Source organism: Steroidobacter cummioxidans, assembly GCF_003104955.1.
In genome coordinates, this window is the sequence record NZ_LSRW01000121.1 from 1 (window position 1) to 48,586 (window position 48,586).

Here is a 48,586-nt window from a genome sequence, read left to right on the forward strand (position 1 = left end):
GGAGACCATCGACGACACACTTCGTGATCGCTGCCAGCAGCTCGATGTGCATCCCACCGGGCCGATGTGGCACGGCGATGCACTACTCTCGAAGGGCGCGACTGCGACGCTGGAGACCGAGGCTGCTCAGCGATACGCGGTGCTCGCAGCGGGGTTGTCCAAGGCCAGGCTGGAACCCGAACGTCGGCCGTTGCGCGTGCCGGTGCGAGAATTGAAGTGGCGCATCGAGGGCGCCGACGTGCATCTGCAGTTTCGTCTGCAGCGCGGCTCGTTCGCGACGGCCGTGCTGCACGAGCTGATCAGCAACGCATTTCAGGCCGAGACCCCCGAAGCCGATGTCTGATTGGTCACTTCACTCGCAGCAGCACGTAGACGGCGCCACTGCCGCCGTCCACCTGTCGAGCCGAGCCGAAGGCCTGGATGTTGTCGATCCTTTGCAGCCACTGATTCACGACGTTCTTCAGCACCGGGCCCCGCGGGCCGGAGCCGCGACCCTTGCCGTGAATGATGCGGACACAGCTCGAGCGGCGGTTCACCGCTTCGGTGAGGAATTCGCGCATGGCCGCCTTGGCTTCGGCGCCGGTCATGCCGTGCAGGTCGAGCTCGGCGTCGACGGTGTAGTGGCCCCGCCGCAGCTTGACCAGCACCGCCTCGGGCACGTGCGGGCGGCGAAAGCTGAGCTCGTCGCCGGTCGCGAGCATGGCCTCGTCGCTGGGCGGCAGCAGGCTCTCTCTCAGGACTTCCTGCTGATCCGCCCGGGTAAAGCGCGCTCGCGGCGGCGGTTTGGGCGGGGACGGGGCACGCTTGCTGGTGTCACGCAAACGGCGTACGTCGCGCATCGCGTCCCGAAAGGTCTGGTCATGATCCCGATCGTCGTTCACCCCAGCGTCACCTCAAGTAGCCATCCCTGGAGCGTTGGCCCCGTGTACTGTCGTTCGCCTCGAAAAGCATCCGGGCTCACCCAGCGTTCGACTAGATTCCAGTATAGTTCCGCGCCGCCCCCATTCATGAATGCATGAAGATTCTTCTCAGCAACGACGACGGCTACCGCGCCGAGGGCCTGCGTGCCCTCGATGAAGCGCTTACGCCGCTTGCCGACATTACCGTGGTCGCGCCCGACCGCAACCGTAGCGGTGCCAGTAACTCACTGACGCTGGACATGCCGTTGCGCGTGCAGCCATTCGACGAGCGCCGCTATCTGGTCGTCAATGGGACGCCCACCGATTGCGTGCACCTGGCGATCTCCGGCCTGTTCGAGGGTGAGAGCGACCACGACATGGTGGTCTCCGGCATCAACGATGGCGCCAACCTGGGGGATGACGTGCTCTATTCGGGCACGGTGGCGGCCGCCATCGAGGGGCGCTTTCTCGGCCTGCCGGCCATCGCCGTGTCGCTGGTCATTCAGCCGGACTCAGGCAATCACTTCGAGACCGCGGCGCGCGTCGCCGCCGAACTGGTGATGCGCGTGCAGCGCTCGCCGCTGCATCAGGCGACCATCCTCAATGTGAACGTGCCCGATGTTCCCTACGATCAGTTGCGAGGCTATCAGGCGACGCGCCTGGGATTCCGTCATCGCTCCGAGCCCATCGTTCGCATGGCGGATCCGCGGGGTCGGCCGGTGTATTGGGTCGGTCCTGCCGGTGGCAGTCAGGATTCGGGGCCGGGTACGGACTTCCATGCGGTGGCGAACAACTATGTGTCGGTGACGCCGCTGCAGATCGATCTCACGCGTCATTCGATGCTCGATGACATGCGCAACTGGCTACAGGGACGGGCTGAATGAAGCCACCGGCGCCACCGAGGAACAACAGTGGTAATCGTGCCGGCATCGGCATGACATCGGCGCGCACGCGCGAACGTTTGGTGCAGCGTCTGCGCGATCAGGGCATCGTGAATGCAGCGGTGCTCGATCAGATTCGCAATGTGCCGCGTCACTTGTTCGTCGATGAAGCGCTCGCGACGCGGGCCTACGAAGATACAGCGTTACCGATCGGACACGGCCAAACGATCTCACAACCTTTCGTCGTCGCGCGCATGACCGAAGCGATGATCGAAGCGGGCACGCCAGGCAAAGTGCTGGAGATCGGCACTGGCTGCGGTTATCAAACCGCAGTGATGTCGCCGCTGGTGCGGTTCATCTATAGCATCGAGCGCATCGGTGCCCTTCAGGAACGCGCGCGGCAACGCTTGCGGGAACTGAATATATCCAATGTCCATTTACGTCACGGCGACGGCTTTCAGGGCTGGAGCGGGCACGCGCCGTATGACGCCATTCTGATGGCGGCCGCGCCGCTCGCGATTCCGGACGTGTTGTTTCAACAGCTCGCGCAGGGCGGGCGACTGATCGCGCCGGTGGGTCCGGAAGGTCGTCAGCAGTTGGTGCGCATCACTCGTCGCGGCGAGGAGTTTCACAAGGAGACATTGGGCTTGGTCAGTTTCGTGCCGCTGCTGAAGGGTTTGAACTGATTTCTGCGCCGTCCCGGTGGCTCACGCTGGGCGTGCTCGTGCTGGCCCTGCTGGCGGGCTGTGCGTCCACTCCGGAGCGTGCCGCTACCTATACCGTCAAGCGCGGCGACACGCTGTACTCCATCGCGTTTCGTCACAAGCTCGATTACAAAGATCTGGCGCGATGGAACCGCATCGGTCGGGATTATGTGATTTACCCGGGGCAGACGCTGCGGCTGTCTCCGCCTGGTGCGAGCAGTGCGCGCACTGCATCGCCTGCCCCGAAAGCAGGGGCCACCTCTGCGCGCAAAGCGCCTCCACCGAAAGCACAGCGCTCCACACCGTCGACACCTCGACAGGCGCCGATTCCGAAGGGGCCGCCCGTGCCATGGCGATGGCCCGTGAACCAGGGAACAGCAACGCTCACATCGCGACCCAACGGTGGTCACGGGCTGATGATCGCAGGGCGACTCGGCGATGAGGTGCGCGCCGCAGGTCCAGGCCGCGTTGTTTATACGGGTTCCGGGCTACTGGGTTATGGCCAGCTGATCATCGTTAAGCACAACGAAACATATCTGAGCGCCTACGGGCACCTGCAATCGGTGGCGATCAAGGAAGGCGACGCGGTGACGGCGGGGCAGCGGATCGCGACCATGGGCAACGGTCCGCAGGGCTCGCCGCAGCTGTATTTCGAGATTCGGATCAATGGCACGCCGGGCAATCCGCTGACATTGCTGCCGCAACGGTGAGCGGCACAACGTGCTGTGCGCTGGCCCGATCATTGCAGATCATTGCAGCCGAATCATTGCATTCGGCCCCCCGCACTTTCGCGATGCGAACAAGGGTTGCGCAATACGCTAGCGTGTGTCTAAATCCGCCCCCAATGCGTCCTCCCAAAAACCACCCAGCCGGGTGACAGGGAGAAGACGCGGGGGCGGAGGGGGATTCGAGGAAACAGCGCGAAGAAGAACAAAAGCAAAATAATAAGAATATTCCGTCCAGGCGACGACTCCAGTGGAGCGCACCGGGCGAGTTGGGTCGAACGATCTTCAGTCCCTCGCGTCTTCTCCCGGTCATCCTGCTTCGGCAGGGTGACCGGGAGATGTTCTTCTAGCTGTTATTCAACAGTAGCGCCGCCACCACGGTGCGTCCTTCGCTTGCCAGGATGTTATAGGTGCGGCACGCCGCGCCTGTAGCCATCACTTCGCAGCCGATCCCTCGCGACATCACGGCCCCCAGTACTTCGGGCGAGGGGAATTCCTGTTTCTCGCCCGAGCCGATCACGATCACTTCGGGCTGCAGCGCAAGCACCGGCTGCAGATCGTCGAGCGACAGCTCGGCGACGCTGCGCGGCCGCCAGTCGCTGATGATCTGATCCGCTTTCACCAGGCAGCTGCCGCGGATCACGGTCTCGCCGATACGCACCTCGCCGGGGGCGTAGGAGCGGATCAGGTTGATGCCAGCAATTTTCTCGTCGGTGAGTTTCATTCGGCTACCATAGCGCAGGTCGAAAGCCGCTGCGCTGAAGATGTTGAAGACGCTGACTCTGATCGTTTCCGGATTGAATCCCTTACGCCCCGGGGACGAGCAAGGTGCCGCTCAGTGGCCGCAGCTGGCGCGTCTCGCCGGCCGGGGCTCGGCGAGCAAGCGACCGATCGATGCCCGCCAGGACGCATTGCATGCGGCCATCCTCGAGGCACTTCAACTCCGCGGCGTTGCCGATAAGTATCCCAGTGCGGCGGTCATTCGCACTGGCCTCGGTGGTGAACGTGCCGACGGTTTTTGGGTGCGTGCCCAGCCTATACACTTCGCCGCGGGTCTGGATCGACTGACCACGGTGCCTCTGCACGGGCACGCGCGCATGAGCGTTGCTGAACGCAAGTCGTTGACACCGACGTTCGTCGATCATCTACAGTCCACGGGTTTCGAGTTGCACGATGGGGCGCAGGGCGAATGGCTCCTGCGCAGCGAAGCGCCGCTGCAAGTACAGACCGTCAGTCCCGACTTTGCTGCTGCAAATCCTATGGAAGACATTCTGCCGCACGGCCGGGATGCGGGCGGACTGCGACGCTTGATGACCGAGCTGCAGATGTTGTTACACGAGCATCCGGTCAATACGCAGCGCCAGCTGCGCGGGCTGCCGGCGCTGAATGCGATCTGGTTGCATGGGGAAGGAATGTTGAGTGACGTGAGCGCAAATGTAAGCGCACTGGCTTTGCCCGCCGCCTGCGGCGACGATGTTTATTTGCGTGGTATCTATTGTTTGCACGGCCAGCCGGTGAAACCAGCTGCGACGAATGTCAGCGAGCTGCTGTCGCAACTCAGCGGCCCGTCGGTCGCAATGATCGACGTGACGAATGCAGAGACGCTCGATACGCAGTGGCTCGCGCCGCTGAGCCGTGCATTGATGAGCGGTGCCATAGCCAGACTCACGGTGATATTCGACGGCTGGCAGGTCGTCACCCATCGCGCAGACATGTTCAAACTGTGGCGTCGTGATTTGCAACCGGCGAACTGGGCCGCATGTTGAACCGAACTATTCGCCGCCGCGAGGCGGGCGGGTTGGCTGCGTTGCCCGGCGATCTGCATCCACTGCTCAAACGCTTATATGCGAACCGCGGCGTCAATGAAGCCGACGACCTCGATCTCGGTCTCGCGCGCTTGATTCCGGTGAGTCGACTCGGCGGCATCGACGCCGCAGTCGATTTGCTCTGTGAACACTTCCGTCGCGGCAGTCGCATCGTGGTCGTCGGAGATTTCGATGCCGACGGCGCGACCAGCACGGCGCTGGTGGTGCGTCAGATGCGACGGCTCGGTTTCAAGCACGTCGATTTCCTGGTGCCCAATCGCTTTCAGTACGGCTATGGCCTGACGCCCGGGATCGTGCAGCTCGCGGCGGAAGCGAAGCCGGGATTGATCGTCACCGTCGACAACGGCATTTCGAGTCATGCCGGCGTGGCTACGGCCACGTCGCTGGGCATCGAAACATTGATCACCGATCATCACCTCGCGCCCGAAACGGTGCCGGCCGCGAACGCCATCGTGAATCCCAATGCGCCGGGCGATACGTTTCCCAGCAAGGCGCTCGCCGGCGTTGGCGTGGCGTTTTATTTGATGGCGGCACTGACCCGCGCCATGCAGGACCGCGGGCTGTGCGCGAATCCGCCAGCGATTGCCGAACTGCTCGATCTGGTCGCGCTCGGCACGGTTGCCGATCTCGTGCCGCTCGATAGAAACAATCGCGTGCTGGTGCATCAGGGACTGCGTCGCATTCGTGCGGGCCGCTGTGTCGCGGGCATTCTCGCTTTGGCCGAAGCAGCGAATTGCGTTCCGTCGCAGGTGGTCGCTGCTCATCTCGGCTTCCAGATCGGTCCTCGCTTGAATGCGGCCGGCCGCTTGGACGACATGTCCATCGGCATTCAATGTTTGCTGACCGACGATCCCAACATGGCGCGCATGCTCGCGGCGCGGCTGACGCAGTTGAACAGCGATCGCAAGGAGCTCGAGCTGCAGATGCAGCAGGAAGCGCTGATGGCGATTGCCGATATGCGCGCCGAAGATCCGCAGCTGCCGCTGGGTCTATGTTTGTTCGACGAGTCGTGGCACCAGGGGGTGGTCGGTCTGGTGGCGTCGCGCGTGAAGGAGCGGGTCAATCGCCCGGTCATCGCGCTGGCGCGTGCGGATGCGACTACGTTGAAAGGCTCGGCGCGCTCGATCTCGGGCGTTCACATCCGTGATGTGCTCGATGCGGTCGCGACCCGTCATCCTGGGTTGATCGAGAAGTTCGGCGGCCACGCAATGGCGGCGGGGCTGACCTTGCCGGCCGCGACGCTCGAAGTGTTCCGCGCCGAGTTCGACGCCGAGGTGCGTCGCTGGATGAGCATCGACGACACCATCGGCATCGTGCACTCCGACGGCAGCCTGCAACAGGACGAGCTGACGCTCGATGTCGCGCGGCTGCTGCAGCAGGCCGGCCCTTGGGGCCAGAACTTTCCCGAGCCGCTGTTCGATGGCTGCTTCGAGGTTCGTCACGTGCGCATCCTCGGCGAGCGGCATTTGAAGCTGGAGGTGAGGAGCGTGTCCGGCGACGGGCCCGTAGGTGCTGCCGCGAGCTGCGAGGCGATTGCGTTCCGTCACTTCGATCACGACGACGCGCCGCACGTGCAGCCCGATTCCCGGGTCGAGCTGGCCTATCGCCTGGACGTGAACCGGTTCAACGGCTCGGAGCGCCTGCAGCTGGTGGTCGAGTATTTGCGGGTCCTTTGAGCGTCGGTTTTTGCTAGGATCCGCCTCCCGCAATTGAATTGCCCGCGCTCGACGCCACGCTCAAGACATGGAAACCAATCCCATTCGCCGTTTCATCGAAGACCTCACCGAGCGCAGCGGGGCGCTCAGGAGGTTTCTTTGACTACGACACCAAGAGCGACCGTCTCGCGGAAGTAAGCCGCGAACTGGAAGACCCTGCCATCTGGAATACGCCCGACCGGGCCCAGGAACTGGGCAAGGAGCGCGCGCGCCTGGAGCAGGTGGTCGGCACGTTGGACAAGGTCACGCAGGGCCTGACCGACGCCAGCGAGCTGCTGGAGATGGCCATCGCCGAGAACGAGCCTGGCGCCGTTGCCGATGTGGAGCGTGACCTCGCCGGCATCGATGCGCACCTCAAGAAGCTGGAATTCCAGCGCATGTTCCCGGGCCAGATGGACCCGCACAGCTGCTTCCTGGACATTCAGTCGGGTGCCGGCGGCACCGAGGCGCAGGACTGGGCGAGCATGCTGATGCGAATGTACCTGCGCTGGGGCGATCAGCATGGTTTCAAGACCGAAGTCGTCGATGTGAGCGACGGCGAAGTTGCGGGCATCAAGAGCTGCACGATCAACTTCAGCGGCGACTATGCCTATGGCTGGCTGCGCACCGAGACGGGCGTGCATCGCCTGGTCCGCAAGTCGCCGTTCGATTCGAACGCGCGGCGGCACACGTCGTTCGCGTCGGTGTTCGTCTCGCCGGAAATCGACGATGACATTCAGATCGATATCAATCCCGCGGACCTGAAGACCGACGTGTACCGCTCCAGCGGCGCCGGCGGTCAGCACGTCAACAAGACCGAATCCGCCGTGCGTATCACCCACATGCCCACCGGCATCGTGGTGGCCTGTCAGGCCGAGCGCAGTCAGCACAAGAACCGCGACAAGGCGATGAAGATGCTGAAGGCGAAGTTGTACGAGCTGGAAGTGAACAAGCGCAACGCCGCTGCCAAGGTGCTCGAGGACGCCAAGTCCGATGTGAGCTGGGGCAACCAGATTCGCTCGTACGTGCTGGATCAGTCGCGCATCAAAGATCTGCGCACCAACGTTGAAATCGGCGCCACCGACAAGGTGCTCGACGGCGACCTCGACCCGTTCCTGGAAGCCAGCCTGAAGCAGGGCCTGTAAAACATGTCCGAAAACACCAAGACCTCCCATGCGCCGGCTGCCGAGCCAGTCGATGAGAACAAGCTGATCGCCGAGCGGCGCGCCAAGCTCGACAAGCTGCGTGGCCCCGGGGCCAACGGCTTTCCCAACGATTTCCGTCGCGATGCGTTGGCCGATCAGTTGCTGGTGGCGTACGGCGATCGCGAGCCCACCTGGTTCGATCAGAACACGGTGCGGGTCAAGGTCGGCGGCCGCATGATGAGCAAGCGCGTCATGGGCAAGGCCAGCTTCGCCAAGATCGCCGATCGCAGCGGTGAGATTCAGCTGTTCCTGCAGAGCGCCGCCATCGGCCCGACGTATGACGAGTTCAAGTCCTGGGACGTGGGCGACGTGCTCGGCGCGGAAGGCACGCTGTTCATCACCAAGACCGGCGAGCTGTCGGTGAAGGTCGAGAAGCTGCGTCTGCTCACCAAGTCGCTGCGACCGCTGCCGGACAAGTGGCACGGTCTGTCGGATCAGGAAACGCGCTATCGGCAGCGCTACGTCGATCTCATCGTCAGCCCGGAAAGCCGGCAGACGTTCAAGACACGCACGCGGTTGGTGAAGTATCTGCGTGACTTCCTCGACGCCTTGGACTTCCTCGAAGTCGAGACGCCGATGATGCAGGCGATCGCCGGCGGCGCGGTGGCGAAGCCGTTCGTCACACATCACAACCAGCTCGACATCGATTTGTATCTGCGCATTGCGCCGGAGCTTTATCTGAAGCGTCTGGTGGTCGGTGGCTTCGAGCGCGTCTATGAGATCAATCGCAACTTCCGTAACGAGGGCGTGTCGACGCGACACAATCCCGAGTTCACGATGCTGGAGTTGTATCAGGCGTACGCGGACTACACCGATCTGATGAACCTGGTCGAGCGCATGTGTCAGGGCCTGTGCGACACCATCCTTGGCAAGCGGCAGATCGAATATCAGGGCGAGGTGTTCGACTTCGGCCAGCCGTTCCGTCGCGTGACGGTCGAGGATCTGGTCGTGCACTTCAATCCGGGGATCGAGCGCGCCAGGCTGCGTGACCTGGAATACCTGCGTGCTCACTGCGACAGCATCGGCGTGCCGTACGGGCAGGGCGATGGCCCGGGCAAGCTGCAGATCGAGATCTTCGAGAAGACGGCCGAGCATCGGCTGCTCGCGCCGACGTTCGTTTATGGCTATCCGACCGAGGTGTCGCCGTTGTCCCGGCGCAATGACTCGGATCCGTTCATCACGGATCGGTTCGAGTTCTTCATCGGCGGTCGTGAGATCGCCAACGGCTTCTCGGAGCTCAACGATCCCGAGGATCAGGCGCAGCGGTTCAAGGATCAGTTGGCGCGCAAGACCGCAGGCGATGAAGAGGCCATGCAGTACGACGCCGATTACATCCGCGCGCTGGAGTACGGTTTGCCGCCGACGGCGGGCTTGGGCATCGGTATCGATCGGTTGGTGATGTTGTTTACCAACTCACCGTCGATTCGCGATGTGCTCTTGTTCCCGTACATGCGGCCTGAGACCTGAGCGACTTGCTAGCGCGCGACGCTTCGCGTCGCGCGCAGCCTTGTCTCTTACTCAGTCGGCGAATACGGCATCGTCGCCCGCGCCAGCACAGCATCCTGCCCATCGATGCGCAGCTCGCTATTCAGCTGCGCCAGGCTGATGACCGCCAACACGTCAGATCCGTTCTCGGTCGCGACGGCATCCACCACATCGCCCGCGTGTTGTTCCCCAGCTAACACACGCGTCCCGGGCGCAGGCGCCGCCGCCGCGCTGTGAAATAGAAACATCCGTCGCTTGACCGCTCCGCGGAAATGAGTGCGGGCAATGATTTCCTGGCCGGTGTAGCAGCCTTTCTCAAAGCTGATCCCGCCGAGCAGATCGATATTCAGCATCTGCGCCACGAAGGCTTCGTGAGTTTCGGGATAAACCTGCGGCAGTCCGGCTCGTACTTGAGCCACATGCCACTGATGTTCGTGCGCGGCATTGGAAGGGGCGGACAGCGAACCGAGCACCAACACGTCTGCCACCCCGGGCAATGTGAAGTAACTCACACCATCGATCTCTCGATGCGACCCTGCTGCATCCAAAGTCACATCAGCGGGCAGAGCCGAGCGGGGCGCAACGCCGACCTGGAGATGGGGGGCACGCTCGATCTTCGCTTTGGCCCGCAGCACATACTTGCGTAGACGCAGCACCGTGCTGTCGACGAGCGCCGCAGGCAGCACCAAGGCAATGCCGTCGGTGCGCGCCACCATCCAAAACACCGCTTGGACGCGGCCCTGCGGGGAATTGCAGCAGGTCAGTTGCACTCGATTCGAATCGAGCGTGTCCAGATCGGCCGTCAGCTGACCTTGCAAGTAGGCGCGCGCGTCGGCGCCGCTCACCATAATCGTGTCGAGCCTTGTCAGGGGGCTCACAGGCAGGCCGGCGCGGGCCGCAGCGGAAACAGGGACAGACATTCGTGAAATCCGAAATCAAGCATCGCCACAAAAGATAAGGGCAGCGTTCCGGCCCCCGGGGGGTTCTGGCACACTACCGCCCGTTTGAACGGTCACTGACATCATCGTCCGGTTCCATGCCAGATACAAATTTGCGGCCAGATTCACCCGCCGGGGCCGAGCGCCCAAGGCAGGATGTTTCGGCTGCGACCGAGACAGGGACCGAGCCGCGCGCGCCAGGTGCCGCCGGCGAGCAGGCACCCAAAGAGATCGGCGGCCGCGACGGGCCGGAGCCGACTCGCTTCGGCGATTGGGAAAAAGCCGGCCGTTGCATCGATTTTTGATCCGCCTTGTCCGTAATTCAGGCCATTACTCACAATGAGCAATCCCAAGTACGAGCGGCCGTTGTCGCCGTTCATGATGTATCGATGGCAGTACACCAATACGCTGTCGATCTTGCACCGGGCCACGGGCTGTGCGCTCTCCGTCGGTTTGCTGCTGTTTGTCTATTGGCTGGTCGCCGCTGCCAGCGGGCCTGAGGCCTACGCCTCGGCGCAGGCGGTGTTCGCCAGTCCGCTGACCAAAACCGCGTTGGTCGGTTTTTCGTTTGCGTTCTTCTATCACCTGTTGAACGGCGTACGTCACCTGGCCTGGGACACCGGCCACGGCTTCGAGAAGAAGAAGGCGCGCACCAGCGGCTGGGTCGCGTTCCTGGGAGCGGTGGCGTTGACCGCGTTGTTCTGGGTCGTGCTCGTGCGCCGGGGTGAAGTATGAGTCTGCGCAGTCCGGTAGGACGGGTTCTGGGACTGGGCGCGGCGGGCGACGGCGTCGGTCACTGGTGGGCGCTGCGCGTCTCGTCGGTGGCGCTGGTGCTGCTCGGTCTGTGGTTCGTGTTCGCATTGGTGCGCATGCCTGATGTGAGCTATGCGACCGTCACGGCTTGGATCGCAGCGCCCGTCAACGCAGTGCTGTTGTCGCTGTTGGTCGGCACCATGCTGTATCACTCGATGCTGGGCGTGAACGAAGTGGTCGAGGATTACGTGGCCAGCCACGGTGCCAAGATCGCCACCAAGATCGTTCTGCAGTTCATTCATTTCCTTCTCGGCGCTCTCGGCATTTTCTCCGTGCTGCGCATTGCCTTCGGGAGCGCCGCATGAGCGCGTATCAGTTCATCGATCACAACTACGACGTGGTCGTGGTCGGCGCCGGCGGCGCTGGCCTGCGAGCCACTTTCGGTCTGGCGCATTCCGGTTTGTCGGTCGCGTGTTTGACCAAGGTGTTTCCGACCCGTAGCCACACGGTGGCCGCACAGGGCGGCATCAGCGCCGCGCTCGGCAACATGGGCGAGGACGATTGGCGTTGGCACATGTATGACACCGTCAAGGGCTCCGACTGGCTCGGCGACCAGGACGCCATCGAGTTCATGTGCAAAGAGGCGCCCGGCGCGGTGATCGAGCTGGAGCACTACGGTGTGCCGTTCTCACGTACCGATGACGGTCGCATTTATCAGCGTCCGTTCGGCGGCATGACGACGCACTACGGCAAGGGCACCGCGCAGCGCACTTGCGCAGCGGCGGACCGCACCGGTCATGCGATGCTGCATACGTTGTATCAGCAGGCACTGCGTCACGAAGCGCAGTTCTTCATCGAATATTTCGCTGTCGATCTGATCATGGAGAATGGCGAGTGCCGCGGCGTCGTCGCGATCAACATGGCGGACGGCACGCTGCATCGCTTCCTCGGTCATCAGACGATTCTTGCGACCGGCGGCTATGGCCGCGCGTACTTCTCTTGTACGTCCGCTCACACTTGCACGGGCGACGGCGGCGGCATGGTGTTGCGCGCCGGCTTGCCGATGCAGGACATGGAGTTCGTGCAGTTCCATCCGACCGGCATCTACGGCGCCGGATGTTTGATCACCGAAGGCGTGCGTGGCGAAGGCGGCATTCTGCGTAACTCGCAGGGCGAGCGTTTCATGGAACGTTATGCGCCGAACGCGAAGGACCTGGCGTCACGCGACGTGGTCAGCCGCTCCATGACCATGGAGATTCGCGAAGGCCGCGGCGTCGGTGCTCACAAAGATCACATCTTCCTGCACCTCGAGCACCTCGGTGCCGAAGTGATTCACGAGCGTCTGCCGGGCATCGCCGAGACCGCGAAGATCTTCGCCGGCGTCGACGTGACCAAGCAGCCGATTCCCGTGCTGCCGACCGTTCACTACAACATGGGCGGCGTCCCGGCGAACTATCACGGCGAAGTCGTGACACTGAAGAACGGCAATCCCGACTCGGTCGTGCCGGGCTTGATGGCGGTGGGCGAGGCGGCGTGCGTGTCCGTGCACGGCGCGAATCGTCTGGGCTCGAACTCGCTGCTCGACCTGGTGGTGTTCGGCCGCGAAGCGGCGCGTCATGCCGCCGAGATCGTCAAGCCGAATACACGGCATCGGCCGCTGCCGAAGGATGCAGGCGACCTCGCGCTCAGCCGCATCGACAAGTTCCGTCATGCCAAGGGCTCGCTCAAGACGGCCGACATTCGCCTGAACATGCAGCGCGTGATGCAGAACCACGCGGCCGTGTTCCGCACTTCCGAATCGCTCGTCGAGGGCGTGCAGAAGATGCAGGAAGTGTTCAAGTCGTTCGACGAAGTCAACGTCAGCGACCGCGGCATGGTGTGGAACACCGATCTGATCGAAACGCTGGAGCTCGACAACCTGCGCAGTCAGGCCGTGGCGACCATCGTTTCCGCCGAGAACCGCAAGGAAAGCCGTGGCGCACACGCCCACGAAGACTATCCGGAGCGTGACGACGTCAACTGGATGAAACACACCCTCTCGTGGGTGGATCCGCAGGGCAAGGTGTCGCTCGACTACCGCCCGGTGCACTTGAACACACTGACCAACGACGTAGAAGTCGTGCCGCCCAAGGCGAGGGTGTACTGACCATGGCGCAATTCCGTCTTCCCAAGAACTCGGTTGTCGGTGTCGGCAAGACCTACCCGGCGCCGGCGGGTGCCAAAGACGTGCGGAGCTTCCGCATCTACCGCTTCGATCCGGAGTCCGGTCAGAACCCGCGCTACGACACGTACGAAGTGGACATGTCGTCGTGCGGTCCGATGGTGCTCGATGCGCTGATCAAGATCAAAAACGAGATCGATCCAACGCTGACGTTCCGCCGTTCGTGCCGCGAAGGTATTTGCGGCTCGTGCGCAATGAACATCGACGGCGTGAATACGCTGGCGTGCACGCGCGCCACCGAGGACGTGAAGGGCACGGTGAAGATTTTCCCGCTGCCGCACATGCCGGTGATCAAGGATCTGGTGCCGGATCTCACGAATTTCTACGCGCAGTACGCGTCGGTGAAGCCCTGGCTGCAGACCCGCACGCCGGCGCCGCCGGATCGCGAGCGGCTGCAGTCGAAGGAAGATCAGGAAAAGATCGATCGTCCGGCGGCCTGTATTCTGTGCGCCTGCTGCTCCACCTCGTGCCCGAGCTACTGGTGGAACGGCGATCGTTACCTGGGGCCTGCGGCGCTGCTGGCGGCTTATCGGTGGATCGTGGATACCCGCGACGAGGCCACCGGCGAACGCCTGGATGACCTGGAAGACCCGTTCAAGCTGTATCGCTGCCATACCATCATGAACTGCACCGAGGCCTGTCCGAAGGACCTGAACCCGGCCAAGGCCATCGCCGAGATCAAGAAGAAGATGGCCGAGCGGCGTATTTGATGAGCGATAATCCGACCGTGGGACAGCTCCGCTGGCGTTGCCGGCGGGGCATGCGCGAGTTGGACGTGCTGCTCGAACGCTATCTGCAGGAACGGTATCCTTCCGCCCCGGCTGCCGAACAACAGGCCTTCGTAGCATTGCTCGAGGCGCCAGACCCGCAGCTGTTCGCCTACGTAGTGCAACGAGAGGTCCCGGACGATCCGGATTGGGCGCATGTCATTGCCATACTCCGCAACCCAGCCGCCAAGCAGGGCGCTGACGCTTGACGTTCGGGGCCGTCGCTCCGAGCGGCGGCTGGGCGCGCTCGCGCTGTTGGGAGTCGCGGCGACAAGCATGCTTCTGCCACTGCCGGCGTTATCCGCCGCACTCTTTTTTGTAGTTGCTACCGCCGTGGTCGGGCTTGGCCTATGGTCGCAAGGATGGCTCGACGGGGCCCGCCGGTTGACGACTGTCAGCTGGTTGTCCGACGGTCGCTGGATCCTCTCCAGCGCCACCAGGAAAAATATTCCCGCAACGTTGTCCGCCGAATCGCGCGCCGGGAGCCGTTGGTTGTGGCTTCGCTGGCACACCGGTGCCGGAAATCGCTCGATGTTGATACTGACGGGCGACGTACTACCCCTGGAGCTGCGTCGGCTGAGCGTGCGTCTACGGCTGGAATCAGTCTGCCGGACTGGTTTGATCGGTGCGTGACGATGATTTTTGAACGCGGTCACGCAATCGCTCAGCGAGTGTTCAGGAACACTTATGTCCCGCAGAACTTTCGCGCGGTTCGCCAGTCTATGGAGGCAGTCGTGGCGTTGCCGATGAGCGCACTTCCGCCGGTCGGGCAGGGAGCGAGCGCTTGACGACCAACCCGGATGACACCGACCAGGAGCTGGTCCGGCGCGTACAGGCGGGCGACCAGACGGCATTCAATCTGCTGGTGCTGAAATACCAGCACCGTGTGTTGAAGCTGGTAGGGCGCTTCGTGAACGACGCCGCCGAAGCCGAGGATGTTGCCCAGGAGGCGTTCCTCAAGGCGTATCGGGCGCTGGCATCGTTTCGCGGCGACAGTGCGTTCTATACATGGTTGTATCGGATCGCGATCAACACGGCGAAGAACGCGCTGGTGTCGCAACGCCGCCGGCCGGTGGACTTCGATCTGGATCTGCAGGATCCGGACCAGTACGACCGGCAGGCGAAACTGAAGGAAGCGGACACTCCCGAGGGAGTGCTGCTGACCGACGAGATTCGCGCCGTGGTCGAGGAGGCCATGGAGCAACTGCCTGAAGACCTGCGCACGGCCATCGTGCTGCGCGAGTTGGAAGGGCTGTCGTACGAGGAGATTGCCGAAGCGATGGATTGCCCGGTGGGTACGGTGCGATCCCGGATTTTCCGGGCGCGCGAGGCCATCGACAAAAAGCTCAAGCCGCTACTCGATTGAGTGGCGTTGAGCGGTCCGGCAGGTGTCGAGTTGTGGCAAATTGGATGGGCGATGACGATCGTGGTGACAGCATGACGGATGCTCTGAACGAACAGCTTTCTGCTTGCCTGGACGGCGAATTGCCGCCGGCCGAGCTGGATCTGCTGTTGAAGAGGGTGGGGCGTGGCGCTGAGCTGCGTGCTGCCATCGGCCGCTACTCCCTGATCGGCGAGGCGATGCGGGCCGAGCGTCCGGCAGTTGCGTCCCCCGATTTCGCCAGCAAGGTCATGGCCGCCGTGGCCGCCGAGCCGGTCCAAGCCGAGACCCCGGTGCCGATGGTCCGACCCAAGGTCGTTCAGCAACCGGCCGTCGCGCGCACTTCTGGAATTTCTCCCGCTACCGCTCGTTATCTGCGTCCCGCGGCCGGCATGGCCATCGCGGCCGGCGTCGCCGCCGTGGCAGTGTTCACCATCCAGCCGACGGGTCAGTCGGATCTCGCGCCGGTGGGCGCGCCATTGATCGCAGCGAATCAGCCGGCTGCGAATGAGGCTATGGTCTCCTCGGATCCTGCGTCCAGTTACGTGGTGCCGACCTCTACTACCAGGTCCGCATTCATTCCCGCGACTCGCCTCACCAACTACGTAGTCGCGCACAGTGAATATTCCTCGCCGCTCGGTCGTCGCTCGGTATTGAGTGGCGTGCTGGCCGATGACGCAGAAGCCCAGGCTCTGGAGTCCGGCGAAGCCGAGATCAAGATGTCCATCGACGACGGCTCTCCGGAACGCTGATGGCTGTGCAGCGAGCCACTGCCCCCATGATGAGATGGCCGGTTGGTCTGATCGCCGCCTTGCTCGCGGTGCTATCCACGGCGCACGCCGGGGACCGCGAAGCCCGCCAGTGGCTCGAGCGCATGTCGGAAGCGCTCGCCACCCGCAACTACGAGGGCCGCTTCTTCCACTTGCGTGATTCGCGCTCCGAAGCGATGCGGATCTATCACCGCGTCGATAAGGGCAAAGTGACCGAGCGGCTGGTGTCCCTCGACGGCAGCGGCCGCGAGATCATCCGCAACCAGAGTGAGGTCGTTTGCTATCTGCCGGACCGGCGCACGGTGCTGGTGGAAAAGCGCACCGACGACAACACGCTGCTCGCCGCCGTGCCGGCGTACAACGAGGAGCTCGAAGCTCACTACAACATCGAGCGTGGCCCGTTCACCAAGGCGCTGGGGCGTCGTACGCAGGTGATCAATGTCACGCCGCGCGACCAGTTCCGTTATGGCTATCGCCTGTGGCTGGACGATGAAACGGCCATGCCGCTGAAGTCGCAGCTGTGCGATCGCGAGGGCAGGGTCATCGAGCAGATCCTGTTCGCGGAGCTGAACTTCCGCGACCGTATTCCCGCCGACAGTCTCAAGCCATCGATTTCTGGCGAAGGTTTTCGCTGGATCCGGCAGGACGTGCAGCCGCAACTGGCTGCGGGTCAGGTCGGAGGGTGGGGCGTGATTCGCCTGCCCGCGGGCTTCCGGCTGACGGCGTGGCGCATTCAATTGATCGCCGGCTCCAATGTCCCGGTGCAGCACCTGGTGTATTCGGACGGCCTGGCGTCGGTGTCGGTGTTCATCGAGCCGGCTGACCCCCAGGCGCAGCCCCTGCGAGGGCTGGCCAAGGTCGGCGCCGCCTTTGCCTTCTCGCGTGCAATGGACGGCCATCAGGTCACGGCGGTAGGCGAAGTGCCGCCGGTCACCCTGGAGGCGATCGCCGCCAGCGTCACCAAGGACGAGGCCAGGACGGTCCCAGCGCCCGCGACGCCGGCTGCTCCGCCGCCAGCGGCGCAACTGCCGAACCAGCATCCCGCGGGTCCGCCGCCGCCCCAGCAGTAATGACGACCTGGACGGTGCTCAGCCGGGCCGAATGCAGCCTGTGCGAGCAATTACTGACGGAGCTGGCTGAAGAATTGAGCCCGGCCGAGGCCGCGCAGGTCAGCGTGGTCGATGTCGACGGGGATCCGGACCTGGCCCGCAAATACGGTCACCGGGTGCCCGTTCTACTGGCCGACGGCGACTTCGTCTGCGATTACCGTCTGAACCGGGACCGGGTCCGCCAGATCCGCTGACGGCTTAGGGCGCCAGCCTCACCTGGTGCTATACGCCCACCGCCGGGCCGCAACCCCGCTATAATCCGCCGCCGCCGGCCAGTCCTCGGCCAGCAATTACAAGCCTTTGCAGATGAAGCTGATCCGCAACTTCTCGATCATTGCCCATATCGATCACGGCAAGTCCACGCTCGCCGACCGCTTCATTCAATTGACCGGCGGCCTGGAAAAGCGCGAGATGGAGGCGCAGGTGCTCGACTCCATGGATCTGGAGCGCGAGCGGGGCATCACCATCAAGGCGACGAGCGTGTCGCTGCGTTACCAGGCGCGCGACGGTCAGACGTATCTGCTGAACATGATCGATACGCCGGGCCACGTGGACTTTTCCTACGAGGTGTCTCGTTCCCTGGCCGCGTGCGAGGGCGCGCTGCTGGTCGTGGATGCGGCGCAGGGTGTCGAGGCGCAGAGCGTCGCGAACTGCTACACGGCCCTCGAGCAAGGCCTCGAAGTCGTACCGGTGCTCAACAAGATCGATCTGCCGTCGGCCGAGCCGGACCGCGTCATCAAGGAGATCGAAGAAATCATCGGCATCGAGGCGGGCGATGCACTGCGCGTCAGCGCGAAAACCGGTGAGAACGTACCTGAGCTGCTGGAGCACTTGATCGCGCGCATTCCGCCGCCGAAGGGCGATCCGGACGCGCCGCTACAGGCGTTGATCATCGACTCGTGGTTCGACAATTACGTCGGCGTCGTGTCGCTGGTGCGCGTGGTGAACGGCTCGTTGCGCATGGGCCAGAAGATTCGCATGTGGTCGACGGGCCGCGCGCATACCGTCGACAAGCTCGGCCGCTTCACCCCCAAGTCCAAGGCGAGCGAGACGCTCGAGACCGGTGAAGTCGGCTTCGTCATCGCCGGTATCAAGGAGATCAATGGCGCGCCGGTGGGCGACACCATCACGCTCGACGCTCGTCCGGCGAGCGAGCCGCTGGCCGGTTTCAAACAAGTGCAGCCGCGCGTGTTCGCCGGCTTGTTCCCGGTGCAGTCCGACGATTACGAAAATTTCAGAGACGCGCTCGCCAAACTCAAGCTCAATGACTCGGCTCTGCACTACGAGCCGGAAGTCTCGACGGCGCTCGGCTTCGGCTTCCGTATCGGCTTTCTGGGCCTGCTGCACATGGATATCGTGCAGGAGCGATTGGAACGCGAGTACAACCTGGACCTCATCACCAGCGCGCCCACGGTGGTATACGAGATCCTGAAGACCGATGGCACCGTCATCAACGTCGACAATCCTTCGAAGCTGCCGCCGAGCAACGAGATCGAGGATCTGCGTGAGCCCATCATCACAGCGAACATTCTGCTGCCGCCGGAGTACGTCGGCGCGGTGATCACGCTGTGCTCGGAAAAGCGCGGCAGGCAGACCAAGATGCTGTACGTCGGCAACCAGGTCTCTTTGCAATACGAAATGCCGATGGCCGAAGTGGTGCTCGACTTCTTCGATCGCCTCAAGTCGGTGAGCCGCGGCTACGCTTCGTTCGATTACGAATTCAACCGCTTCGAGACCGCGCCGCTGGTGAAGCTGGACGTGCTGATCAACGGCGATCGGGTCGATGCGTTGTCCTTGATCGTGCATCGCGATAACGCGTATCACCGCGGCCGCGAGCTGGTCGACAAGATGCAGGAGCTGATCCCCCGGCAGCAGTTCGAGATCGCGGTCCAGGCGGCGATCGGCAGTCATGTGGTCGCGCGCGCGACCGTGAAGGCGCTGCGTAAAAACGTTCTGGCCAAGTGCTACGGCGGCGACATCTCGCGTAAGCGCAAGCTGCTGGAGAAGCAGAAAGAAGGCAAGAAGCGGATGAAGCAGGTGGGCTCGGTCGAAATCCCGCAGGAGGCGTTCCTCGCCGTTCTGCAGGTGGGCAAGGCCAAGAAAGAATAAACGGACAAAGCATGATCTTCGACTTCTCTTTCATTCTGGTCGCGGCAACGTTGCTGACCGGCCTGATCTGGGGTATCGACTCGGTGGCCTTCAAACCGCAGCGGGTGGCTGCGGCCACCGCCAAGGGTGTGGCGCCGGACAATGTGCGCGAGCCGATGGTGGTCGAGTACGCGCGCTCGTTCTTTCCCGTCATCCTGATCGTGCTGCTGATCCGCTCGTTCCTGTTCGAGCCGTTCCGTATTCCTTCCGATTCGATGATGCCGACGCTGCTGAACGGCGATTTCATCTTCGTCAACAAGTTCTCCTATGGGCTGAGACTGCCGGTGGTCAACAGCAAGATCGTGCCGATCGGCGAGCCGCAGCGGGGCGACGTGATCGTGTTCCGCCTGCCGCGCGATCCGGCGACCAACTACATCAAGCGGTTGGTTGGACTGCCGGGCGACCACATCGTGGTGCGCGGCCAGAACCTGTACATCAACGGCGAGCGCGTCCAGACCGAAATCGTCGGCACCTATGCGGGCCACGGCCATACCGGTGCGACGCTGGCAGTCGAGCACCTCGGCAGCGTCGATCACAATGTGCTGTATCTGCCGGGCCGGATGGACGGTGAGGGCCGGGACTACGACCAGGTGGTGCCTGCCGGCCATTACTTCTTCATGGGCGACAACCGCGACAACAGTAAGGACAGCCGCTTTTTCGAGGTTGGCTTCGTGCCGGAGCGCAATCTGGTGGGTAAGGCGGTCCGGATCTGGCTCAATTGGGACCTGCCGAACGCGCCAATCTGGGACCGAATCGGCGCTCCAATTCGTTGATTGGAGTATCTTTCGCGCCATGCTGGCCTGTTTCTGGCCTGTTAACGGAGTTCCGAGCATGCGTTCTCGTCAGCGTGGCGCCACATTCCTCGGTATGGTGTCCATCCTTGCCGTGCTGGGTTTCGGCCTTTACGGCGTGATCCGGGTGGTGCCGCTGTATTTGGAGTACGTGGCGGTGGTCCGCGCCATGGAGCAGACCGCGAAAGAGGGCGCGAGCTCACCCCAGAGCATGCGTGCTGCGTTGGATCGGCGCTGGACGGTCGAGGACATCAAGAGCCTCAGTCCCAAAGATATCGAGATCAAGCGGGTGGGCAGCGGCTACACCATGCGCGCCTGGTATCGTGCTGAAGCGCCTTTTGTCTCGAATATCTCGCTGGTCGTCGACTTCGACAAGACTGTCACGGCGGGCGGCGGGGCGGCGCTGGCGGGGACTTAGCCTGAAGACTGCTTCCCAATGGCTGCGTGACAAGCTTGGATACGAGTGCCGCGACCCGGCCCTGCTCGAGTCGGCGCTCACCCATCGTAGTGCCGGCGGTGCGCACAACGAGCGACTCGAGTTCCTCGGCGACGCAGTGCTCAACTGCGTGGTCGCCAAGCTGGTGTTCCATGAATTCGCGACCGCCGACGAAGGCGACCTGTCCCGTTTCCGCGCCAGCCTGGTGAGCGGCGAGGCGCTGGCCGTGATTGCTGCCGAGATCGACCTGGGCAGTCAGCTGCGGCTGGGCTCGGGCGAGCTGAAGTCCGGCGGCTTCCGACGCAAATCCATTCTGGCCGATGCCCTGGAGGCGCTGTTCGGCGCGGTCTATCTCGACGGCGGCTTCGACGCCGCGGCCGCGGTGATCGAGCGGCTGCTGGTGCCCAAGCTGGACCAGCTGCCGAGCGCGGCCGAGCTCAAAGATCCCAAGACGCGACTGCAGGAGGCGCTGCAGGCCCGCGGTCTACCCTTGCCTTCATACGCAGTCGAATCCATCTCCGGCGAGGCGCACAATCAAGTGTTCCAGGTGCGCTGTTCGGTCAGCTCGCTGGGTTTGAAAGTTTCGGCGAGCGGTGCAAGCCGCCGCCGCGCGGAGCAGGCCGCCGCGCAATTGTTGTTGACTGCATTTCACGAGAGCCAGGGAATCTCCCCTCGGCCCTGATGACCTTCGATCGATGAGTAAACGCGATGCATGAGGATCCCCCTGAATTCGACGACGCCGATGAGGCCAACGAGGCCGACGCAAGCGACGTCCCCGAGACCTACCGCTGCGGTTTCGCAGCCATCGTAGGCCGGCCCAACGTCGGCAAGTCGACGCTGCTGAATGCGCTGCTCCACCGCAAGGTGAGCATCGTCAGTCCCAAGCCGCAGACTACGCGTCATCGCATCCTCGGCATCCTGACGCGGCCGGAGGAGCAGATCATTTTCGTCGACACGCCGGGTATTCATTCGGCGGCACGTCGCGCGATGAACCGTCACATGAACCGCGCCGCGCTGTCATCGCTGGCGGACGCCGACATCAACCTGTTCGTGGTCGAGTCGTTGAGCTGGAGCGAAGAGGATCAGCGCGTGCTCGAGGCGCTGCTACAGCAGAAGCGCCCGATCATTCTCGTGCTCAGCAAAGTCGACAAGGTGCAGCCGCGCGAGCGCTTGCTGCCGTTCATCCAGGAGCTCAACCGGCGCGCCGACTTCGTCGAAGTCGTGCCGCTGTCGGCGCTGAAGAACAGCAATCTCGAACAGTTGCCGTCGATCATCGCCAAGCATCTGCCGCTGTCGCCGCCGCATTTCCCGCCGGATCAGGTGACTGACCGCAGCCCCGAATTCCAGGCTGCCGAGATCGTGCGCGAGAAACTCACATTGCGTCTGCGGCAGGAGCTGCCGTACGGCCTGACCGTCGCCCTCGAGCAATTCAAGGAAGAGGATGGCCGGCTGCTGGTCAATGCCGTGATCTGGGTCGAACGCACCGGTCAGAAAGCCATCGTCATCGGCCAGGGCGGCCAGCAGTTGAAGGAAGTGGGCCGCTCGGCGCGCATCGAAATGTCCAATCTGTTCGGCCAGCCCGTGCACCTGGAGCTGTGGGTGAAGGTCAAGGAGAACTGGTCGGACAACGAGATGGCACTGAAGCAGCTGGGATATGAGATGTGAGGCGCCTTGAGCGACGCGCGCCGCATTCAGTTGCAGCCAGCCTATGTGCTGCATCACCGGCCGTATCGGGATACGAGCCGGATTCTGGAGCTGTTCACTAGAGACCACGGACGAGTCTCCGTGTTCGCACGCGGTGCGCGCGCCGGCACCAAATCCGGCGCGTCGCTGCTGCCCATTCTGCAACCGTTCAATCGTTTGCTCGTGTCGTGGAGCGGACGCGGCGAAGCGGGCCAGCTCACCGGGGCGGAGTTCGATGGTGCGATGACGCCTTTGCCGGCCGATCGGCTGGTGCACGGCTTCTATTTGAACGAGCTGTTGCTGAAACTGTTCGCGCGGCATGACAGCCACCCCGAGGTGTTCGCGCTGTACGCCCAGACGATGGAACAGCTCAAGCGTGAAGATGCGATCCGCCCTTTGCGCTTGTTCGAGAAGCGCCTGCTCGAAGCCATCGGCTATGGGCTGTTGCTGGAGCGGGATGCACACGACGGCTCGCACCTCGACCCGGGCGCCTCCTATCACTATCGAATGGAGCAGGGACCGGTGCGCGTCGAAGGCATCGCCGAGAGCGCGGTGGTTTATTCGGGGGCAACGCTGCTGTCGCTGGGGCGCGAGGAACTATCGGATCCAACCGTCTGTGCCGATGCCCGCCGTTTGTTGCGCGCCGCTCTGGACCGCTGCCTGGATGGCCGCGAGCTGCGCACCCGGCAAGTGATGCTGGCGTTGAGAAAGGGAAAATGACAGCATTCTCGAATGCTTCACCTCGGTGTAAATGTCGATCACGTGGCCACGCTGCGTCAGGCGCGGCGCACTACCTATCCTGATCCGCTGTTTGCGGCGTTGATCGCCGAGCAGGCGGGCGCGGACAGCATCACCATTCATCTGCGCGAAGACCGTCGGCATATTCAGGACCGCGACGTGCGTATGTGCAAGGACGCGCTGCAGACACGCTTGAACCTGGAAATGGCCGCGACCGATGAGATGGTCCGTATTGCACTGGAAGTGCGGCCCCCGGATGTGTGTCTGGTGCCGGAGAAACGCACCGAAATCACGACCGAAGGCGGCCTCGACGTGCTCGGTCAGCAGGACTCGTTGCAGAAGGTCTGCGCCCGGCTGGCAGAGGCGGGCATTCGGGTCTCGCTGTTCATCGATCCGGAGCCCGCGCAGCTGGAAGCCGCAGTGCGCGTCGGCGCACCGGTCGTCGAGTTGCACACCGGCGCTTATGCGGAAGCCATTGGCGAGCAGCGCGCCAAAGAACTCAATCGCATCCAGGTCGCGGCCCGACATGCAGCGAAGCTCGGCCTGACCGTGCATGCGGGGCATGGACTGCACTACCACAACGTGCAGCCCATCGCCGCCATTGCCGAGATCGTCGAATTGAACATCGGGCACGCCATCGTCGCGCATGCCGTGATTCATGGCCTGGCGACGGCGGTGTCGGAGATGAAGCGCCTGATGCTGCAAGCCCGCGCCGGGAGATGATCTTCGGCATCGGCACGGATGTCGTGCAGATCCAGCGCATCCAGCGCCTGCACGAAAAGTTCGGCGAGCGCTTCGTCGAACGGCTGCTGATGCCCGCCGAGGCCGATGCGTATCGCGCGCAAACGCGTCCCGACCGCTTTCTCGCCATGCGCTTCGCCGCCAAGGAGGCTATCGTCAAAGCCATGGGCACCGGCTTTCGCCACGGCCTGTGGATTCGCGATGTGGGTGTGGCGGCGAACGAGTTTGGCCGGCCCGGCATCATCTGGTCGGAGCGCGGCCAGCGCATGCGCGAGCAGCTCGGCATCGGCGAAGGCCACATCACGCTGACCGACGAGGCGGGCCTGGTGGTCGCCGTAGCTGTGTTGATGCGTCGGGTCTGACGAGCCATGCAACCCAATTTATCTTTGCGCACCTGAGGTGCGACCATGCCAGTGTTCGTTTTCGATATAGAAACCATCCCCGACGTCGAGCTCGGCCGACGCATCTACGACCTGGGCGATCTGAGCGACAAGCAGGTCGGCTATGTCATGCAGGCCAAGCGTCGCGAGGAGTCGGGCACCGAGTTTCTTTCCTATGAGCAGCAGCGCGTCGTCGCGATCTCCGTGGCGCTGCGCACGCGCGATACCTTCAAAGTGTGGTCGCTCGGCGATCAGAATGCCTCGGAAGCCGAGATCATCCAGCGCTTCTACGACGGCATCGACAAGTTCACGCCCGATCTGGTGTCCTGGAACGGCGGCGGCTTCGATCTGCCGGTGCTGCACTATCGCGCGCTCCGTCACGGCATCGTTGCGCCACGCTACTGGGAGTCGGGCGAGGAAGATCAGTCGTTCCGCTTCAACAACTATCTCAATCGCTATCACTCGCGGCATCTGGATCTGATGGACGTGCTATCGAGCTTCCAGGGACGCGCGCGCGTGAGTTTGCAAGCGGCCGCGACGCTGTTGGGACTGCCGGGCAAGCTCGGCATGAGCGGTGACAAAGTCTGGGACGCATACCTCGACGGCCAGCTCGAGGTCATCCGCAATTACTGTGAAACCGACGTCTTGAATACTTTCCTGATCTATTTGCGTTTCGAGCTGATGCGCGGTCGATTGATGCGCGATGAATATCATGCCGAGGTAGCGCGAGTGCGTGAGGTGCTGGCGGCACAAGCCAAGCCTCACTTCCAGGAGTTCCTCGCGGCTTGGGGCCCGCCCCCGGACGTCATCTCGCAAGGTCCGTGCACGTGAACGCCCGCGCTCGAAACCGCGTGTCTCGCCAGCCTGAGACCGCGCAGATCACCGATCTGTCACACGAAGGCCGCGGCGTCGCGCACGTCGACGGCAAGACCGTGTTCATCGACGATGCGCTGCCGGGCGAGCTGGTGGAGTGGCAGCGTGTCAAACAAGGGCGCAACTTCGATGAAGGCCGCTTGCTCCGAGTGATCGAGCCGTCGCCGGATCGCGTTGAGCCTCGGTGCGCCCATTTCGGCATGTGTGGCGGCTGCGTGTTGCAGCACCTGTCGGGGGAGCAGCAGCTGCAATTCAAACAGAAGCAGCTGATGGACTCGTTGACCCGCATCGGCAAGGTCACGCCGCAGGAAATCCTGCCGCCGCTGCAAGCGGGCAGTTGGAACTATCGTCGTCGTGCACGTCTCGCGGCGCGCTGGGTGCCGAAGAAGAATCGCACCGTCGTCGGCTTTCGTGAGCGCAGCACGCCGTACATCACGGACCTGCAGCGTTGCGAGGTGCTGCAAGCACCGCTCGATGGGCTCATCGTGCCGCTGTCCGAGTTGGTGACGGCGCTCAGTATTCGCAACCGCGTGCCACAGATCGAAGTTGCGGTGGCGGACAACGCGGTCGCGCTGGTCGTGCGCGTGCTCGAGCCGTTGACGGACGCCGACCAGGAACTGCTACGCCGCTTCGGTCGCGAGCATGCGGTGCAGATGTTCCTGCAGCCCGGCGGCTACGACACGGTCGCGCCAATGGAAGAGGGCGCCCCGCTGGAGTATCGGCTGCCGAACTTCGATCTCACGCTGCGATTCCTGCCCACGGACTTCGTTCAGGTGAACGGTCCGCTGAATCTGCAGATGATCGATCGCGCCGTGCAGCTGCTGGCACTCACGCCGCATGACCGCGTACTCGACCTGTTCTGCGGCCTTGGCAATTTTTCATTGCCGCTGGCTCGCCGTGCCGGGCAGGTGGTGGGCGTGGAGGGCGAGGCCGGACTCGTGGCGCGAGCCCGGGATAACGCTGCCCGCAATGGCCTGGGCAATGCCCAGTTCTTCACTGCCAATCTCGCCGACGAGAGCATCGGTTCGGCGCTCTGGGCCGGCAAGTTCGACAAGGTGCTGCTCGATCCGCCACGCGCCGGTGCTAAAGAAGTGCTGCCGGTGGTCGCTAAGTCTGGTGCCGACACCGTGTTGTATATTTCCTGTCATCCGGGCAGCCTCGCGCGCGACGCAGGTATTCTCGTGCATGAGCATGGTTACAAGCTGCAGTCCGCGGGCGTGATGGATATGTTCCCGCATACAGCGCACGTGGAATCGGCTGCATTATTCGTGAAGCCATAAAACACACCTACCTATGACGCTCGGCCCGCTGATGATCGACGTGCAGGGCAAGACCCTCACCGAGGAGGATCGCGAGTTGCTGGCCCATCCGCTGGTCGGCGCCGTGATCCTGTTCACACGCAATTTCGAGAGCGTCGAGCAGCTCCGGCAGCTGGTCGCCGATATTCGCGCCGCGCGCTCGCCGCCGTTGCTGGTAACGGTCGATCACGAAGGCGGGCGAGTGCAGCGGTTCCGCACGGGCTTTACCGTGTTGCCGTCGATGCGAGTCATCGGCCGGCAATACGACCAGGACCCGGTCGCCGGTCGGTTGCTGGCTCGCCAGTGCGGCTGGCTGATGGCCGCCGAGCTGCGTGCGGTCGGCATCGATCTGAGTTTCGCGCCGTGCGTGGATCTGGATTACGGCGCCAGCAGCGTGATCGGCGATCGCGCTTTCCATCGCGATCCGCAGGTGGTCTCGGAGCTCGCGATCGCCTTCATGGGCGGGATGCGGGAAGCAGGGATGGCGGCCTGCGCCAAACACTATCCCGGCCATGGCTTCGTGGTTCCCGATTCCCATGTGGCGATGCCGGTGGACCGCCGTCCGCTGATCGACATGGAGGAAGACCTCACTCCGTATCGCCGGCTGATCGACAATGGCGTGGCCGCGGTCATGGCGGCCCACGTGGTATTCACCGAAGTGGACGATAAACCGGCCGGATTTTCACCTCGCTGGCTGCAAAGCGAGCTGCGCGGCCGCCTCGGTTTCGACGGCGCCATCTTTACCGACGACCTGTCGATGGCCGGTGCCAAGGTCATTGGCGATATGCCGGCCCGGGCCAAAGCGGCCCTCGCGGCGGGTTGTGACGTGCTTTCGCTATGTAACGATCGCCAAGGTGTGCTCCAGGTCATCGATTCTTTGCGAGGGAGCGAAGATCCTTTAAGTCAAGTTCGCATGGCCCGCCTGCACGGCAAGCCGGGATTGACCCGGGAAGCGCTGCACGCCTCGAGGCAGTGGCAGACCTGCGAAGGGGCAGTCAAAGGATGCATGGAACGGCCCGATCTTCGGTTGAATTCATAAAATTATGAGCGTCGACGCAACATTGCTGCAGAGCCTGGTGGAATCCGCCCCGGATGGCGTGGTCATTTGCGATGCCAAGGCGGCGGACCGCCCCGTGGTGTTTGTGAATGCCGCCATGGCGAAGCTCACCGGCTACGACGCCGATTACATCCGCGGCCGCAACCTGCGTTTTCTGCAGGGCGAGGATCACGAGCAGGAAGGCATCGAAAAGATTCGGACGGCGCTGCGGCAGGGCGTGTCGTGCCAGACCATGCTGCGCAACTATCGCCGCGACGGCACGATGTTCTGGAACGAATTGACCATTCAGCCGCTGCGCGACGCCAACGGCAATGTGACGCACTTCGCAGGTTTCCACCGCGAGGGCGGCGACCGCTTGCGAGGGCTCAGCGAGTCGCGCGAGAAGACCGATCCGACCCTGAGCACGCAGACCATGCTGGCCTACCTGCGTGACGACAAGCTCACCGGGCTGCTGCGCCGGACCTACTTCGATGAATTGGTGAAGCGCGATTGGGGCCTCGCGCAGCGCGAGTCGCGCCGCTTGAGCTTCCTGCTGTTCGATCTGGATTGTTACTACACGTACAAGGAGACGTTCGGCAAGAACGGCTCCGATCAATCGTTCAAGCGCATTTCACGGGTGATTGGCGGCTGCTTCCGCCGCGCCAGCGACCTGTGCGGCCGCTTCGATGAAGATCAGATTGCCGCAGTGACCACCGGGCTGGATCTGGCGCAGGCGTCCAAGCTGGCTGAAGCCGTGCTCGGGCGAGTGCGCGATCTCGCCATTCATCATCCGCGTTCCATCGTGTCGCGCTATGTGACTGCGAGTGCGGGCGTGGTATCGCTGGTGCCGCCGCACGATGCGGCACCTGAACGCGTTTATGAAATGGCGCTGCAGGCGCTGAAAGATGCCAAGGAGCTGGGGCGCAATCGCGTGGTCAGCCGCGAGGCGGACTGACCTATCTCTGCGTTCAGCCCGTGCTTGGGGTAATGACCGCGATCACCCCAAATTTCGGGCTGTCGATGTAGTGACGTTCATTGCTACGCATGCGGCGCGTCTGTCGCAGCACATAGCGCGAGCCATCACCTGTGGCTGCGCCATCCAGTACCAGATCCAATGTGAGATGCAGATAGCGGCCGCGTGACAGCGCGATTTGCCCCTGCAATCCCGAGGTCGCCGACACGAGTGCGTTGACCGGGATGAACTTTGCGGCGTTCCGTGCATAACCCGGCTGTGTCCAGCCGATGTGCGCCACCGGTTGATAAGCCCGGCTCCGGCGCAGTGAGTCCTCGATGGCGGTCAGTTTCATCTTTGCCGCGGGCAGAGGAGGGAAGCTGGCATCGGGTGGCGCAACGATGGGCGGTGGCGCTGCCGGTTCAAGGTCATCCTCGGGAATCTCCAGCTTCTGCTGCTCGTCGCCAGCCGCCTCGACACCCCAGCTCTCCGGCGTCTCCCGCCCACTGAGATTGCGAAAGATCAGCAGCTCGACATCGTAGGTCTGGATGGGCGTTGCTTGCTGGGCGACCGCGGAGCTCACAGACATGAAGGCTGTCAGCAACACCGCCACACCCAACTTGCGCTGGCGGGCACCGAGGCGAGTGAAGAAAGCTGAATGGCTCATGCGTTGAGTTTAGCAGCTGGTGGCGGCATCACGCCTGCCGCCGGAAGCAGACGGGGCGGTGGCTCGCGGTGGCTGTCGGGGGATGTGTCCTCCCGGCACCGGGCGCCGGCCGGAGCGCATTGCGCTCCTCACCGCACGTCCATGATGAGCCCTGCTGTTGCGGCCCCATCCCTGTGCCGCAAAGCTGCCGGGAGAACACATCCCCCGACAGCCACCGCCGATACGTCGGCGGTAACGGGCCTATCGCCTGAATTTTTGCGGCTTGCTTGTGGATTTGTAGCTCACCGTCGGTTTCGGCGGCGGAGCCTTCGGCGGATTCGCTTTCGTCACCGCCGCCGCGATGACTTTTTCGCGGGCCTTTTCCGCCGCCAGCTCACTTGCGGTCGGTGTTGCCTTAGCCAGTTCGGCCAGCAACTGTTCGGCCTGGGTGAAGCGCAGCTCCTCCTGTTCGAGGTTCATGGTGAACTTCAGCTTGTTGCCGCCTTCGAGCCGGTGCGTGCGGGAGTTGCGCTGTACGTACCGGATCAATGTGCCCGGCTCGACATTGGTATCGCTTTCGAACGTCACTGAGCCTCCGCCCGGACCAATGTCGACCTTGCGCAACCCTAGCGCGCGGGCGGCTTGTTTGAACTCGGCGATACGGAACAAGTTCTTCGCCGGCGGCGGTAACAGACCGAAACGGTCGATCATCTCCACCTGCAGCTCTCGCAATTCCTCATTGGTCTTGGCAGCGGCGATGCGCTTGTACAGCACCAGACGCAAATGCACGTCGGGCAAATATTCGTCCGGCAGCAGCGACGGCGCATGCAGGTCCACTTCCGGTCCCTGGTGCATGGGCTGATCCAGCTGCGGCACCTTGCCGGACTTCAACGCATTGACCGCGCGCTCCAGCATTTCCATGTAGAGCGCGTAACCAATCTCCTGAATCTGACCGCTCTGTCCTTCGCCGAGCAATTCACCGGCACCGCGAATCTCGAGATCGTGAGTCGCGAGCGTGAAGCCCGCGCCCAGGTCTTCGAGCGACTCGATCGCTTCCAAGCGTTTCACCGCGTCCGCCGTCATCAAATTGCGCGGCGGCGTCATCAAATACGCGTACGCCTGGTGATGCGACCGACCGACGCGACCACGCAGCTGATGCAACTGCGCGAGACCGAGCTTATCGGCGCGGTCGATGATGATGGTGTTCGCGGACGGCACGTCGATGCCGCTCTCGACGATGGTCGTACACACCAGCAGATTTGAGCGCTGGTGATAGAAATCCAGCATGACTTGTTCCAGCTCGCGCTCGCGCATCTGGCCATGGCCGATGGCGATGCGTGCTTCGGGAACGAGCTCCGCCAGCGTGCGAGCCGTTTTCTCGATGGTGTCGACGCTGTTGTGCAGGAAATAGATCTGACCGCCGCGGCGGATTTCGCGCAGACAGGCCTCGCGGATGGTTGCTGTGTCCCACTGCGACACAAATGTCTTGATCGACAATCGAGACACGGGCGGCGTCGTGATCAACGACAACTCGCGCAGCCCACCCATGGCCATGTTCAGCGTGCGGGGAATCGGCGTTGCTGTGAGCGTCAATACATCCACTTCCGCGCGCAGCTGTTTCAGCTTCTCTTTGTCTTTGACGCCGAACCGATGTTCTTCGTCGATGATGAGCAGGCCGAGGCGGGCGAACTTCACGCCCGACTGCAGCAGCCGATGCGTGCCGACGACGATGTCGGTCTGGCCGGACTCCAGCGTCGCCATCACATGATTCACTTCCTTGGCTGTGCGGAAGCGCGACAAAGATTCCACGCGCACCGGCCAGTCAGCGAAGCGGTCAGCAAATGTTTGATAGTGCTGTTGAGCGAGCAGGGTGGTAGGCACGAGCACCACGACTTGTTTGCCGGCTTGCACGGCGACGAACGCCGCACGCAGCGCGACTTCGGTTTTGCCGAAACCCACGTCGCCGCACACGACGCGATCCATCGGTCGCCCGCTGCCCAGATCTTCGACCACGGAGCGAATGGCCGCCGCTTGGTCAGCGGTCTCTTCGAACTTGAACGCAGCTTCGAATGCGCGCAGATCGTCTTCAGGGGCGAGCAGTTGCTCGCCCTGGCGTGCGGCGCGTCGCGAATACAAATCCAACAATTCTGCCGCGGTGTCGCGAATGCGCTGTGCGGCTTTCTTGCGTGCTTTTTCCCAAGCATCGCCGCCGAGCTTGTGCAGCGGCGCCTGGTCTGCCGGTGCGCCGGTGTAGCGGCTGACCAGATCCAATGCCTGCACCGGCACATATAACTTGTCGCCTTCGGCATATTCCAGCACCAGGAACTCGCTGGTGAGCCCGCCGACGTCCAGCGTCGCCAGTCCGACGAAACGGCCGACGCCGTATTCTTCGTGTACCACCGGCGAGCCTGGATGCAGGTCGGTGAGATCGCGAATGATCTTTTCCGGATCGCGCTCGGGGCGGCGCCGCCGACGCTCCTGTCTGGCGCGCTCGCCAAACAATTGTTCCTCGGCGATCAATGCGAGCGGCGGATCATCCAGTTGCAGACCGGTCGAGATCGGCGATACGGTGATCGCGAGGCGATCGTTGCTGGCCTCGAATGCCGACCAGCTTTCCACCAGCTGCGGCTTCTGATGACTCTTGTTGAGCAGATCCAACAGCATCTCGCGTCGACCCGCGGACTCGGCAGCGAGTAACACGCGGCCCGGGAACGTGCTCAGGAAATTCACCAGCTCGCGGGCGGGCTCTTCGCTGCGCTGATCGACGCGCAGGCTCGGCGGCACGCGCGTGGCGAAGTTCTGATAGGGCAGCGTTTGCGTCAGCGGATCCAACTCGACCCGCGACAGCTCGATGCGCCGATAGGAAGTCATGCGTTGCATGAACTCCGCGACCGGCATGGACACTTCACGCGGCAACAGGATGGGTCGATCGACGTCGTGGCCGCGTTGCTCGTAGCGGGTTTCGATTTCGGTGAACGCCTGCGCGGCCATCGACTCGATCTCGCGCTCGACGGCGATGATGGTGTTCGGCGGCAGATAGTCGAGCAGCGTCGAGGTCTTGTCGAAGAACAGCGGCAGGTAGTACTCGATGCCCGGCGGCGGTGCACCTTCGGCGATATCGCGATAGATCGACATGCGCGTCAGATCGCCGGGGAAACGGTTACGGAAGCGACGCTTGAAGTTCTGGATGCCCTCAGCCGTGAGCGGGAACTCGCGCGCGGGCAGCAAACGAAGCGCTGCCACCTTGTCGCCGGAGCGTTGCGTTTCCGGATCGAATTTGCGGATCGACTCGACTTCGTCATCGAACATGTCGAGGCGATAGGGCGTGTCGCTGCCCATGGGATACAGATCGACGATCGAGCCGCGTACCGCGAACTCGCCTGGCGCCATCACCTGTGAGCTCGAGACGTAACCGGCGCCCGCCAGACGATCGCGAAACGCCGCGACATCGAAAGTTTCGCCGGCTTTGAGATCGAAGGCATGCGCATCGATGTAAGCCTGCGGCGGCAATCGCTGCAGCATCGTTTCCAAGTCGACGATGACGATGCCCTTGGTCAACCGCGGCAGGGTGGACAGCAGGCGCAGCCGTTGCGAAACGATGTCGGGATGCGGCGAGAACAGGTCGTAGGGCAGCGTTTCCCAGCCGGCAAAGGTCTCAATGAGCGTGCCGGGCTCGCAGAAGAAGCGCAGTTCGTCCTCGGTACGGCTGGCCTGTCGCGCATCGTGCGCGATCACCAGCATCGGCTGAGAAGACTTGCGTGCGGCTTCCGCTAACCACAGCGCAGTTGCGGAGCCATAGAGTTGGCCCCAACGTACCTGCAGTTGCGTTCGGCTGGGAAGAATCGGACGGTCGGGGTCGGTCATCGCTGCGCCTTAATGGGGGCGTCGGAGTCAGTTCAAATAGCGAACACTCGGGCCGACGCCTTGCGGCGTCCCCGAAGGGGCGATGACTCTACCAGAGAGAACCTGACGGCGGCGGGGTGGGTTTCGTCAGCCGATGACGACAGTGTGGATGACCAGCTGATGCTCGAAATAGACCTCGAAACCGGGATATTTCCAGCGCGTGATCGGTGGTTCGCCGACGGCGGGCAGGCGCTCGCTGGGCGAGCCGAACTGGGCTTCGACCTTGTCCATGGACATACCGCGGGCCGGCATGGCCTGCTGGCTGGCGCTCGGCGCGGCCGGAGTGGTCAGCTCATCGGCGTGCACGGCCGTAGCGGCCGCGGATACGGCCAGGGCCGCCAGCAGCGGCAGCTTGGAACGCAGCTTGGGGCGAATCTGAAAGCTCATACACCCTCCTCGAATACCGGCCCTCCAGGGCCGGCAGGACTGTATAGCAGGGCTTACATAAGGGCCAAGCTCGGCACCGCGATTTGTTGTCGCAGTTCACATTTCCGGGCCAGTTTCCATCAGGGCCGGGCCAAGGTAGCCTTGCCCGCCCGAAAGGAGTGACATGTTCCACCCCCTGCCGCTTTACATCGGGCTGCGTTACGTACGCAGCCGTAGCCAAGGCTTCTTCGTCTCGTTCATCAGTTGGGTTTCGATGCTGGGCATCTGCGTCGGGGTGGCGGCGCTGATTACCGTGATTTCGGTCATGAACGGGCTGGAAGGCGAGATGCGGGGGCGTCTGCTGCTGCTGGCCTCCCATGCCACCCTGTCCGGCGAACCTGAACAGCTCGCGGACTGGCCGGCGCTTGCGGATCGGATCCGCAAGCAAGACGGGGTCGTCGGCGTCGCTCCTTATATCGATCTGCAGGGCATGCTGGGGCGCGGTGCGGACATGCGGGCGGCGCTGATCCGCGGCGTCGATCCCAAGCTGGAGCCGGAGGTGTCCGATATCGGCGCCCACATGCAAGTCGGCAACTTCGGCGACCTGATTGCGGGCGAGCAGCACATCATCCTGGGGGCCGGTCTCGCTTATGCGCTCGATGCGCGGGTGGGCGATGAGATCACCGTGCTCGTGCCGGCGCTGGCGGCGCAAGGCGAGGGGGTGGTCGGCGGCATCGATCTGAAGCCTCGCATTCAGAACTTCATCGTCAGCGGCGTGTTCGAAGTCGGCGCTCAGGAGCAAGACAACGTGCTCGCGCTGATTCATTTACAGGATGCGTCGGGGCTTGCGGGTACGCATGGCATGCCCAACGGCCTGCGCCTGAAGTTCAACGACATCTTCGCCGCACCCGTGCGTACCCCGCAGATCAACCAGGCACTGGGCGGCCAGTTCAAGGTGAGCGACTGGTCGATCGAGAACGCCAGCTACTTCCGGGCAGTGCGCATCGAGAAGACCATGATGACGTTGATCATGATGCTGATCGTGGCCGTGGCTGCTTTCAACATCGTCGCGGCGCTGGTCATGGTCGTGAACGAGAAGCGCACCGACATTGCCATCCTGCGCACCGTCGGCATGACGCCGCGCGCTGTGGTTGGCGTGTTCATGACGCAAGGGGTGTTGATCGGCTGGTTTGGCGCGCTGCTCGGCTTGATCGTGGGGCTGTTGCTGGCCTTGAATGTGTCGACCATCGTGCCGTTCCTCGAAGGGCTGTTTGGCGCCAAGGTGTTCGATCCGACGGTGTTCGTGATTTCGGACATGCCCTCGGAGGTGCAGTGGCCGCAGGTCATCGGCATTACCCTGACGGCGTTGGTGCTCACAGTGGTGGCGACGATTTATCCGTCGCTGCGGGGCGCGGCCACCGAACCGGCGGAAGCGTTGCGCTATGAGTAAGCGTTACGAATTCCTCATCGGTCGCCGCTACCTGCGCTCGAATCGGGGCAATCGATTCGTTTCTTTCATCTCGACCATCTCCATGCTCGGCATTGCCATCGGCGTGGCGGTGCTCATCGTCGTGCTGTCGGTGATGAACGGCTTCGAGCAGGAGGTGCGCGGTCGTATTCTGAGTCTGACCTCGCACGCCACCATCAGCGCGTTCGGCTCGGGCCTGTCGGATTGGCAGGGCACTGCCGGGAAGATCGACGAGCATCCCGAAGTGGTGGCCTCCGCCCCTTACATCGAGGCGCAAGCGTTACTGATGGCTGGTTCGAAGAGCAGCGGCGCAATGGTCACGGGCGTGCTGCCCGATTACGAGCGCAAGGTCACCTCGATCACCGAGAAGATGGCGGAGGGCTCGTTCGATGAGCTCAAGCCCGGCGGCTACGGCATCGTGCTCGGCGTGGAGCTGGCGAAGAACTTGAATGTGTCGTTGGGCGATCGGGTCGTGGTCGTCACGCCGCTGCGCAAGACCACGCCGGTGGGCGTCATGCCGGTCTATCGTGCCTTCAAGGTGGTCGGCATTTTCAATGCCGCCATGTACGAGTTCGATCGCAATCTGGCCTATGTGAATTTGCAGGACGCGGCGCGTCTGTATCGTATGGGGAATGACGTGACCGGCCTGCGCCTGAAGCTCAATGATATGTTCCAGGCGCCGCACCTGGTGCGCGAGCTGGCGCTGTCGCTGGGCGGCGGCTATTACATCGATGACTGGACGCGCAAGCACGCCAACTTCTTCCGTTCCATCCAGCTCACGAAATCGGCGATGTTCCTGATCCTGCTGCTGGTGGTCGCGGTCGCGGCATTCAACATCGTGTCGACGCTGGTCATGGTCGTGAAAGACAAGCGCACCGACATTGCGATTCTTCGCACCATCGGCGCTGCGCCGCGCGGCATTCTGAGCATTTTCATGACGCAAGGGACGGCGATCGGGTTCATCGGCACGATCGCGGGCGTCGCGCTCGGCGTGCTGATCTCGGTCAATCTGGAAACGTTGATCCACGGCCTCGAAGCGGTGCTCGGCGTGCACTTTCTGGATGCCAAGGTCTATTACATCAGCGATCTGCCGGCGACGGTGCAGTGGCCCGATGTGATCAAGATCAGTGTGACCACCTTCCTGCTATGTTCGCTGTCGACGTTGTATCCGGCCTGGCGCGCGGCGCGCACGCAGCCTGCGCAGTCATTGCGGCACGATTGAGCTGACGGATCCTCGCTAGAAATCAAACCAAGAGAGCTTCATGTCCGATCCGGTTCTGGCTTGTGACAATCTGACCAAACATTTCCAGCAGGGCGACACCCGCGTGGAAGTGCTCAAAGGCATCGACCTCACCATTCATCCCGGCGAGCGCGTCGCCATCGTGGGCGCGTCCGGCTCGGGCAAGACCACGTTGCTGCAGCTGTTGGGCGGCTTGGACCTGCCCACCTCGGGCACAGTCCGGATCGCGGGTCAGGAAATCAGCCAGCTTTCCGACAAGGAGCGCGGCGATCTGCGCAATCGGGCGCTGGGCTTCGTGTATCAGTTCCATCACCTGCTGCCCGAGTTCACGGCATTGGAAAACGTCGCGATGCCGTTGCTGATTCGTCGCGTGTCGGTCGAAGAGGCGCGCACGCAAGCACGCCAATTGTTGGAGCGTGTGGGCTTGGGCGCGCGTCTGGAGCATCGGCCGGGGCAGTTATCCGGCGGTGAGCGTCAGCGCGCCGCCGTAGCTCGTGCGCTGGTTACGCGTCCGCCGGTCGTATTGGCCGATGAGCCCACGGGCAATCTCGATGGCGCGAATGCGCGCCAGGTCTTCGAGCTGATGTTGGAATTGAATCGTGAGCTCGGTACGGCGCTGATCATCGTGACTCACGCGCCGGAGCTGGCTGCGCAACTGCAGCGCTCGCTGACATTGACCGACGGGCGCCTGCACGAATAATCGTAGTTCGAGGCGTTATTTCTCGGCTTTCGCCGACGCTTTCAAGCTGCTTGCGCCTTTGCGCTCGTGATATTTGAGCACCAGGCTGAGGTGCCAGATGCCGCCGAGCAGCGCGTAGCCGATCAGGGCCGCAAGCACGCCGAGCACCAGACATCCCAGCAGGAACGGCTTCCAGATCGGCAGCAGCTGCGTGGTCAGCCATTCCCAGCTCATGGCGAACGCGATGGGGTGAATGGTGACGTGAAGCAGTTGGCAGCCCACCCAGTAAGCGCCCACGTACATGGGCACCATGGTCAAGGGATTGGCCAGAAAGGTGCCGAAGATGGCGGCGGGCACGTTCAAGCGCAAGCTCAACGCCAGCACGGTAGCGAGCAAAAAGTGCACGGGGATGGGCACGAAGGCGATCGCCAGGCCGAGCGCGAACGCACGCGCCACGTTGCGCCGGTTCAGGCTCCAGTACACCGGATGCTCCAGCAGCAGGCGAAACGGCCGCATGAACCAGCGATCTTTCCAGCGATGGCGCTGGCGGCTGAGCGGTTTGAAGACGCGTCGGGGCATTCAATGTAGAGGCAGGGACTCGAACGCGGATTATCTCAGCCGCGCTCGCTGCCCGCGACGGATTTATTTGCGCGCAAGGAGGCGCGATGGGTGCGATTGCCCTCGGATTCCTGGCAGGCCACTGCCTGATTCACAGTTTGCCTCGGCTGCCGGCCCTTATATGGCTGGTCGCGGTCGTGCTTGCAGTGTCGATGTTGCTCGTAGGGAGACACCGCGCCGCGCGTAACGCAGGCAATTTCAGTATTGCTACGATATTCACTGCGGTGTTGCTCGGGGGCGTGTGGGCCTGGGGTCATGCAGCCTGGCGACTGGCGAACGACCTGCCACCGCTGCTCGAAGGGCGCGACCTGACAGTACGTGGCTTCATCGCGTCGTTGCCCGATCCGCAAGGCGACCCGCAATTCGTCATCGATGTGATCGATGCGCCAGCGGACGTTCCACGGCGCTTGCGGCTGACCTGGTATCGCGCGCCAGCGGCGCCGTGGCCGGGCGAGCAGTGGCAACTCACCGTTCGTTTGAAACGTCGCAACGGGTTCGCCAATCCAGGCGGATTCGACTACGAAGGTTATTTGTTTCGCGAAGGCATCGGCGCCGTTGGCTATGTGCGCGACGATCCCGGCAATCGGCGCTTGCGTGCGGCGACCCATCGATATCCCATCGAGCAAACGCGGGCCTGGATAGGTTCGCGGCTCGCCGGCGCGGTAGGCGAGCATCGGATGCTCGGCGTGCTGCAGGGCCTGGCGATCGGCGATACCAGTGCCATGCAAGCGCAGCAGTGGCGAGTGTTCGCTGCGACGGGCACGACTCATTTGATGGCGATCTCCGGTCTGCACATCGGCATGGTGGCCATGCTCGCGGCTTGGGCGGGTGGTTGCATCGTTCGTTGGCCTCGTGCGCAGTCGCTGGGATTGACGGCGATGCACGGTCGGGTGCTCGCTGGTCTGACAGCCGCGCTGATCTATTCGGCGCTCGCGGGGCTGTCTATTCCCACGCAGCGTACTCTGGTGATGCTGTGTATTTATTTCGGTCTGCGCTGGTGGCGACGTCCGCTGGCCATCGGTCGATCGCTGAGTCTGGCGCTGATCGCCATTCTGCTGGTCGATCCGTTTGCGACGCTGGCGGTGGGGGCGTGGCTATCGTTCATCGCGGTGCTGGTGATTCTCATGGCGACCTCGGGCCGCCTCGCGCGCGAATCGATGATTGCGAGCTTCAGCCGCGTGCAATGGGCCGTGACGGTTGGACTGGTCCCTGTGTTGCTGATGGCGTTCGGCAATCTTTCCGTCGTGTCACCGGTCGCGAACGCGCTGGCGATTCCTTTGTTCACGCTATTGATCGTGCCGAGCCTGTTGGTCGGCACGGTGGTCGCAATGATTCATCCTGCACTCGGCGCGCCGTTACTCGAGCTTCCTGCATGGTTGCTCGATGCGGGCTGGCCCGTGCTGGAGTGGCTCGCGCAGCAGCCGTTGGCGGTGTGGCATGCGCCGCAGCCATCGCTGCCAGTCTTCGTCGCGCTGGTGGCTGGCGTGTCGTTACTGATGTTGCCGGCGATCTGGCCGGTGCGTCTGAGCGGCGCATTGCTGTGCTTGCCGATGATGTTCTATCGCGCACCGACGCCGCCGCCCGGCACATTCGAACTGACGGTGCTCGATGTGGGGCAGGGGCTGGCGGCGGTGGTGCGAACGCACTCGCGCACGTTGGCGTATGACACAGGGCCGGTGTATCCCTCGGGTCGCAGCGCTGCGGAACTGGCCGTGCTGCCGTTTCTGCGCCATAGCGATGTGCGCAGCATCGATACGTTGATGGTGAGTCATGGCGACCAGGACCATAGCGGCGGCTTGTCCGAGCTGCTGGCGGGACTGCCTGTTCGAGCCCTGTCGATCGGCCCGTCGGTCGCCACGGCAGCATCGACCAGCGTCGGGTGCGAGCGCGGACAGCAGTGGCAATGGGACGGCGTGTGGTTCACCGTCCTTCATCCGAAAGCGCATTCCGAAGCGCAGTCACTCCCTGAAAGCCGCAACAATGGTTCATGTGTGTTGCTGGTCCAGGGCGACCATGGCGCCGCGTTGCTGACCGGGGATATCGAGGCCGACGCCGAGCGTCGGCTGCTGGAACAGGAATTGCCGCGTGCTACCGTCGTGGTCGCACCTCATCACGGCAGTGACACTTCCTCGAGTTCGCTATTCGTCGCCGCCGTGCGACCGGATGTGACAATTTTTTCCACCGGCTATCGCAATCGCTGGAATTTCCCGCGTCCGGCGGTGGTGGCGCGCTGGCAGGAGGCGGGCGCTCGCTGTTACGACACCGGCGCAAGTGGCGCAATCACCGTCACGTTCGGTGCTACGGGTTTGCAAGTTCGCGAGCAACGTCACACACAGCGACGGTACTGGAGCCGGTAATGATGCTGCTACGATGAAAGCTGTTAGTATGCGGCGAATAACCCGGCTCCCCATACACGGTCACAGCAAACACTGTCATGTTCGAAATCGTGAAAGCCGGCGGCATCATGATGGGGCCCATCATCCTCGCCTCCATCGTGACCGCAGCCATTTTTCTGGAACGCCTCTGGACCTTGCAGACCAAGCGGGTGCTGCCCGCGGAGCTCACCGAAAAGGTGTGGCGCTGGGTGGAGCAGGGCCAGATTCAGGACAAGCACATCGCCGCGCTTCAGCAGAACTCGCCGCTGGGCAAGATCCTGGCTGCGGGCCTGGCCAATCGCAATCGCGATCGTGTGGTGATCCGCGAGGCCATCGAGGATACGGGCCGGCACGTAGTGCACGAGCTGGACCGCTTCATCGGTACGGTCGGCACCATCGCCTCGCTGTCGCCGCTGATGGGCCTGCTGGGCACCGTGTTCGGCATGATCCGCACCTTCAACGCCATCACCACCGCGGGCATCGGCAATCCGGCCAGCCTGGCCGGCGGCATCGCCGAGGCACTGATCACCACCGCAGCGGGCCTTACGGTCGCCATTCCGGCGCTGCTGGCCTATAAATACCTGCGCGGCCGCGTGCAGACGCTGGTGGTGCAGATGGAAAAGGAAGCCATCAAGCTGGTCGAGTCCCTGGAAGCCCAGGCGCGGGAAGCGGCATGAACCTGCGGCCCAGGGACCATGAAGAGCCGGAGATGAACCTCACGTCGCTGATCGACGTGGTGCTGCTGCTGCTCATCTTTTTCATGGTCTCGACCACGTTCGTCGACGAGTCGCGCATCAAGCTGCAACTGCCCCAGGCCAGCAACGAGCCGGCGGCCAATCAGAAAAAGGATCCCATCGAGGTGGCCGTGACCGCCACCGGCGAGTATCGTGTCAACGGCCAGGTGTTGATCAACACCAGCCCCGCGACATTGTCGGCCGCGGTCTCCAAGCTTGCTGGCGAGCGGCGCGACCTGCCGGTTACCATTCGAGCCGATGCGCGCAGTACGCATCAGTCGGTGGTGACGGCCATGGACGTGCTCGGCCGCCTCGGATTCAAGGCTATCAGCATTGCCACAGTCAACGATCAGAACAACTCGGGCTCAACCCAATAGCGACGTCCCCCCCAAGCACGTCCCCGGCACCATGTCACGTTCCGATCGCGGCTCGACGGCCTCCGTGCCGGGCGACGCCTGGCAGACCTACAAGCGCCTGATCGGTTACCTGCGGCCTCATCGGGGCATGTTCGCGCTCGGCATGCTCGGTGCGATCGTGTTCTCGATCAGCATGGTGAGCTTTACCGCGTTCGCCAAAGTGTTCGGCGACGGCACGTTCGAGAACCGGGATCCGCGCACCATCGTCTGGTTGCCAGTGGCATTGGTTGGCTTGTTCCTGTTGCGCGGCCTCGGCGATTTCACCCAGACCTACTGCATGGGCTACGTCGGCCGGCAGATCGTCAAGCGGCTGCGCGGCCAGATCTTCGAGCGCATCGTGCAGCTGCCGGTCGGGTACTTCGACCGCAACTCCAGCAGCGTGCTGCTGACCAAGCTCACGTACAACACCGAGCAGATCGGTCAGGCCGCCACCGACTCGGTATTGATCACGCTGCGCGAGGCGCTGACCATCATCGGCTCGATCGTCGCATTGTTCTATTTCAATGCCCGGCTGGCGGCGGTCGCACTGATCATGGGCCCGCTGGTGGCGTGGCTGATCGGCATCATCAACAAGAAGTTCCGCCGCTACAGTCACCGCATTCAGGATTCGATGGGCGACATCACGCGCATCGCCAAAGAAACATTGGAAGCACCGCGGGTCGTCAAGGTCTACAACGCCGAGAGCTATCAGGCTGGGCAGTTCGAAGGCGTGAACGAGCACAACCGCCGCTCGCACATGCGCCTGGTGCTCACCAAAGGCTTGTCGAATCCGGTGGTACAGATGGTCACGGCGACCGGCTCGGCCATCGTGCTGTCCATCGCGATCTCGGACGCAATCAACGGCCGTACCAGCATGGGCGACCTGCTGGCGTTCTTCGTGGCGTTGGTCGGCATCGCTCAGCCGCTACGTGCGCTGGTGGGCGTGTCGGGGCCGCTGCAGCAGGGCATCGCTGCCGGTCAGAGTATTTTTCAGTTGCTGGATGAGGCGCCGGAGCCAGAGGGTGGCAATCTGGTGACCGAGCGCGTACGCGGCGATATCGAATACCAGAATATTTCTTTCACGTATCCGGTAGGTAGCGGCGCGGCCTTGCACAATGTGAATCTGAGCGTCGCAGCCGGCGAGGTGGTCGCTATCGTCGGCCGGTCGGGCAGCGGCAAGTCCACACTGGTGAACCTGTTGCCGCGCTTCTATGAGCCGGACGCGGGCACGATTCGCGTCGACGGTCATGAGTTGCACGAGTATCAGCTGAACAATCTGCGCGAGCAGATTGCGGTCGTCAGCCAGGATGTCGTGGTGTTCAACGATACGATCCGCGCCAACATTGCCTTCGGGCGCAAAGCTTCCGACGAGCAGATCGAGCGGGCTGCACAAGCGGCGCTGGTCATGGATTTCGTGCGCGAGCTGCCGGCGGGGCTGGATACGATGGTTGGCGACCGCGGCGTGTTGCTGTCGGGCGGGCAGCGGCAGCGAATCTCGATTGCGCGCGCCCTGCTGAAGAATGCGCCCATCCTGATTCTGGATGAGGCCACCTCGGCGCTGGACACCGAGTCCGAGCGCTCCATTCAGGCGGCACTCGAAGAGCTCATGCATAACCGCACGACGCTGGTCATCGCGCATCGCCTGTCGACGGTGGAGAAAGCCGACCGCATTCTGGTCATGGAAGCCGGGCGAGTCATCGAAAGCGGCACGCACGCCGAGCTGATCGCGAAACAAGGACAGTACGCGACGCTGCATGCGCTGCAGTTCAACGCATGAGCGTGGCTGGACGCCAGGTTCAATGCCGCTTGCAGCAATCACTGCGTAAACCCGCCACCTTCGGTGGCGACAGTTGATGGCGCTGCAGATGGACGCCTTCCTGCAACGAGTCTGGTACGAACGTCGATCGCAGTGGTTCTCGCTGCTGCTCCTGCCGCTGTCCTGGTTGTTTGCTGCCGTCGCTGCTGTTCGCCGTGCAGCTTATCGACGCGGCTGGTCGCGATCGTTTCGCGTCTCACGTCCGGTGATCGTCGTCGGCAACATTACCGTTGGCGGCACCGGCAAAACTCCCATGACGATCTGGCTCGCCGAGCGGCTGCGCGCGCGAGGCGTGCAGGTGGGCATCGTCCTGCGGGGATATGGCGGCACTTCGCCGCAGTGGCCGCGCGATGTAACTAACGAAACGTCCGCTGAAGAAGTTGGCGATGAAGCTGTGTTGCTCGCTCGCCGAACGGGCGCGTTGGTGGTCGCCGGGCCCGATCGAGTCGCCGCCGCGAATCGGGCCATCGAGCGCGGTGCTCGAGTGATCGTGTGCGATGACGGTTTGCAGCACTACCGCCTGGCGCGCGACCTCGAGATCGCAGTCATCGATGAACGACGCGGATTGGGCAATCGCCGCCTGTTGCCCTCGGGGCCGCTGCGGGAGCCGCCGAGTCGTTTGCAGAGCGTGGATTTGAAGGTCCTTACCCGACGCGTTCAGCCGACGCCAGCGGCCAACCCGCTGCCCAATGCAATTGTGACCACGCCCGTGCTCGGCGACGCCATGTCGCTGGGGACCGGCGAGCGCCGCGCTTTGCAGAGTTTCGTGGGCTCACCAGTGCACGCAGTCGCCGGCATCGGCAATCCACAAGCGTTCTTCGACGCGCTGACCGGGCTGGGCCTGACGGTGAATGCGCATCCTTTGCCGGATCACGCCAGGCTGACCGAGACGGACATTTCTTTCCCCGATGGCGCCCCAGTGCTAATGACCGAGAAGGATGCAGTAAAATGCCCGCCCGGCGCTGCTGCTTCGCGCCTCGCGAATTGCTGGGCAGTGCGCCTGGATGTCGCGATCGGCGAGGCGGATGCGCAGGCCATCGATCGTTTGCTCGATCGCGTACTGGCTGCCAACTGATGATTGGAGCGTCCATGGACTCCAAATTGCTCGACATCCTCGCCTGTCCGCTGTGCAAGGGCCCCTTGCAGTACGCGAAGGCACAGCAATTGCTGATCTGCCGCGCCGATCGGCTCGCTTATCCCATTCGCGACGGCATTCCCGTCATGCTCGAAGACGAGGCTCGCACGCTCGAGCCCATGGATCCGTTGCTGAAGGATTGATGTGACATTCAAAGTCGTCATCCCGGCGCGTTACGCGTCGGCACGCTTGCCGGCCAAGCCGCTGTTGGATATCGGCGGCCGTCCGATGATCCAGTGGGTGATCTCCGCGGCGGCGCGCAGCGGTGCCGATGAGGTGCTGGTCGCGACGGATGACGCGCGAATTGCTGGCGTTGCCATCGATCCGCGCTCGCAACAGTCGATCGCAGTGATGACCAGCGAGCATCATCCTTCCGGCACGGATCGAATTGCCGAAGTTGCGAGTCGGCGCGGCTGGGACCAGCGAACCATCGTCGTGAATGTCCAAGGCGATGAGCCATTGCTGCCGCCGGCATTGGTGGTACAGGTGGCCGGACTACTCGACCAGCACGCCGATGCCGACATTGCGACATTGTCGACGCCCGTTACCAGCTTGCACGAATTCCTCGATCCCAATGTGGTGAAAGTCGTGACGGCGAATGACGGCACGGCCCTGTATTTCAGTCGCGCACCGATTCCCTGGACGCGTGACGGAGCAGCGCAAGGATTGGCGAGCCAAGTGAGCTTCGCCGGCGCGCAGCGTCACTTGGGCATCTATGCCTACCGAGTCGAAGCTCTGCAGCGGGTGACCGCGTTGCCGCCAGCGGAGCTGGAAGTCACGGAGAAGCTGGAGCAACTGCGCGCGTTGCAAGCTGGGATGAAACTCGTCGTCGCTGTGGCTGCAGTGCCGCCGCCGGCTGGCGTGGATACAGAAAGCGATCTCGCCCGAGTGCGCGCGGTGCTCGGCGCCAGCCCCAACTGATAAACATCGCTAGCGGCGATCGTCGCCCAGCTTGGTGAGCTCGGAGTGATGCGCGGTCTCCAGCACATCGCTGTCCCAGCGGATCAGTAAATAACCCAAGTCCATCAATCTCAGGACCGTACCGTCAGGAAATTCGGGACGGCGCGGCGCCCTGACCCGATCGCCTTCCGCGAAGCTATGCGACAACTTGGACATGAGCCGCAGCCGTGGCGAATGCAAGAGAGCAGGGAATGGCGCGATTCGGGCAGCGGGATAGCAGCGGCATCATCTAAATTGTTGTGACCGTGGGCGGCCGATGCGTTGTACGTGCGCCCCGCGGGGGCGCCCATTCGCACTTACGATTAGGGGAAGATGCGAGTGCCTGCTTCAGCAAAGCACGCAGCGGTTGCTGGCCGGCATGGAATGTGCGATTGATGATCCCATGAGCAGCAACTATCGAGTCTTGTTCGTGTGCATGGGAAACATTTGCCGCTCGCCGTCGGCGGAGGGCGTGTTTCGCCATGTGCTGTCGACCGATGCCCCGGACTTGCAGGTCGAAATCGATTCGGCGGGCACGCACGATTATCACGTGGGCTCGCCGCCGGATCGGCGTTCGATCGCAGCGGCCAGGCGTCGAGGCATCGATCTGTCGGAGTTGCGTGCGCGCATGGTCGCTGCCGAAGACTTCGATCGCTACGATCTGATTCTGGCGATGGACGAGGAGAATCTGCAGGAGTTGCGGCGTCGCGCACCGACGACGCGTCACGAGCGCATTCGTTTGATGATGGAGTTCGCGCCGCATGCGGCCTCGCGCTATGTGCCCGATCCGTATTACGGCGGTGCGCAGGGCTTCGAGGAAGTGCTGGATCTGTTGCAAGAGGCAGCGCAGGGCCTGGTGGCCGAGCTGCGTAGCCTGCGCAGATAAACAAAAAGGCCGGCGGTTTCCCGCCGGCCTTTGCTTTCAATCCAGGGACGCTCGCTTACTCGTCGCGACGCGTACCCGTGCCGCCCCACGAGCTGCTGCCACTCGACGGCGACGAGCTCCACACAGTGTATTTCTCACTGCTGTTCGAAGCGGCGGCCGGTGCATGTGCTTCGGGCTCGCGAGGCTTCGGAGCCGGAGCAGGGGACGACTCGCCCGAATGCTCATGATGAGCATGCTCACGAGGCGCGTGCTCACGAGGTGCCGGTTGTTCGCGAGGCGCTTCGGAGCGGGGGGCTTCGGATCGAGGCTGAGACTCGGGCCGGCTTGGCGCGCCGCCGCTGAAATCACTGCCACCACCCGAGCTCGATTCGCGAGGCGCGGACGGAGCATGGTCTCCAGACGCACCGCTCGAAGATGCGCCTGCAGAAGCGCCATCGCCGTGGGCTTGGCCTTCGCCGCCCTGACCGCCACCGACATGTCCATCGTCACCGCCGCGATCGTCGCCGCCGCGATCGTCACCGCCACGGCCGCGACCGCGACGACGGCGACCACGACGACCGCGTCCGCCGCGCTCACCTCGTTCTCCACGCTCGCCCGAGCGCTGAGCGTCACCGCCCGGGGCGGCTCCTGCTGCGGCCGGAGCTGCACCTTCAGCTGGCGCCGCGGCTGCCGGAGCAGCGGGTGCGCGCTGAGGTTGTTGTTGCTGACGCTGCTGTTGTTGTGGACGAGCCGCTTCGCTACGACCGCCTTCGGCGCCGTGCTTGCGATCCTGACGTTGCTGTTGACCGTCACGACGGCCTTCCTGCGCCGGCTTCTCGGAACGCTGTTCCTGCTTGCCGCCGCGATCCCGATCTCGATCGCGCGAGCCGCGGCCCTGACGATCGCGATCACGATCCCGATCCCGGCCATGACGATCGCGATCTCGGCGATGACTGTCGGTGCGAGGGCGCTGGCTGTCGCGACGCGCGGGTTCAACGACCGGCGCGGGCGGCGTGCCCGTGCCGAAGAAATAACGCCACAGCTTCACGAAGATGCCGACCTGCTCGACGGCTTCGGGTTTCGGCGGCGGCGCGATGGTGGTTTCCATCGCGATGGTCGGCGGCGGCGGAATCGACGGCACGGTCGACGTTACGACTGCCGGTTGAGCCGCTGCGGCGCGCTCCTCGCGCTTGGCGATCTCTTCGGCGGATGGCTGCGGAGCGACCGGAATCTGGTGGCTGATAGCCGAGTTCTCCGGCAGGCCGGCCTCGTCATCGCGCACACGACGGATTTCGTACGCCGGCGTTTCCAGGTACTTGTTCGGCACCATCACCACTTGAACGGCGCTCTTGTGCTCGATGTTGTTGAGCCACTCGCGCTTCTCATTCATGAGGTAGGTGGCAACTTCCACCGGCAGCTGCGCAATGACTTTGACCGTGCGGTCTTTGCGAGCCTCTTCGCCGATGAGGCGCAACAGCGCCAGCGCCAGCGAGTCGACGCTGCGGATCGAGCCCATACCGTTACAGCGAGGGCAGTTGATGCTGGCCGACTCGCCGATCGAGGGGCGCAGGCGCTGGCGTGACAGTTCCAGCAAGCCGAAGCGGGAGATGCGACCGATCTGAATGCGGGCGCGATCCTGCTTCACGGCGTCGCGCAGGCGATCTTCGACCGCGCGCTGATTCTTCTGCGACTCCATGTCGATGAAGTCGATGACGATCAGGCCGCCGAGATCGCGCAGCCGCAGCTGACGTGCGATCTCGTCTGCTGCTTCGAGGTTGGTGTTGAGCGCGGTGGTTTCGATATCGCCGCCGCGGGTGGCGCGAGCCGAGTTGATGTCGATGGACACCAGCGCTTCGGTCGGGTCGATGACGATCGAGCCGCCCGAGGGCAAGTTGACCTTGTGGGAGTGCGCCGACTCGATCTGATTCTCGATCTGGAAACGCGTGAACAGCGGCACGCTGTCTTCGTAGAACTTCAGCTTGCGCAGACCCGCCGGCATGAAGCGCTGCATGTACTGCTGCGCCTCGGTGTAGATCTCCTGGTTGTCGATCAGGATCTCGCCGATGTCGTCGGACAGGTAGTCGCGCAGCGCGCGGATGATGGCTTTGGATTCCTGATAGATCAGGAAGGGCGCGGCTTTGCCTTCGGCGGCGCCGGCCACGGCGTTCCAGACTTCCTTCAGGTTATCGAGGTCCCACTGCAACTCTTCGGCAGAGCGGCCGACACCGGCGGTGCGCACGATGGCGCCCATGCCGTCAGGAATCTGCACCTGGTCGAGCGCTTCGCGCAGTTGCTCGCGATCTTCGCCTTCGATTCGACGCGACACGCCGCCGGCGCGCGCGTTGTTCGGCATCAGGACCAGGAAGCGGCCGGCGAGGCTGATGAAAGTAGTCAGCGCGGCGCCTTTGTTGCCGCGTTCTTCCTTTTCGACCTGGACGATGATTTCCTGGCCTTCGTTGAGCAGCTCGCGGATGTTGGTGCGTCCCCCGGGGGACTGACCATCCTTGAAGTACTCGCGCGAGACCTCTTTCAGCGGCAGAAAGCCATGGCGCTCCGCGCCGTAGTCGACGAAGCAGGCTTCCAGGCTGGGCTCGACGCGGGTAATGCGTCCTTTATAAACGTTGGCTTTTTTCTGCTCCCGTGACGGGACTTCTACATCCAGGTCGTAAATTCGTTGTCCATCAACCAGTGCTACCCGCAACTCCTCTTCCTGAGTCGCGTTGACTAACATTCTCTTCATGAGGCCCTTCTAAGGAATCAAGGGCCGGGCGAGCACGCACGGCGGGCGCGAGCCATGGAGGCAGGGAGGAGCGATCGGGGAATGTCTTCATCCGATGTTGCCAGCGCGGCCCCCTGGTCATTGTCGACCGGGGCAATCCGGCGCNTTTTTATCCTGTCGCTTTGGCGGTCCCGCTCGTAGGCGCTGCGTCGACCCGGAATACGAGGCTGTCTCTTATACACATCTGACGCTGC

Annotated in this window: 51 protein-coding genes; 42 read left to right on the forward strand and 9 right to left on the reverse strand. The window is 63.2% G+C overall.

Annotated features, from left to right (window positions below; all coding sequences use genetic code 11):
• The coding region (gene truD, locus D0550_RS34130) for a tRNA pseudouridine(13) synthase TruD (RefSeq protein WP_116813689.1) at positions 1-343 on the forward strand (343 nt) is incomplete at its 5' end.
• Between the two features lie 4 nt (positions 344-347).
• Here truD and D0550_RS34135 read toward each other — a convergent pair.
• Positions 348-881 carry a Smr/MutS family protein gene (locus tag D0550_RS34135; RefSeq protein WP_241521011.1) on the reverse strand — a complete coding sequence of 178 codons (534 nt, stop codon included), beginning with the start codon at positions 879-881 and terminating at the stop codon, positions 348-350.
• A gap of 134 nt (positions 882-1,015) precedes the next feature.
• Here D0550_RS34135 and surE point away from each other — a divergent pair, with 134 nt between their 5' ends.
• From surE to D0550_RS34150, 3 genes are read left to right on the forward strand one after another with little or no spacing between them, the layout of a single operon-like run.
• Positions 1,016-1,783 carry a 5'/3'-nucleotidase SurE gene (surE, locus tag D0550_RS34140; RefSeq protein WP_116813691.1) on the forward strand — a complete coding sequence of 256 codons (768 nt, stop codon included), beginning with the start codon at positions 1,016-1,018 and terminating at the stop codon, positions 1,781-1,783.
• On the forward strand, positions 1,780-2,466 hold the full coding sequence (locus D0550_RS34145; protein ID WP_116813692.1) for a protein-L-isoaspartate(D-aspartate) O-methyltransferase: 687 nt from the start codon (positions 1,780-1,782) through the stop codon (positions 2,464-2,466). Before surE ends, D0550_RS34145 begins: the two co-directional genes overlap by 4 nt.
• 38 nt (positions 2,467-2,504) lie before the next feature.
• Entirely contained in the window at positions 2,505-3,194 is a 690-nt protein-coding gene (locus D0550_RS34150) for a peptidoglycan DD-metalloendopeptidase family protein (protein WP_206606726.1), read from the forward strand.
• Positions 3,195-3,555: 361 nt separating this feature from the next.
• Here the strand turns inward: D0550_RS34150 and D0550_RS34155 are convergent, their stop codons facing one another.
• A complete protein-coding gene (locus D0550_RS34155) occupies positions 3,556-3,933 on the reverse strand; it encodes an Mth938-like domain-containing protein (RefSeq protein WP_116813695.1) in 378 nt (125 codons plus the stop codon).
• Between the two features lie 40 nt (positions 3,934-3,973).
• Here D0550_RS34155 and D0550_RS34160 point away from each other — a divergent pair, with 40 nt between their 5' ends.
• The 4 genes from D0550_RS34160 (at position 3,974) to lysS (ending at position 9,401) form a co-directional block, all read left to right on the forward strand.
• Positions 3,974-4,975 carry a hypothetical protein gene (locus tag D0550_RS34160; protein ID WP_116813697.1) on the forward strand — a complete coding sequence of 334 codons (1,002 nt, stop codon included), beginning with the start codon at positions 3,974-3,976 and terminating at the stop codon, positions 4,973-4,975.
• Positions 4,969-6,711, forward strand: a complete 1,743-nt coding sequence (gene recJ / locus D0550_RS34165; RefSeq protein WP_116813698.1) for a single-stranded-DNA-specific exonuclease RecJ — start codon at positions 4,969-4,971, stop codon at positions 6,709-6,711. The genes D0550_RS34160 and recJ overlap by 7 nt, the downstream gene beginning before the upstream one ends.
• 67 nt (positions 6,712-6,778) lie before the next feature.
• Positions 6,779-7,874, forward strand: a protein-coding gene (prfB, locus tag D0550_RS34170; protein ID WP_116813699.1) for a peptide chain release factor 2 whose coding sequence is annotated in 2 segments (ribosomal slippage) — positions 6,779-6,841 and positions 6,843-7,874 — 1,095 coding nt in all. Because the reading frame shifts where the segments join, the coding sequence is not laid out codon by codon here.
• 3 nt (positions 7,875-7,877) lie between these two features.
• The gene (gene lysS / locus D0550_RS34175) at positions 7,878-9,401 is read left to right on the forward strand and encodes a lysine--tRNA ligase (protein WP_116813700.1); all 1,524 of its coding nucleotides are present in this window, start codon (positions 7,878-7,880) and stop codon (positions 9,399-9,401) included.
• A 47-nt stretch (positions 9,402-9,448) separates the two neighbouring features.
• Here the strand turns inward: lysS and ygfZ are convergent, their stop codons facing one another.
• Positions 9,449-10,339, reverse strand: a complete 891-nt coding sequence (gene ygfZ, locus D0550_RS34180; protein ID WP_116813702.1) for a CAF17-like 4Fe-4S cluster assembly/insertion protein YgfZ — start codon at positions 10,337-10,339, stop codon at positions 9,449-9,451.
• A gap of 116 nt (positions 10,340-10,455) precedes the next feature.
• Here ygfZ and D0550_RS37055 point away from each other — a divergent pair, with 116 nt between their 5' ends.
• The 23 genes from D0550_RS37055 (at position 10,456) to D0550_RS34290 (ending at position 28,437) form a co-directional block, all read left to right on the forward strand.
• Positions 10,456-10,662 carry a DUF1674 domain-containing protein gene (locus D0550_RS37055; RefSeq protein ID WP_116813703.1) on the forward strand — a complete coding sequence of 69 codons (207 nt, stop codon included), beginning with the start codon at positions 10,456-10,458 and terminating at the stop codon, positions 10,660-10,662.
• A gap of 34 nt (positions 10,663-10,696) precedes the next feature.
• Positions 10,697-11,092 (forward strand): succinate dehydrogenase, cytochrome b556 subunit, encoded by a 396-nt coding sequence (gene sdhC / locus D0550_RS34190; protein ID WP_116813705.1) that lies wholly within the window; start codon positions 10,697-10,699, stop codon positions 11,090-11,092.
• Positions 11,089-11,475 carry a succinate dehydrogenase, hydrophobic membrane anchor protein gene (sdhD, locus tag D0550_RS34195; protein ID WP_116813706.1) on the forward strand — a complete coding sequence of 129 codons (387 nt, stop codon included), beginning with the start codon at positions 11,089-11,091 and terminating at the stop codon, positions 11,473-11,475. Before sdhC ends, sdhD begins: the two co-directional genes overlap by 4 nt.
• Positions 11,472-13,256 (forward strand): succinate dehydrogenase flavoprotein subunit, encoded by a 1,785-nt coding sequence (sdhA, locus tag D0550_RS34200; RefSeq protein ID WP_116813708.1) that lies wholly within the window; start codon positions 11,472-11,474, stop codon positions 13,254-13,256. The genes sdhD and sdhA overlap by 4 nt, the downstream gene beginning before the upstream one ends.
• Positions 13,257-13,258: 2 nt before the next feature.
• On the forward strand, positions 13,259-14,041 hold the full coding sequence (locus tag D0550_RS34205) for a succinate dehydrogenase iron-sulfur subunit (RefSeq protein ID WP_116813709.1): 783 nt from the start codon (positions 13,259-13,261) through the stop codon (positions 14,039-14,041).
• Positions 14,041-14,307 carry an FAD assembly factor SdhE gene (locus tag D0550_RS34210; RefSeq protein ID WP_153067482.1) on the forward strand — a complete coding sequence of 89 codons (267 nt, stop codon included), beginning with the start codon at positions 14,041-14,043 and terminating at the stop codon, positions 14,305-14,307. Before D0550_RS34205 ends, D0550_RS34210 begins: the two co-directional genes overlap by 1 nt.
• Before the next feature lie 67 nt (positions 14,308-14,374).
• Entirely contained in the window at positions 14,375-14,731 is a 357-nt protein-coding gene (locus D0550_RS34775; protein WP_153067483.1) for a hypothetical protein, read from the forward strand.
• 151 nt (positions 14,732-14,882) lie between these two features.
• Positions 14,883-15,464: an RNA polymerase sigma factor RpoE gene (gene rpoE / locus D0550_RS34215; RefSeq protein ID WP_116813712.1), complete on the forward strand. Its 582-nt coding sequence runs from the start codon at positions 14,883-14,885 to the stop codon at positions 15,462-15,464.
• A gap of 71 nt (positions 15,465-15,535) precedes the next feature.
• A complete protein-coding gene (locus tag D0550_RS34220) occupies positions 15,536-16,231 on the forward strand; it encodes a sigma-E factor negative regulatory protein (protein WP_161966225.1) in 696 nt (231 codons plus the stop codon).
• A gap of 26 nt (positions 16,232-16,257) precedes the next feature.
• Complete coding sequence (locus tag D0550_RS34225; RefSeq protein ID WP_161966226.1) at positions 16,258-17,319, forward strand: MucB/RseB C-terminal domain-containing protein; 1,062 nt, start codon at positions 16,258-16,260, stop codon at positions 17,317-17,319.
• Positions 17,319-17,552: a glutaredoxin family protein gene (locus D0550_RS34230; protein ID WP_116813716.1), complete on the forward strand. Its 234-nt coding sequence runs from the start codon at positions 17,319-17,321 to the stop codon at positions 17,550-17,552. The genes D0550_RS34225 and D0550_RS34230 overlap by 1 nt, the downstream gene beginning before the upstream one ends.
• Positions 17,553-17,664: 112 nt before the next feature.
• Positions 17,665-19,467 (forward strand): translation elongation factor 4, encoded by a 1,803-nt coding sequence (gene lepA / locus D0550_RS34235; RefSeq protein ID WP_116813718.1) that lies wholly within the window; start codon positions 17,665-17,667, stop codon positions 19,465-19,467.
• Between the two features lie 11 nt (positions 19,468-19,478).
• Complete coding sequence (gene lepB, locus D0550_RS34240) at positions 19,479-20,279, forward strand: signal peptidase I (RefSeq protein ID WP_116813720.1); 801 nt, start codon at positions 19,479-19,481, stop codon at positions 20,277-20,279.
• Positions 20,280-20,337: 58 nt separating this feature from the next.
• Positions 20,338-20,715, forward strand: a complete 378-nt coding sequence (locus D0550_RS34245) for a DUF4845 domain-containing protein (protein WP_161966227.1) — start codon at positions 20,338-20,340, stop codon at positions 20,713-20,715.
• A complete protein-coding gene (gene rnc / locus D0550_RS34250) occupies positions 20,636-21,415 on the forward strand; it encodes a ribonuclease III (RefSeq protein WP_241521012.1) in 780 nt (259 codons plus the stop codon). The genes D0550_RS34245 and rnc overlap by 80 nt, the downstream gene beginning before the upstream one ends.
• A 26-nt stretch (positions 21,416-21,441) precedes the next feature.
• Positions 21,442-22,398, forward strand: coding sequence for a GTPase Era (gene era, locus D0550_RS34255; protein ID WP_116813723.1), 957 nt, complete (start codon positions 21,442-21,444; stop codon positions 22,396-22,398).
• Between the two features lie 6 nt (positions 22,399-22,404).
• Positions 22,405-23,136 carry a DNA repair protein RecO gene (recO, locus tag D0550_RS34260; RefSeq protein WP_116813724.1) on the forward strand — a complete coding sequence of 244 codons (732 nt, stop codon included), beginning with the start codon at positions 22,405-22,407 and terminating at the stop codon, positions 23,134-23,136.
• A gap of 12 nt (positions 23,137-23,148) precedes the next feature.
• A complete protein-coding gene (gene pdxJ, locus D0550_RS34265) occupies positions 23,149-23,877 on the forward strand; it encodes a pyridoxine 5'-phosphate synthase (RefSeq protein ID WP_116813725.1) in 729 nt (242 codons plus the stop codon).
• Positions 23,874-24,257 carry a holo-ACP synthase gene (acpS, locus tag D0550_RS34270; protein WP_116813727.1) on the forward strand — a complete coding sequence of 128 codons (384 nt, stop codon included), beginning with the start codon at positions 23,874-23,876 and terminating at the stop codon, positions 24,255-24,257. Before pdxJ ends, acpS begins: the two co-directional genes overlap by 4 nt.
• Positions 24,258-24,302: 45 nt before the next feature.
• Positions 24,303-25,106 (forward strand): 3'-5' exonuclease, encoded by an 804-nt coding sequence (locus tag D0550_RS34275; RefSeq protein ID WP_116813729.1) that lies wholly within the window; start codon positions 24,303-24,305, stop codon positions 25,104-25,106.
• Entirely contained in the window at positions 25,103-26,428 is a 1,326-nt protein-coding gene (gene rlmD / locus D0550_RS34280; RefSeq protein WP_116813731.1) for a 23S rRNA (uracil(1939)-C(5))-methyltransferase RlmD, read from the forward strand. The genes D0550_RS34275 and rlmD overlap by 4 nt, the downstream gene beginning before the upstream one ends.
• Before the next feature lie 13 nt (positions 26,429-26,441).
• A complete protein-coding gene (nagZ, locus tag D0550_RS34285) occupies positions 26,442-27,485 on the forward strand; it encodes a beta-N-acetylhexosaminidase (protein ID WP_116813733.1) in 1,044 nt (347 codons plus the stop codon).
• Between the two features lie 4 nt (positions 27,486-27,489).
• Positions 27,490-28,437, forward strand: coding sequence for a GGDEF domain-containing protein (locus D0550_RS34290; RefSeq protein ID WP_116813734.1), 948 nt, complete (start codon positions 27,490-27,492; stop codon positions 28,435-28,437).
• 13 nt (positions 28,438-28,450) lie between these two features.
• Here D0550_RS34290 and D0550_RS34295 read toward each other — a convergent pair whose 3' ends face one another.
• The 3 genes from D0550_RS34295 to D0550_RS34305 form a co-directional block, all read right to left on the reverse strand.
• Entirely contained in the window at positions 28,451-29,101 is a 651-nt protein-coding gene (locus D0550_RS34295) for a CsiV family protein (protein WP_116813736.1), read from the reverse strand.
• A 240-nt stretch (positions 29,102-29,341) separates the two neighbouring features.
• Complete coding sequence (mfd, locus tag D0550_RS34300; RefSeq protein WP_116813737.1) at positions 29,342-32,944, reverse strand: transcription-repair coupling factor; 3,603 nt, start codon at positions 32,942-32,944, stop codon at positions 29,342-29,344.
• A 126-nt stretch (positions 32,945-33,070) separates the two neighbouring features.
• On the reverse strand, positions 33,071-33,370 hold the full coding sequence (locus tag D0550_RS34305) for a hypothetical protein (protein ID WP_116813739.1): 300 nt from the start codon (positions 33,368-33,370) through the stop codon (positions 33,071-33,073).
• A gap of 163 nt (positions 33,371-33,533) precedes the next feature.
• On the opposite strand from D0550_RS34305, the gene D0550_RS34310 reads away from it, so the two are divergent.
• The 3 genes from D0550_RS34310 to lolD are packed head-to-tail and all read left to right on the forward strand — an operon-like array spanning position 33,534 to position 36,757.
• The gene (locus D0550_RS34310) at positions 33,534-34,799 is read left to right on the forward strand and encodes a lipoprotein-releasing ABC transporter permease subunit (RefSeq protein ID WP_116813740.1); all 1,266 of its coding nucleotides are present in this window, start codon (positions 33,534-33,536) and stop codon (positions 34,797-34,799) included.
• Complete coding sequence (locus tag D0550_RS34315; RefSeq protein ID WP_116813742.1) at positions 34,792-36,039, forward strand: lipoprotein-releasing ABC transporter permease subunit; 1,248 nt, start codon at positions 34,792-34,794, stop codon at positions 36,037-36,039. Before D0550_RS34310 ends, D0550_RS34315 begins: the two co-directional genes overlap by 8 nt.
• Positions 36,040-36,079: 40 nt before the next feature.
• On the forward strand, positions 36,080-36,757 hold the full coding sequence (gene lolD / locus D0550_RS34320) for a lipoprotein-releasing ABC transporter ATP-binding protein LolD (RefSeq protein ID WP_116813743.1): 678 nt from the start codon (positions 36,080-36,082) through the stop codon (positions 36,755-36,757).
• Positions 36,758-36,772: 15 nt separating this feature from the next.
• Here the strand turns inward: lolD and D0550_RS34325 are convergent, their stop codons facing one another.
• The gene (locus tag D0550_RS34325; protein WP_161966228.1) at positions 36,773-37,252 is read right to left on the reverse strand and encodes a DUF2062 domain-containing protein; all 480 of its coding nucleotides are present in this window, start codon (positions 37,250-37,252) and stop codon (positions 36,773-36,775) included.
• Positions 37,253-37,401: 149 nt separating this feature from the next.
• Between D0550_RS34325 and D0550_RS34330 the strand changes: the two genes are divergently transcribed.
• From D0550_RS34330 to kdsB, 7 genes are all read left to right on the forward strand, one after another.
• Positions 37,402-39,711 carry a DNA internalization-related competence protein ComEC/Rec2 gene (locus tag D0550_RS34330; RefSeq protein ID WP_116813746.1) on the forward strand — a complete coding sequence of 770 codons (2,310 nt, stop codon included), beginning with the start codon at positions 37,402-37,404 and terminating at the stop codon, positions 39,709-39,711.
• A gap of 77 nt (positions 39,712-39,788) precedes the next feature.
• Positions 39,789-40,406, forward strand: coding sequence for a MotA/TolQ/ExbB proton channel family protein (locus tag D0550_RS34335; protein ID WP_116813748.1), 618 nt, complete (start codon positions 39,789-39,791; stop codon positions 40,404-40,406).
• Complete coding sequence (locus tag D0550_RS34340; protein WP_116813749.1) at positions 40,403-40,840, forward strand: ExbD/TolR family protein; 438 nt, start codon at positions 40,403-40,405, stop codon at positions 40,838-40,840. The genes D0550_RS34335 and D0550_RS34340 overlap by 4 nt, the downstream gene beginning before the upstream one ends.
• A gap of 31 nt (positions 40,841-40,871) precedes the next feature.
• Positions 40,872-42,635 carry a lipid A export permease/ATP-binding protein MsbA gene (gene msbA / locus D0550_RS34345; protein WP_116813751.1) on the forward strand — a complete coding sequence of 588 codons (1,764 nt, stop codon included), beginning with the start codon at positions 40,872-40,874 and terminating at the stop codon, positions 42,633-42,635.
• Between the two features lie 76 nt (positions 42,636-42,711).
• Positions 42,712-43,749, forward strand: a complete 1,038-nt coding sequence (gene lpxK, locus D0550_RS34350) for a tetraacyldisaccharide 4'-kinase (protein ID WP_206606728.1) — start codon at positions 42,712-42,714, stop codon at positions 43,747-43,749.
• Between the two features lie 14 nt (positions 43,750-43,763).
• Complete coding sequence (locus D0550_RS34355; protein WP_116813761.1) at positions 43,764-43,952, forward strand: Trm112 family protein; 189 nt, start codon at positions 43,764-43,766, stop codon at positions 43,950-43,952.
• Position 43,953: 1 nt separating this feature from the next.
• A complete protein-coding gene (kdsB, locus tag D0550_RS34360; protein ID WP_116813752.1) occupies positions 43,954-44,730 on the forward strand; it encodes a 3-deoxy-manno-octulosonate cytidylyltransferase in 777 nt (258 codons plus the stop codon).
• Between the two features lie 9 nt (positions 44,731-44,739).
• On the opposite strand, the gene D0550_RS34365 is transcribed toward kdsB, so the two are convergent.
• Positions 44,740-44,925 (reverse strand): hypothetical protein, encoded by a 186-nt coding sequence (locus D0550_RS34365; RefSeq protein WP_116813753.1) that lies wholly within the window; start codon positions 44,923-44,925, stop codon positions 44,740-44,742.
• Positions 44,926-45,151: 226 nt separating this feature from the next.
• Here D0550_RS34365 and D0550_RS34370 point away from each other — a divergent pair, with 226 nt between their 5' ends.
• The gene (locus tag D0550_RS34370; protein WP_116813755.1) at positions 45,152-45,634 is read left to right on the forward strand and encodes a low molecular weight protein-tyrosine-phosphatase; all 483 of its coding nucleotides are present in this window, start codon (positions 45,152-45,154) and stop codon (positions 45,632-45,634) included.
• A 55-nt stretch (positions 45,635-45,689) separates the two neighbouring features.
• Here the strand turns inward: D0550_RS34370 and rne are convergent, their stop codons facing one another.
• Positions 45,690-48,353: a ribonuclease E gene (gene rne, locus D0550_RS34375; protein WP_241521013.1), complete on the reverse strand. Its 2,664-nt coding sequence runs from the start codon at positions 48,351-48,353 to the stop codon at positions 45,690-45,692.
• Positions 48,354-48,586: the final 233 nt, after the last annotated feature.

Coding starts and splice junctions, on each gene's coding strand:
- surE (WP_116813691.1), top strand. CDS start 1,016: ATGAAGATTCTTCTCAGCAACGACGACGGCTACCGCGCCGAGGGCCTG.
- D0550_RS34145 (WP_116813692.1), top strand. CDS start 1,780: ATGAAGCCACCGGCGCCACCGAGGAACAACAGTGGTAATCGTGCCGGC.
- D0550_RS34155 (WP_116813695.1), bottom strand. CDS start 3,933: ATGAAACTCACCGACGAGAAAATTGCTGGCATCAACCTGATCCGCTCC.
- D0550_RS34160 (WP_116813697.1), top strand. CDS start 3,974: ATGTTGAAGACGCTGACTCTGATCGTTTCCGGATTGAATCCCTTACGC.
- recJ (WP_116813698.1), top strand. CDS start 4,969: ATGTTGAACCGAACTATTCGCCGCCGCGAGGCGGGCGGGTTGGCTGCG.
- lysS (WP_116813700.1), top strand. CDS start 7,878: ATGTCCGAAAACACCAAGACCTCCCATGCGCCGGCTGCCGAGCCAGTC.
- ygfZ (WP_116813702.1), bottom strand. CDS start 10,339: ATGTCTGTCCCTGTTTCCGCTGCGGCCCGCGCCGGCCTGCCTGTGAGC.
- D0550_RS37055 (WP_116813703.1), top strand. CDS start 10,456: ATGCCAGATACAAATTTGCGGCCAGATTCACCCGCCGGGGCCGAGCGC.
- sdhC (WP_116813705.1), top strand. CDS start 10,697: ATGAGCAATCCCAAGTACGAGCGGCCGTTGTCGCCGTTCATGATGTAT.
- sdhD (WP_116813706.1), top strand. CDS start 11,089: ATGAGTCTGCGCAGTCCGGTAGGACGGGTTCTGGGACTGGGCGCGGCG.
- sdhA (WP_116813708.1), top strand. CDS start 11,472: ATGAGCGCGTATCAGTTCATCGATCACAACTACGACGTGGTCGTGGTC.
- D0550_RS34205 (WP_116813709.1), top strand. CDS start 13,259: ATGGCGCAATTCCGTCTTCCCAAGAACTCGGTTGTCGGTGTCGGCAAG.
- D0550_RS34210 (WP_153067482.1), top strand. CDS start 14,041: ATGAGCGATAATCCGACCGTGGGACAGCTCCGCTGGCGTTGCCGGCGG.
- D0550_RS34775 (WP_153067483.1), top strand. CDS start 14,375: ATGCTTCTGCCACTGCCGGCGTTATCCGCCGCACTCTTTTTTGTAGTT.
- D0550_RS34220 (WP_161966225.1), top strand. CDS start 15,536: ATGACGGATGCTCTGAACGAACAGCTTTCTGCTTGCCTGGACGGCGAA.
- D0550_RS34225 (WP_161966226.1), top strand. CDS start 16,258: ATGATGAGATGGCCGGTTGGTCTGATCGCCGCCTTGCTCGCGGTGCTA.
- D0550_RS34230 (WP_116813716.1), top strand. CDS start 17,319: ATGACGACCTGGACGGTGCTCAGCCGGGCCGAATGCAGCCTGTGCGAG.
- lepA (WP_116813718.1), top strand. CDS start 17,665: ATGAAGCTGATCCGCAACTTCTCGATCATTGCCCATATCGATCACGGC.
- lepB (WP_116813720.1), top strand. CDS start 19,479: ATGATCTTCGACTTCTCTTTCATTCTGGTCGCGGCAACGTTGCTGACC.
- D0550_RS34245 (WP_161966227.1), top strand. CDS start 20,338: ATGCGTTCTCGTCAGCGTGGCGCCACATTCCTCGGTATGGTGTCCATC.
- era (WP_116813723.1), top strand. CDS start 21,442: ATGCATGAGGATCCCCCTGAATTCGACGACGCCGATGAGGCCAACGAG.
- pdxJ (WP_116813725.1), top strand. CDS start 23,149: ATGCTTCACCTCGGTGTAAATGTCGATCACGTGGCCACGCTGCGTCAG.
- acpS (WP_116813727.1), top strand. CDS start 23,874: ATGATCTTCGGCATCGGCACGGATGTCGTGCAGATCCAGCGCATCCAG.
- D0550_RS34275 (WP_116813729.1), top strand. CDS start 24,303: ATGCCAGTGTTCGTTTTCGATATAGAAACCATCCCCGACGTCGAGCTC.
- nagZ (WP_116813733.1), top strand. CDS start 26,442: ATGACGCTCGGCCCGCTGATGATCGACGTGCAGGGCAAGACCCTCACC.
- D0550_RS34290 (WP_116813734.1), top strand. CDS start 27,490: ATGAGCGTCGACGCAACATTGCTGCAGAGCCTGGTGGAATCCGCCCCG.
- D0550_RS34295 (WP_116813736.1), bottom strand. CDS start 29,101: ATGAGCCATTCAGCTTTCTTCACTCGCCTCGGTGCCCGCCAGCGCAAG.
- mfd (WP_116813737.1), bottom strand. CDS start 32,944: ATGACCGACCCCGACCGTCCGATTCTTCCCAGCCGAACGCAACTGCAG.
- D0550_RS34305 (WP_116813739.1), bottom strand. CDS start 33,370: ATGAGCTTTCAGATTCGCCCCAAGCTGCGTTCCAAGCTGCCGCTGCTG.
- D0550_RS34310 (WP_116813740.1), top strand. CDS start 33,534: ATGTTCCACCCCCTGCCGCTTTACATCGGGCTGCGTTACGTACGCAGC.
- D0550_RS34315 (WP_116813742.1), top strand. CDS start 34,792: ATGAGTAAGCGTTACGAATTCCTCATCGGTCGCCGCTACCTGCGCTCG.
- lolD (WP_116813743.1), top strand. CDS start 36,080: ATGTCCGATCCGGTTCTGGCTTGTGACAATCTGACCAAACATTTCCAG.
- D0550_RS34325 (WP_161966228.1), bottom strand. CDS start 37,252: ATGCGGCCGTTTCGCCTGCTGCTGGAGCATCCGGTGTACTGGAGCCTG.
- D0550_RS34330 (WP_116813746.1), top strand. CDS start 37,402: ATGGGTGCGATTGCCCTCGGATTCCTGGCAGGCCACTGCCTGATTCAC.
- D0550_RS34335 (WP_116813748.1), top strand. CDS start 39,789: ATGTTCGAAATCGTGAAAGCCGGCGGCATCATGATGGGGCCCATCATC.
- D0550_RS34340 (WP_116813749.1), top strand. CDS start 40,403: ATGAACCTGCGGCCCAGGGACCATGAAGAGCCGGAGATGAACCTCACG.
- msbA (WP_116813751.1), top strand. CDS start 40,872: ATGTCACGTTCCGATCGCGGCTCGACGGCCTCCGTGCCGGGCGACGCC.
- lpxK (WP_206606728.1), top strand. CDS start 42,712: ATGGCGCTGCAGATGGACGCCTTCCTGCAACGAGTCTGGTACGAACGT.
- D0550_RS34355 (WP_116813761.1), top strand. CDS start 43,764: ATGGACTCCAAATTGCTCGACATCCTCGCCTGTCCGCTGTGCAAGGGC.
- D0550_RS34365 (WP_116813753.1), bottom strand. CDS start 44,925: ATGTCCAAGTTGTCGCATAGCTTCGCGGAAGGCGATCGGGTCAGGGCG.
- D0550_RS34370 (WP_116813755.1), top strand. CDS start 45,152: ATGAGCAGCAACTATCGAGTCTTGTTCGTGTGCATGGGAAACATTTGC.
- rne (WP_241521013.1), bottom strand. CDS start 48,353: ATGAAGAGAATGTTAGTCAACGCGACTCAGGAAGAGGAGTTGCGGGTA.